Origin of the sequence: Coprococcus eutactus (genome assembly GCF_025149915.1) — a bacterium.
Lineage (GTDB): Bacteria > Bacillota > Clostridia > Lachnospirales > Lachnospiraceae > Coprococcus > Coprococcus eutactus.
Window position 1 is genome coordinate 2,391,911 of the sequence record NZ_CP102278.1, and the last position, 57,671, is coordinate 2,449,581.

At 43.0% G+C, this 57,671-nt stretch carries 50 protein-coding genes (2 of these 50 running past the window's edge); 14 read left to right on the forward strand and 36 right to left on the reverse strand.

Features of this window, described 5'->3' with window-relative positions; genetic code table 11:
• From ppk1 to dinD, 9 genes are all read right to left on the reverse strand, one after another.
• Positions 1 to 546: the start of a polyphosphate kinase 1 gene (ppk1, locus tag NQ536_RS10630; RefSeq protein ID WP_004850059.1), read on the reverse strand. It extends 1,524 nt beyond the left edge of the window; the window shows 546 of its 2,070 coding nt (coding positions 1-546); its start codon is at positions 544 to 546; its stop codon lies off the left edge, out of view.
• 274 nt (positions 547 to 820) lie between these two features.
• On the reverse strand, positions 821 to 2,554 hold the full coding sequence (locus tag NQ536_RS10635; RefSeq protein ID WP_004850055.1) for a Na/Pi cotransporter family protein: 1,734 nt from the start codon (positions 2,552 to 2,554) through the stop codon (positions 821 to 823).
• Positions 2,555 to 2,793: 239 nt separating this feature from the next.
• Positions 2,794 to 2,919, reverse strand: coding sequence for a helix-turn-helix domain-containing protein (locus tag NQ536_RS14040; protein ID WP_081445850.1), 126 nt, complete (start codon positions 2,917 to 2,919; stop codon positions 2,794 to 2,796).
• A gap of 129 nt (positions 2,920 to 3,048) precedes the next feature.
• On the reverse strand, positions 3,049 to 3,381 hold the full coding sequence (locus tag NQ536_RS10640) for a cupin domain-containing protein (RefSeq protein WP_004850052.1): 333 nt from the start codon (positions 3,379 to 3,381) through the stop codon (positions 3,049 to 3,051).
• 65 nt (positions 3,382 to 3,446) lie between these two features.
• Positions 3,447 to 5,006: a MocR-like pyridoxine biosynthesis transcription factor PdxR gene (gene pdxR / locus NQ536_RS10645; RefSeq protein WP_004850049.1), complete on the reverse strand. Its 1,560-nt coding sequence runs from the start codon at positions 5,004 to 5,006 to the stop codon at positions 3,447 to 3,449.
• A 3-nt stretch (positions 5,007 to 5,009) separates the two neighbouring features.
• Positions 5,010 to 5,663, reverse strand: a complete 654-nt coding sequence (locus tag NQ536_RS10650) for an HAD family hydrolase (protein WP_044997835.1) — start codon at positions 5,661 to 5,663, stop codon at positions 5,010 to 5,012.
• Between the two features lie 238 nt (positions 5,664 to 5,901).
• Positions 5,902 to 6,336 (reverse strand): Hsp20/alpha crystallin family protein, encoded by a 435-nt coding sequence (locus NQ536_RS10655; RefSeq protein ID WP_004850045.1) that lies wholly within the window; start codon positions 6,334 to 6,336, stop codon positions 5,902 to 5,904.
• 237 nt (positions 6,337 to 6,573) lie between these two features.
• Positions 6,574 to 7,365 carry a metallophosphoesterase gene (locus tag NQ536_RS10660; RefSeq protein WP_004850043.1) on the reverse strand — a complete coding sequence of 264 codons (792 nt, stop codon included), beginning with the start codon at positions 7,363 to 7,365 and terminating at the stop codon, positions 6,574 to 6,576.
• A 148-nt stretch (positions 7,366 to 7,513) separates the two neighbouring features.
• A complete protein-coding gene (gene dinD, locus NQ536_RS10665) occupies positions 7,514 to 8,293 on the reverse strand; it encodes a DNA damage-inducible protein D (protein ID WP_004850040.1) in 780 nt (259 codons plus the stop codon).
• Between the two features lie 200 nt (positions 8,294 to 8,493).
• On the opposite strand from dinD, the gene NQ536_RS10670 reads away from it, so the two are divergent.
• Positions 8,494 to 9,414 carry a tyrosine-type recombinase/integrase gene (locus NQ536_RS10670; protein ID WP_004850038.1) on the forward strand — a complete coding sequence of 307 codons (921 nt, stop codon included), beginning with the start codon at positions 8,494 to 8,496 and terminating at the stop codon, positions 9,412 to 9,414.
• 139 nt (positions 9,415 to 9,553) lie between these two features.
• Positions 9,554 to 10,774, forward strand: a complete 1,221-nt coding sequence (locus NQ536_RS10675; RefSeq protein ID WP_044997833.1) for a PLP-dependent aminotransferase family protein — start codon at positions 9,554 to 9,556, stop codon at positions 10,772 to 10,774.
• Here the strand turns inward: NQ536_RS10675 and NQ536_RS10680 are convergent.
• Entirely contained in the window at positions 10,764 to 12,503 is a 1,740-nt protein-coding gene (locus NQ536_RS10680; protein ID WP_004850033.1) for a hypothetical protein, read from the reverse strand. The genes NQ536_RS10675 and NQ536_RS10680 overlap by 11 nt on opposite strands.
• 367 nt (positions 12,504 to 12,870) lie before the next feature.
• Between NQ536_RS10680 and NQ536_RS10685 the strand changes: the two genes are divergently transcribed.
• Entirely contained in the window at positions 12,871 to 13,533 is a 663-nt protein-coding gene (locus NQ536_RS10685; protein WP_004850032.1) for an L-2-amino-thiazoline-4-carboxylic acid hydrolase, read from the forward strand.
• A 63-nt stretch (positions 13,534 to 13,596) separates the two neighbouring features.
• On the opposite strand, the gene fliB is transcribed toward NQ536_RS10685, so the two are convergent.
• From fliB to NQ536_RS10740, 11 genes are all read right to left on the reverse strand, one after another.
• Positions 13,597 to 14,769, reverse strand: a complete 1,173-nt coding sequence (gene fliB / locus NQ536_RS10690; RefSeq protein ID WP_044997832.1) for a flagellin lysine-N-methylase — start codon at positions 14,767 to 14,769, stop codon at positions 13,597 to 13,599.
• 37 nt (positions 14,770 to 14,806) lie between these two features.
• Positions 14,807 to 15,844 carry a sensor histidine kinase gene (locus NQ536_RS10695; RefSeq protein WP_004850029.1) on the reverse strand — a complete coding sequence of 346 codons (1,038 nt, stop codon included), beginning with the start codon at positions 15,842 to 15,844 and terminating at the stop codon, positions 14,807 to 14,809.
• A 24-nt stretch (positions 15,845 to 15,868) separates the two neighbouring features.
• On the reverse strand, positions 15,869 to 16,555 hold the full coding sequence (locus NQ536_RS10700; protein ID WP_004850028.1) for a response regulator transcription factor: 687 nt from the start codon (positions 16,553 to 16,555) through the stop codon (positions 15,869 to 15,871).
• A 64-nt stretch (positions 16,556 to 16,619) separates the two neighbouring features.
• Complete coding sequence (locus NQ536_RS10705; RefSeq protein WP_004850027.1) at positions 16,620 to 19,103, reverse strand: ABC transporter permease; 2,484 nt, start codon at positions 19,101 to 19,103, stop codon at positions 16,620 to 16,622.
• Positions 19,096 to 19,803: an ABC transporter ATP-binding protein gene (locus tag NQ536_RS10710; protein WP_004850026.1), complete on the reverse strand. Its 708-nt coding sequence runs from the start codon at positions 19,801 to 19,803 to the stop codon at positions 19,096 to 19,098. Before NQ536_RS10710 ends, NQ536_RS10705 begins: the two co-directional genes overlap by 8 nt.
• Positions 19,804 to 20,027: 224 nt before the next feature.
• The gene (locus NQ536_RS10715; protein ID WP_004850024.1) at positions 20,028 to 20,831 is read right to left on the reverse strand and encodes an HAD family hydrolase; all 804 of its coding nucleotides are present in this window, start codon (positions 20,829 to 20,831) and stop codon (positions 20,028 to 20,030) included.
• 119 nt (positions 20,832 to 20,950) lie between these two features.
• The gene (locus tag NQ536_RS10720) at positions 20,951 to 22,939 is read right to left on the reverse strand and encodes a glycoside hydrolase family 31 protein (RefSeq protein WP_044997890.1); all 1,989 of its coding nucleotides are present in this window, start codon (positions 22,937 to 22,939) and stop codon (positions 20,951 to 20,953) included.
• A 10-nt stretch (positions 22,940 to 22,949) separates the two neighbouring features.
• On the reverse strand, positions 22,950 to 23,714 hold the full coding sequence (locus NQ536_RS10725; RefSeq protein WP_004850020.1) for a sce7726 family protein: 765 nt from the start codon (positions 23,712 to 23,714) through the stop codon (positions 22,950 to 22,952).
• A gap of 175 nt (positions 23,715 to 23,889) precedes the next feature.
• Positions 23,890 to 24,813: a DnaJ C-terminal domain-containing protein gene (locus NQ536_RS10730; RefSeq protein ID WP_004850019.1), complete on the reverse strand. Its 924-nt coding sequence runs from the start codon at positions 24,811 to 24,813 to the stop codon at positions 23,890 to 23,892.
• A gap of 368 nt (positions 24,814 to 25,181) precedes the next feature.
• On the reverse strand, positions 25,182 to 26,483 hold the full coding sequence (gene eno, locus NQ536_RS10735; RefSeq protein ID WP_044997889.1) for a phosphopyruvate hydratase: 1,302 nt from the start codon (positions 26,481 to 26,483) through the stop codon (positions 25,182 to 25,184).
• A gap of 301 nt (positions 26,484 to 26,784) precedes the next feature.
• Positions 26,785 to 27,561: a ZIP family metal transporter gene (locus tag NQ536_RS10740; RefSeq protein ID WP_004850014.1), complete on the reverse strand. Its 777-nt coding sequence runs from the start codon at positions 27,559 to 27,561 to the stop codon at positions 26,785 to 26,787.
• 592 nt (positions 27,562 to 28,153) lie between these two features.
• Here NQ536_RS10740 and NQ536_RS10745 point away from each other — a divergent pair.
• The gene (locus tag NQ536_RS10745) at positions 28,154 to 29,677 is read left to right on the forward strand and encodes a Mur ligase family protein (RefSeq protein WP_004850010.1); all 1,524 of its coding nucleotides are present in this window, start codon (positions 28,154 to 28,156) and stop codon (positions 29,675 to 29,677) included.
• A gap of 468 nt (positions 29,678 to 30,145) precedes the next feature.
• On the opposite strand, the gene NQ536_RS10750 is transcribed toward NQ536_RS10745, so the two are convergent.
• Positions 30,146 to 31,048 (reverse strand): deoxyribonuclease IV, encoded by a 903-nt coding sequence (locus NQ536_RS10750; protein ID WP_044997888.1) that lies wholly within the window; start codon positions 31,046 to 31,048, stop codon positions 30,146 to 30,148.
• Between the two features lie 245 nt (positions 31,049 to 31,293).
• Between NQ536_RS10750 and NQ536_RS10755 the strand changes: the two genes are divergently transcribed.
• The 3 genes from NQ536_RS10755 to NQ536_RS10765 all read left to right on the forward strand — a co-directional run bounded on the left by NQ536_RS10755 (position 31,294) and on the right by NQ536_RS10765 (position 33,008).
• Positions 31,294 to 31,653 (forward strand): VOC family protein, encoded by a 360-nt coding sequence (locus tag NQ536_RS10755; RefSeq protein WP_004850007.1) that lies wholly within the window; start codon positions 31,294 to 31,296, stop codon positions 31,651 to 31,653.
• A gap of 136 nt (positions 31,654 to 31,789) precedes the next feature.
• The gene (locus NQ536_RS10760; protein ID WP_004850005.1) at positions 31,790 to 32,215 is read left to right on the forward strand and encodes an FKBP-type peptidyl-prolyl cis-trans isomerase; all 426 of its coding nucleotides are present in this window, start codon (positions 31,790 to 31,792) and stop codon (positions 32,213 to 32,215) included.
• An 82-nt stretch (positions 32,216 to 32,297) separates the two neighbouring features.
• A complete protein-coding gene (locus NQ536_RS10765) occupies positions 32,298 to 33,008 on the forward strand; it encodes a DUF3800 domain-containing protein (protein ID WP_004850002.1) in 711 nt (236 codons plus the stop codon).
• 291 nt (positions 33,009 to 33,299) lie between these two features.
• Here NQ536_RS10765 and NQ536_RS10770 read toward each other — a convergent pair whose 3' ends face one another.
• Entirely contained in the window at positions 33,300 to 34,823 is a 1,524-nt protein-coding gene (locus tag NQ536_RS10770) for a sodium-dependent transporter (protein ID WP_004850000.1), read from the reverse strand.
• 543 nt (positions 34,824 to 35,366) lie between these two features.
• Between NQ536_RS10770 and NQ536_RS10775 the strand changes: the two genes are divergently transcribed.
• From NQ536_RS10775 to NQ536_RS10795, 5 genes are all read left to right on the forward strand, one after another.
• Positions 35,367 to 36,959, forward strand: coding sequence for an alpha-amylase family glycosyl hydrolase (locus NQ536_RS10775; RefSeq protein ID WP_004849998.1), 1,593 nt, complete (start codon positions 35,367 to 35,369; stop codon positions 36,957 to 36,959).
• Between the two features lie 320 nt (positions 36,960 to 37,279).
• Positions 37,280 to 38,626 carry a glutamate-5-semialdehyde dehydrogenase gene (locus NQ536_RS10780; RefSeq protein ID WP_004849995.1) on the forward strand — a complete coding sequence of 449 codons (1,347 nt, stop codon included), beginning with the start codon at positions 37,280 to 37,282 and terminating at the stop codon, positions 38,624 to 38,626.
• A gap of 100 nt (positions 38,627 to 38,726) precedes the next feature.
• Positions 38,727 to 40,868, forward strand: a complete 2,142-nt coding sequence (locus NQ536_RS10785) for a YhgE/Pip domain-containing protein (protein ID WP_004849994.1) — start codon at positions 38,727 to 38,729, stop codon at positions 40,866 to 40,868.
• Positions 40,869 to 40,913: 45 nt separating this feature from the next.
• Positions 40,914 to 41,558 (forward strand): EI24 domain-containing protein, encoded by a 645-nt coding sequence (locus tag NQ536_RS10790; RefSeq protein WP_004849993.1) that lies wholly within the window; start codon positions 40,914 to 40,916, stop codon positions 41,556 to 41,558.
• Positions 41,555 to 43,678 (forward strand): YhgE/Pip domain-containing protein, encoded by a 2,124-nt coding sequence (locus NQ536_RS10795; RefSeq protein WP_004849992.1) that lies wholly within the window; start codon positions 41,555 to 41,557, stop codon positions 43,676 to 43,678. Before NQ536_RS10790 ends, NQ536_RS10795 begins: the two co-directional genes overlap by 4 nt.
• A 337-nt stretch (positions 43,679 to 44,015) precedes the next feature.
• Here the strand turns inward: NQ536_RS10795 and trpS are convergent, their stop codons facing one another.
• From trpS to NQ536_RS10820, 5 genes are all read right to left on the reverse strand, one after another.
• Positions 44,016 to 45,077: a tryptophan--tRNA ligase gene (trpS, locus tag NQ536_RS10800; protein WP_004849991.1), complete on the reverse strand. Its 1,062-nt coding sequence runs from the start codon at positions 45,075 to 45,077 to the stop codon at positions 44,016 to 44,018.
• 19 nt (positions 45,078 to 45,096) lie between these two features.
• Positions 45,097 to 46,071, reverse strand: a complete 975-nt coding sequence (locus NQ536_RS10805) for an ATP-dependent 6-phosphofructokinase (RefSeq protein WP_004849990.1) — start codon at positions 46,069 to 46,071, stop codon at positions 45,097 to 45,099.
• An 11-nt stretch (positions 46,072 to 46,082) separates the two neighbouring features.
• Complete coding sequence (locus tag NQ536_RS10810; RefSeq protein WP_004849988.1) at positions 46,083 to 46,982, reverse strand: serine O-acetyltransferase; 900 nt, start codon at positions 46,980 to 46,982, stop codon at positions 46,083 to 46,085.
• 291 nt (positions 46,983 to 47,273) lie between these two features.
• On the reverse strand, positions 47,274 to 47,597 hold the full coding sequence (locus tag NQ536_RS10815; protein ID WP_004849984.1) for a branched-chain amino acid transporter permease: 324 nt from the start codon (positions 47,595 to 47,597) through the stop codon (positions 47,274 to 47,276).
• Between the two features lie 9 nt (positions 47,598 to 47,606).
• Positions 47,607 to 48,278: an AzlC family ABC transporter permease gene (locus tag NQ536_RS10820; protein ID WP_022059551.1), complete on the reverse strand. Its 672-nt coding sequence runs from the start codon at positions 48,276 to 48,278 to the stop codon at positions 47,607 to 47,609.
• A gap of 462 nt (positions 48,279 to 48,740) precedes the next feature.
• Between NQ536_RS10820 and NQ536_RS10825 the strand changes: the two genes are divergently transcribed.
• Positions 48,741 to 49,796 (forward strand): RpnC/YadD family protein, encoded by a 1,056-nt coding sequence (locus NQ536_RS10825; RefSeq protein WP_004849979.1) that lies wholly within the window; start codon positions 48,741 to 48,743, stop codon positions 49,794 to 49,796.
• On the opposite strand, the gene NQ536_RS10830 is transcribed toward NQ536_RS10825, so the two are convergent.
• The 3 genes from NQ536_RS10830 to NQ536_RS10840 all read right to left on the reverse strand — a co-directional run bounded on the left by NQ536_RS10830 (position 49,786) and on the right by NQ536_RS10840 (position 53,911).
• The gene (locus NQ536_RS10830; protein WP_022059553.1) at positions 49,786 to 51,117 is read right to left on the reverse strand and encodes an MATE family efflux transporter; all 1,332 of its coding nucleotides are present in this window, start codon (positions 51,115 to 51,117) and stop codon (positions 49,786 to 49,788) included. The genes NQ536_RS10825 and NQ536_RS10830 overlap by 11 nt on opposite strands.
• Positions 51,118 to 51,245: 128 nt before the next feature.
• Positions 51,246 to 52,874 carry a histidine kinase N-terminal 7TM domain-containing diguanylate cyclase gene (locus NQ536_RS10835; protein WP_155803789.1) on the reverse strand — a complete coding sequence of 543 codons (1,629 nt, stop codon included), beginning with the start codon at positions 52,872 to 52,874 and terminating at the stop codon, positions 51,246 to 51,248.
• 161 nt (positions 52,875 to 53,035) lie between these two features.
• Complete coding sequence (locus tag NQ536_RS10840; protein ID WP_004849970.1) at positions 53,036 to 53,911, reverse strand: LysR family transcriptional regulator; 876 nt, start codon at positions 53,909 to 53,911, stop codon at positions 53,036 to 53,038.
• Between the two features lie 257 nt (positions 53,912 to 54,168).
• On the opposite strand from NQ536_RS10840, the gene NQ536_RS10845 reads away from it, so the two are divergent.
• Positions 54,169 to 54,882, forward strand: a complete 714-nt coding sequence (locus NQ536_RS10845) for a DUF6198 family protein (protein ID WP_004849968.1) — start codon at positions 54,169 to 54,171, stop codon at positions 54,880 to 54,882.
• A gap of 291 nt (positions 54,883 to 55,173) precedes the next feature.
• Here the strand turns inward: NQ536_RS10845 and NQ536_RS10850 are convergent, their stop codons facing one another.
• The 5 genes from NQ536_RS10850 to NQ536_RS10870 form a co-directional block, all read right to left on the reverse strand.
• A complete protein-coding gene (locus NQ536_RS10850; RefSeq protein ID WP_004849967.1) occupies positions 55,174 to 55,605 on the reverse strand; it encodes a flavodoxin in 432 nt (143 codons plus the stop codon).
• 88 nt (positions 55,606 to 55,693) lie between these two features.
• A complete protein-coding gene (locus NQ536_RS10855) occupies positions 55,694 to 56,368 on the reverse strand; it encodes a DUF3793 family protein (protein ID WP_004849965.1) in 675 nt (224 codons plus the stop codon).
• Between the two features lie 210 nt (positions 56,369 to 56,578).
• Entirely contained in the window at positions 56,579 to 56,767 is a 189-nt protein-coding gene (locus NQ536_RS10860) for a hypothetical protein (protein WP_004849962.1), read from the reverse strand.
• A gap of 50 nt (positions 56,768 to 56,817) precedes the next feature.
• Entirely contained in the window at positions 56,818 to 57,588 is a 771-nt protein-coding gene (locus tag NQ536_RS10865; RefSeq protein WP_004849961.1) for a hypothetical protein, read from the reverse strand.
• Positions 57,589 to 57,612: 24 nt separating this feature from the next.
• Positions 57,613 to 57,671, reverse strand: the end of a protein-coding gene (locus tag NQ536_RS10870; RefSeq protein WP_004849959.1) for an ABC transporter ATP-binding protein. Its footprint extends 628 nt past the window's final position; 59 of the gene's 687 nt are visible here — the last part of the coding sequence; its start codon lies beyond the right edge, outside the window; its stop codon occupies positions 57,613 to 57,615.

Sequence of the window (57,671 nt, forward strand, 5' to 3'; positions counted from 1 at the left end):
AGGTATGATGCCGAGTTTCTTCTTGCCCTTTCTTTCAAGTATGGCAAGGGCATATATCTCTCTGTTCTTGAGGAATGGGAACGGCTGTTTTCTTCCAACGATCATCACTGAGAGCAGCGGAAGTATCTCCTGCGCAAAATAACTGTCAAGATACTTTGCGTCAGCCTTTGACAGATCTGCATAACGCACCAGTCTAAAGCCCTCCGTCTCAACATCTTTCATGAGGTTCTCATATATGTTGTCTTTGATCGCATTGAGCTTTGTGACATTCTCAAGGATCGCATCAATCTGTTCCTGTGGGCTGAGCTTTGTCTTGTTCTCCCTCTGATCTCCGGTCAGAAGCTTTTGATCCTCCAGAGAACCAACTCTCACCATGAAGAATTCATCAAGATTTGACTGATATATTGCCAGAAATGACAATTTCTCGCAAAGCGGTGAATTCTCATTCTGTGCCTCCTCCAGCACACGCTCATTAAACTTGAGCCATGAAATCTCTCTGTTGACGTATACGCCCTTTATTGTACTTATATTTGTATCCTGTGCCATTTCTTCATATTCTCCTTTTCTGTTCTTTATTTTTCTTATCAGTCTGATCAGCCAGTTTACCAATTGCCTGTCCTCTTTCTATCTGTTTTATTCTATACATACACAACAAGACGGATAGCCATATGACTATCCCTCTCATCATAGGAGCAGACTCATTATATGCACCCATGCAAGTTGCTGTTCCTTATTGTGGTAATCATTTTCCAGTATCCAGCCCTTTTGCAGCTCCTGTCTATATGCCTGTCAATATACGTTCATTCACATTTGTATTTTGTCATGCCTGAGCACCTGCCTTCACCATGACTTCACTGTCGCTATCCATATTCTCTATATCAAGTTTGTCAAATGTGAAATCGTCGATTGCCTCTTCCGCAATGGATATGCAGTTGTCCGCCATACGGTCCATGCTGTAAAGGAGTGACGAATAATCCGCTGTCAGGCTTCTCACACAGGTGTTTTTCTTGACTCTTGCGAGATGAGCCTTGCCTGCCTGTCTCTGGAGCTTTCTTATCTTCTTCTTGTCTGCAGCAACCTTGTCAGGAGTTTCGCTGTCTCCCGTAATTATCGCATTCATTGACTCACTGAAAAGTTTCTCCGTCATATCCATACAGGCTGTCAGGTCGGTTATCGCAGCATCCGACAGCAGTTGTCCATTGTCCAGGATCTTTTTATACAGACCATCCACCTCATCGCACCTGTCTGCTATACGCTCTATATTGTTGCTGACTACCACGAGTCCTGCCGCCTGCTCTGCCTGTTTCTCAGTAAGGTTACCGCTTGATATCAGCTTTGTGATGAAATCAACTATTATATCCTGAAGCTCCTTGACCTTATCATGCTCATCCACATATTTGTCTCGGATATCTGTAATATTTCTCTTCTCTATAGCATTTTTCATAGCCTCTATCATCTTGCCCGCATGAGCCGACAGTCTTGATATCTCCTTTGCAGCCATGTAGATAGCTGCCGCAGGCTGTGACATAGCTTTATCATCAAGATACTTGGCTACAAAGCCCTCTGAATTTTTCTTGTCCTCACCCCTGATGATAAACTTCACTATCTTCACCATAACAGGTATCAGAGGCAGCCAGATAAGTGTACATGCGACATTGAACGTGGTATGCGCATTTGCTATCTGCCTTGATATGATGTCAAGTTCATCCCCCTTTGGTGATATCCACTGCACAAATGCAGCCAGCGGTCTTATAAGGAACATGAAAAGTATGGTTCCTGTGATATTGAATGTACTGTGCGCGATAGCTGTTCTCTTGGCATTCTTGGACTGTCCTATGGATGCCAGAAGCGCTGTGATAGTTGTTCCAATGTTATCTCCGAAAAGGATAGGTATCGCCCCTGCCAGACCTATGACACTATGTATTCCGTCAGGTCCAGGCTGTGACGCAAAGTTCTGAAGTACCGCAATGGTCGCCGAACTACTCTGTACAACCAAGGTCATAACTGCGCCAAGTACAACTCCGAGAACCGGTATCTCTGACACCTTGCCCATCAGATCCACAAATATCGCACTGCTGGCAAGTGGTTTCATAACACCACCCATGACCTCGATACCTTCAAAGAGAAGTCCAAATGAGAATATGACCATACCAACATTTCTGATCTTTTCCTTCTTGAACACAAAGTTCATAATAAAGCCTATGAATATGATCGGATATATGTAATTGCTGATCTTGAACGCCATAAGCTGTGCCGTCATGGTCGTTCCTATATTTGCTCCAAATATTACCGATATAGCCTGTGGCAGACTCATGAGTCCTGCACTTACAAATCCGATGACCATGACCGTAGTCGCCGAACTGCTCTGGAGAACTGCGGTTACAAGTGCTCCCGCCAAAGCTCCCATCAAAGGATTCTTGGTAAGAAATCCCAATATTCTCTTCATCCTTTCTCCTGCTGCCTTTTGAAGTGCATCGCTCATGCTGTTCATTCCATATAGGAACATGGCAAGTCCTCCCAGCAACCCAAATACTATCTTAACTCTTTCGTCCACTGTGTTTCTTTCCTCCTTATATAAATCTCATCTTAAACAAGCATATCCACATAATGAAAGGGCCGCTATCCACATGCAGTAAACGAAATGTAAAATCCATGTAAAAAGCAAGAAAAGCCAGCAGACACATTTCTTGTGTATCTACTGGCTTAAATTTCATCACCATAAATTTGCTATTATACTAGCATTTTGTATCGTATTTTTCAATATGCAGGCACGTAAAATTTATGTAAACTACATTAAAACAGTCTATCCAGTGATAGTATTATAAAGTTAATACCTTTCTCCCATTTTGCTACAGCCTGACGCGAAACACCACATTTATCTGCAACTTTTCTAGATGTGACATGAATTAACGCATATATATCAAGTTAATCACTTGATAACAAATAAAAAAGAGGTCTCCACATTCTGATGCGCACCCGGAATTCCAGATATATTCCAGTTACATTGATTGGGAGAACCTCTTTTTTATTTTCTTATATTATTCTCTTCTAATTGTGCTCTGGCACTACAGCATAGAACACCAGATCCTCATCGCCGTTGTTCTTCAGACTATGGCTGTGTCCCGGTGGGCAATAATGGCAGTCGCCCGGATTGAGTATCTCCATGGTATCGTCATACTCCATGGTCCCAACTCCTGAGATGATAAATATAATTTCGCTGTTGGTGTCATGTGTGTGAAGTCCTATAGAACTTCCGGCTGGAAGTGTTGCCCTCATGATCTTGTTGTAATTGCCTACGTGCATGCGTGGCTTGAATACGCCTTCGCCGCCCTTAAAGTTCTGAATATTCTGCTCCTCAAGTGAATCAAATGATATCTTCATCCGTTGTCCTCCTTACGAAAAATTCCTGCAAACGCATGAAATGCGCTCCGCGCGGCGTCTGCATGCTATGTCGTCAAGCACACCACACTCTCAAGAAGTCTGTCACAGGCTTCCTCTATTATGTCTTCTTCTATGCCCGAATAATTGATAACCAGTGTGTGGCTGTCCTCCTGCTCTTTTCCGTGGCAGTACTGGCTGAGGCTGGATATGTTGATTCCTGCCGCGGCAGCCCTGTCCACCATCTCTCTGTCCGTGTATGACGTGTCGATCTCCATAAGGAAATGAAGACCTGCATTCTCTTCCTTTATCGTTACCTGTGGATACAGCCTGTGACTCCTGATACAACCGAGTATCCTGTCCCTGCTGTTCCTGTAAAACTTTCTCATCCTGTTGATGTGCTTTTCCAGATACCCCTCCTGGATAAACCTTGTGAGTGTATACTGATCAAAATTCGACACCGTACACGCATAAAAGCTTAGTACATGATTATACCTTACCATGAGCGGTATTGGCAATACCATGTAGCTTATTCGTATGGTTGATGACAAACTTTTTGAAAATGTATTCATGTAAATGACTTTATCAGATGCGTCTATACTCTGAAGCGCCGGGATTGGATTTCCAACCAGACGGAATTCACTGTCATATTCATCCTCTATGATATATCTGCCCTCCTGCTTTGCCGCCCAGCCCAGCAGTTCATATCTCCTGCTCGCCGGAGTGACAGTTCCCGTAGGGAAATGGTGTGACGGTGATATATGCACCACATCAGCCCCGGACCGCTCTAGCGAATCTATGTTGACACCGCTCTCATCCATGTCTATATAACAGCATTTCACTTGATATGCATCGTATATGTGCTGTATCTTCTGATATCCCGGATTCTCCACACCGTATACGCTGTCCCTGCCGAGAAGCTGTATGATAAGACCATACAGATATTCCGTTCCCGCGCCGACTATGATCTGGTTCGGGCTTACAGACATCCCCCTGAACTGATAGAGATAATCCGCAATGGCCTTTCTGAGTTCAAATATACCACCAGACGGTGATCTCTTCATAAGCTTTTCCCGATCATCCATCATCGTCTCCCTCATGAGCTTCGTCCATGTCGAAAATGGAAAGTTCTCACTGAGGGTGGAATTGTTTACAAAGTCGGCAAAGAACCTGTTCTGGCCAGGGGATTCTGCGTGATCCCTGATCACATGAGAATGCTCTGTCACATGGTCTTCCGATCGTATTCCGCGCAAGTATGCAACGTCCGATTCATCTGAGGTCATGTTCTGCCTTGCATTATCTTTCATTACGGAACCTTCTGTACCACCCTTATATTCACTGGCATAGTAGGCATTGCGCACTCCCACAACATCCGCATCCTCGGCCTTCACGTCACACACATAGAACCCGCTCTTCGGCTTGGAATAAATATACCCCTCCGCAAGAAGCTGGCTGTAGGCATTCTCCACAGTGACCACGCTCACATTCAGATGAGCTGCAAGTGCCCTCTTTGACGGCAGTTTCTCATGGGCTTTAAGATTTCCCATCAATATGTCATTTTTTATCTCTTTGTACAAATGTTCATAGAGGAAATCCATCCCCCTGTCATCAAATGAATAAGTCAGCATCCGCTACTCTCCCAGTATTATGTCAACTATCTTCTGTGGTTCATGAATGACAAATGGTGCTCCAAGGCTCATGATGAACTCCTCGTCTCTGAATCCCCAGCCAACCATGATGACATTCGTTCCAGAATTTCTTGCTGTGGCAAGATCCACGTCAGAGTCACCTATATATACGACATCCTTCTTCTCAAGACCAAGCGTTCTGAGGCACTCCTCCACCATGTCAGGTGCCGGTTTCTTTGCTATGCCAGACTTCTCACCAAGTGCGAAATCAAACATTCCCGGGAAATAGTCAACACACAGATCCTGGACTGCGAAATCCGCCTTGTTGGACACAACCGCAGTCTTCACACCTGCTGCCCTGAGCTTTGCGATGGCATCATGTATTCCGTCATATGGTCTGGTCTTGATGGCACTGTGCTCCTTATAATAAGAAGCAAATGTATCAAACACCTTATCTATCGTTGCCACATCAGTTCCCGCCGGCACAGCTCTCTCAATGAGCTTTCGTATGCCATTCCCAACAAATCTTCTAACCTCATCTATAGTTCTCTCAGGGAATCCATGATGAGCAAGAGCATAGTTTGTACTGTCTGTCAGGTCCTCCAGAGTATTGAGTATTGTTCCATCCATATCAAATATCGCTGCCTTGTATCTCATGTCATACATCTCCTTGTCTTATTTGTAATTATGCTTATTCCCATTATAATCTGTGAGTTAAGGTTGTCAATCAACAATCCCCGCGGGGACGGAGGGGTCAGGTACCTCCGGTACTCCATGGGGACGGAGGGGTCAGGTACCTCCGTCCCCATGGGGTTTCCACAAAAAATCCGGCACAGGAGGGAGGTTCCTGCGCCGGACTTTTATATACAAATGAAAGTAATCTGTCTATCGTATATTATTCAATTGTTATATACTTTGACTTTGGCTCTTCCGGTTTCTTCTCAATCTTTGGAACTGTGAGCTTAAGCACTCCGTCTTCAAACTTGGCTTTGATATCTTCCTGAGTCAGATCCTTGCCAACATAGAAGGTTCTGCTGCCTGAGCCACTGTAACGCTCCTTGCGGATATACTTTGTCCTCTTATCCTCCTCTGTAGTCTCACTCTTTGTAGAAGCGTTCACGATCAGGTATCCATCCTTGAGCTCTATCTTCACATTCTCTTTCTTAACTCCTGGGAGATTCATCTCAACTGTGTATGCATCCTCACTCTCGGCTACATCAGCCTGCATAAATCCATTCATCTGAGTCTGCTTTGGTGCTGCATAAGTCCTCTCAGGATATCCAAAGAAATCATCTAAAAAGCTATCTCCAATAATACTAGGCATTAACATAAGTCATCTCTCCTTCCAATATCTATCCCCTCTGCCTTTATCGCATCAGGTATATACATGTTAATAATTTCGTTTCCTTTTCAAAGGATCGCTTCAAGGCTTATCGTTAATTTCTATTTAGAAGCTCTTTCCTTTGACTGATTATGTTATACCACTTTTGTTAGCACTCGTCAATACCGAGTGCTAATAAATTTTGTGAAAAATTTGTGAAGTCCACTAATTCAGGACTTCACAACCTCACACATAAAACGTCTTTTCATCCTCGAGCCTGAAACATGCAAGTCTTGCGTTCTTTATTCCTATGTTTCTCATCCAGCATCCACAGTCTATGTCATAGAACAAAAAGTCCCGCTCTTTGTCATACCTTCGAAATACCCGTCCATCATTATATGCAAATTCTTCCTCTTTGGTCGTAGGAGTATGCCCCGCCACAACCATGCCGTGCATGATACCGCCATCAGTAAATCCATCTCCCCTGGCATTCATATAGAACTCTTCCCTTGAGCTGTACCTGGCCTTAAGTTCCGGCGTATCAAGTCTCCTGATGTATCCGGCATGGACTATTATGCATGTTCTGCCAGACACTTTCGTTTCATACAGATACGGCATGTTCTTTATCCGGTCCGCCCATGCACATAACTGCGAGAAAGTATATCCGGCTTCTATCAGCTCATATACCGTCTCACAGCGGTCAAACTTTACGCTGGCATCTTTTTTCGCAAGCTTTTTCATCGACTGGTACAAAGTTTTCGTGTTCTGCAGGCTATCCCTGTCAAGATCCATTTTGTAGCTGATGATCCTCATCGCCTCTATATTCTGTGCAAAGTCCTCATCATGATTTCCCCGTAGCAGAATGACATTTGGCGGAACATTCATTATCCACTTCAGTACCTCGGCGTTCTTTGGTCCCTTATCTACATAATCTCCCGCACATATCAGAGTGTCACTGTCCTCTAAATTTATCTTCTCAAGCATCCGGATCAGCTCGTCATAGCATCCGTGGATGTCCGATATTACATAACTGCCCATATCTATCCTCCCATATCATACTTCATATCGAACATATACTAGTCTTATTTCTGTAAATGTCAACACCATCTGAAAGTAAATTCTGGGTAAATGTCTGGTCAGGACATATAATGCTTGTGCTTTCCAATATCGCCAAATAGTCCAGCGCTCATTCATCAAGCATTAGCTTTCCTTTCTTCGCCTTCAACTTTAATCGTTCCATTTGTTCTTTCTCGATCTGTTGAATACTTTTTTCTGGCGTTGGAAGATCTTCAGGCATCGTGCCACCAATCTTTTCTATGGCAGTGCGCACTTCTTTTCCAACATTATAATGAACTGATGTTGCCTTATCAGCGCCTTGTATTTTGTCTTTCCTCAACTTTTCTTCTGTCTGAGATATACGAAACAAGTTTGCGATCAACTCCGTACTTCCCATATAGTCAAGTATTTTTTGCCCAACTTCTAACTGTTTTCTTGAATGGATATCGTCTACATCAAGTCCTCCATACAGACCCATATAACCTGCATTTTGGAAAAAAGCAAATTCTTCATTTGTTATTACTCCAGCATTATGAGCAGTCTCTGCCAACATCTGATTCCACTGCTTGATATCGCCCCGAACCACCAGTCTCCTATTATCCTCATCCAACTCATTAAAATGATCAGCGACTTCCTGTCTGTATGTCTGTATTGCAAAATATGTCTGACCTAAAGCTATGACTTCCTTACGTGGATCTCCATTCTGTACTACCAAATAACATGCATATCGGGATAATTCGTAATCTCTTGTTGGTTTCGACGTAACTCCTGCTTCAACGATTTTGCTGACCTCAGCAAAATCGTCAGAAACCCTATGTCCACTATTCTCACATGCAATCATCGCTCTTTTTATTACCTTTTCAAAATTTCTCCACTGTACATAATCAAGTGCCGGGCCAAGTTCTCTCACACTCCAATATTCACTTCCATCTTCACGAACATGTTTGATATCTTCACAATTACCATAATAATTTTATCATAGTTACACCTTAAGCACTACTTGATTCCCGTATTTTTTATTATTTACGCCATATTTAGCAGTCTCAATTACTTTCCTACATTTTTCCTGTACCATATAATTCTGACAAATACATACAAAGGAGATCAACTATGGACAACATGCAAATATTGATAAAAAACTATTTGGAATACTGTGGTAAACAGAAATGCCTTGATGAAAAAACTCTGAAAGCGTATAAGATCGATCTAAAGCAATTCTCAGACTATCTTTGCTCATCTGACATCACCAACGTTTCCACCAGTATATTGGAGGATTACATCGGTGAACTTCATAATAAATACAAGCCCAAGACCGTAAAACGTAAAATTGCATCTGCAAAAGCATTTTTTCACTATCTTGAATACAAGGAAATCCTGGATAGAAATCCGTTCAATAAACTGCAGATCAAATTTCGAGAGCCCGTAATATTACCCAAGACCATTCCACTTCACACCGTTGAAACAATTTTGTCCACCATTTATGAACAGCTTAATTGTGCCAAAACTATCTATCAAAGAAGGAATTCTCTGAGAGACGCAGCCGTTATTGAACTTTTATTTGCAACCGGCATGCGAATTTCTGAACTCTGTGCGCTGAAAGTCAACGATATCAACCTGTACGATGGAAGCATCCTTATATATGGCAAGGGTGATAAAGAGCGCCGACTTCAGATAGGAAATCCGTCTGTCATAAGTATACTGAACAAATATGAAGTTGATTTTCATTCCGAGATAATGAATTGCAATCACTTCTTTGCAAATCAATCCGGTCGGTCACTGACCGATCAGACTGTCCGCAGAATGATAAATAAATATACCGCTCTTGCCGCAATCGATCTACACATAACTCCACATATGTTCAGACATACTTTTGCAACCAGTCTGCTGGAAGCTGATGTGGACATCCGCTATATTCAGGAAATGCTGGGGCACAGCTCCATCAACATCACTGAGATTTATACTCACGTTGCGTTGGCTAAACAGCGAAGTATTTTGGCAACTAAACATCCGAGAAATAATTTTAATATTTAGTTATGTAAGCAAAGCATATTATCTTTCGAGGGATATGCTTTGTTTTCATTTTGCGCCTTTAATCAACCTCGGCAGCGGTGGTATTTATACGGATAATCAAGTATTATCAGTCATTTAGGGGAAAATGGGAGGAATGCAAATGAGCGAGATACTTGAAGAATATAAAGAACTATGTAGAGAATTGAATGAATTTGAAAAGAATAAAATTCCACTTTGTGCAGCTGAAACATACATTTCTGATTTTTCTAAACAGGCACTAATTTCTAATTATGAAGGGAAATATTCATTTGTAGATTCAAATGGCACTAATTCTTTTATCGGAGGAACATATGTATTTAGATTAAATGAATTATTAAAGAAAGAATGTCAGCTATTATTTAATGCTAAGTATACTAATGCAGATACAGTGACAGGAATTAATTGTTTTACCATATGTGCAATGTCGCTATTAAAGAATACTGACTCCGTTCTTATAACCACTCCAGATCAAGGTGGTCATGCCTCTATACCTATTATTCTAGAAAAACTTGGCGTTAATTATGAAGCAATTCCTTATGATTATGATAATTATCAAATTAATTACAAAGAATTAAATAATTTATGTAAATCTGGATTATACAAATTCTTAATATTCTGTCAGTCAGATATTATTAATCCACCTGATATGTCTAAAATATCATTACCTGATTCAATGGGAATTATTTATGATGGAACACAAACTCTTGGTCTTATTGCCGCTGGGGTGTTGGAAAATCCCTTAGAATATATCAATAATATAGTATTAATTGGTGGCACACACAAAACATTACCTGCACCTGCATGTGGACTTATTATGACCAATTGTAGTAATTACCAACAACAACTGCAAAAAAATATTACTCCCAATTATTTAAGAAATACTCAACCAAATCATATAGCGGCTTTATTACTTGCACTTATTGAACAAGAAAATTTTGGAAAATCCTATCAAAATTTAACTGTAAAAATAGCAAATCAACTTGCTGAAGAACTTTCTAATTTAGGTTTTAATATTGCAAAATTGAAAAGTAACAAATATACATATACGCATCAATTATTTATTTTGATGAATAGTTTAGATACTAATGAATTTTATCAAACAGCTGAAAACTATAATATTACATTAAATAAAAAACATAAACGTTTATTTGCTAATGATGGCATAAGAATAGGTACTCAGGAAATTGCTCGCTATAATTGGAAATTTGGTGATGTTAAAATGCTGGCACAACTATTATATGCTATAAAAAACCATAATGAGAAAGATATTATATATTACAGAAATAAATTAATTTTATTGAAAACCCCAGCTTTCACATTTGAGGATATATCTATAAAATAGGCATAATTCTTGTATCTATTTGTTCTTGTATTTCTGCGGCATTTGGATCCCCTAATTCAATATTTCTTATCCTATGCCGCACTATACAAGAATATGCATTATCTTGGCATAAATTATTAATTTCATTATCAGGCATTAATTCATAATCCAAATTAAGTCCCTTTACTTTGATTAAATAATACATAATCAAATTAGTTTGAAGACGAATATTATTATCGATAGTTACATCCATGCAATGTTTGTATTCAATCACAGATTTGTCATATTGTTTATACAATCTATATATTTCAGCTTTAATAAAATACGCATTTGCCCTTAGTCGATTATTTTCTCCCTCATATACTTTAATAACTTCATCAATGCATTGAATTAACATCTCTTCTTTTGACGGCTTTTTATCATAGAAAATAAATATCGGTTTATAGCGTTTTAATTTATAATTGTCAAAATCAGTACAATTCAAAGAACTATTTGATGCATTGAAAAATTTCTTTTTAAATTCTTTAAGTGAATCATCGGAAGAATATGGAACGCTTAAATCATTTATAAAATATTTAGCTGCCAAGATACCAAGTGAATCAACTAAAGCTGCAAAAGAATTGTCTTTAATACTGTCTAATATTTCAAGTGCTTCATTACAATGCCATAGGTGCTTATTATAATGTGCCTTATGTAATTCAATTTCATATTTTTGATTATATTTTTTATATGATGGTATTTCAATAATAGATAATGTTGCTAGTGCTGTTTCATATTGGTTTAACATATGCTCGCAGTTTGAAAGTATAAGGTTATATTTATAGGTTAAATGCATATTATTACTAAAATTATTCTTATATTCCACCTCGAACTTTCTCAAATTATCTCTAGCTATTTGATACTTTCCTACAATAATATCTATTTCTATCTTATGAAGACATTTTTCATATTCAGTTGGTGTTTTATTTGATATATCTTTAATCCATGATACACCTTTTTGTTCACTAAGCAATGCTGTGATTCGTCCAATATTTCCATCTGTTAATTGGAAAAGTGTATTGATTTCAAATTGTGTAAGTGTACTAATATTAGGATATATTTTGCTTATTTTATTTTGCAATTCATTAATATTATTTTGTGGAAATTCAGACATAGTATGTGTTGTCAGTGCTAAATTAATTTTATTTTTTAAAATATAAATCATTTGAAAATGGAACTGTTTTTGTTTGTCTAAAATAGCACTAATTTTTTCAACATTATCAAAGATTAATACATTCTTACTTGTAATAATATTATCTATAAAATATTTGTCAAATTCTTTAGCTGTTAAACTATCCATATCCAAATAATCTGCCTTTATATATTGACATTTGTACTGTATATTTTTAAATTCTGAATCCTTAGGATTATTAATAAAATCACACAGTCTTTTAGCCATCCAACTTTTTCCGCATTGTTCTTCGTTTCCTGCTATTTCAACACAATGTTCATTAATGTTTAAAATGCGGATGATATCCTCTAAATCGTTTTTTCTATCAGTAAATATTGATTCAGTCAATCTATTTTTTCTAGCATTCTTTGATTTGTGTTGTTCAATAATAAGTGGAATTACCGAATATATAGATGGAATTACAACTATAACTGCTGAAAGCACTCCAACCCATATATTATTATATGCTCTAAATCCCACTATGGTAGCGATTATAGCAAGAACCCCCAATGATATATATAAACATTTTGTTTTATTCATGGTATTCTTCCTCCCATTTTCCCCTAAATGACTGATAATACTTGATTATCCATCATTTTTTAACTTTACCTCAATACCCACGACTACTTAATAATATAATAACAAACTATATCATATTTACCATTAAATGTCATTACTATATTATTTAATTTTACTATATATAAATGTTTTTATATTGTTTTTTCTATAGATATAGATTTTCCCCAACCTAACAAAAATTTTCAATACATTATTGTTTGTTATCCTGAACTTTATATGATAAAATTTATTCAGTTAGTATATTCTAACCCAATAGTTAAATTGGATTTGTCAGCCCCACCACTGCGGATTCTAATAGACTGGCATCAAGTTATGGGAGGTAAATGAGATGAAACGGGCATATTCAGTATCGAGCTATGCAAAGCTTTACGAAAAATACTGCAAAGAGAATCTTCCGTCCGAGGCGGATGGTATATTCAAAAAGGCTGATGAATATTACAGGGAATTTATGCGCAGGGACATGCCGGATCTCGGCAAAAATATGATGGCGGCCAATATGTATGACTGGTTCACCATCATATCATTTTATGAGGCAAGCGATCACAGGCTTGACGGCGAGGTTCTTCTCACGATCAAACGGGAATCTACTGAGAAGATGAAATTCCTTGGAAAAATTGTCAATGGCAACAAGAGCAACTGGCCATACAAAGTATTTGAAAAAACCTATGTGAAGTTCAACAAAATGCAACAGGAACACCAGGCTAAAGGAGAATGGATGGATAGCTGGAAAGTTGAGATCAACCCAGATGGCAGGACTGAAGGGTTCTGCTTCCATCTGATCGGCTGCCCTATAGCCAAGCATGCGAAGGAGCACGGCTATGCAGATCTGCTCCCTTATCTGTGCAGAACTGACCACTACCTTGCGGAGGTCATGCACGCCCGCCTGATCCGTACACAGACCGAGGCTCTTGGCGGTGATTGCTGCGACTACTGGTATGTCGGCGACGAAAGTCCTGCACTGGAGCAGTATAAGGATCTTGAGAAAATATAACTATTCCCACACATGACCAAAAGCAAGCACCTGTTTCTGATATAACGATGCTTGCTTTTTTATTTACAGACCAAACCAATCTAGAACCTCAACCTGTTCAAGATTCTCGTCCGAATGCTCTATCTCCCTGGAATATCTGTAAGAGAGCTCTATGAGATCATCCGCCGACAAAGTCTCACCATTTCTGAGCCATCTAGCCATGAGCAGCATATAGAGTTCAACCGCATGTCCGACGCATGCGTTTACCTTGCCGGATATATTATCGTCGTACACTGCGCCGAGAAGGTATATCGAGATGAAGTAGACTATGATCTGTTCAAGGAATATGTCCATCGTCATGCGATGCTCACCCTCAATCACATTGTCCTCAGTCACAACACTCTCAGCAATATCCGATTTCTGTCCAAGATGACATCCTGTAACCTCGCAGTTACTTCTCCACCAAGCTTCAAACAGTCTCCGATTCTCCGTAAATGTTTCCTCGCCCCCACCAAACAAAAGCTCCTGCGACTCTATGAGCACATCCTCCCAGTCATCATACAAAAGTTCAAGATCTTCAATGAGAAACATAGCCTGCTTCTGAAGTAACATATACTCTTCATGGTCTCCGTGGATCTGTGGCTTATCCTGCTCATCTGTCTCATCCCACATGACCAGATCGCCCTCGTCATAGTGTCTCTGAGCCGACGCACCGATCTGAATCACCCGCTCTATTCTGTTCCGGATGTTCACACTTCTGTCCTGAATGACATTCAGTATCGCCTCCCGGATATCCTCCAGATTGGAGTACAGGAAATAATCAAAATCATCGAACACCTCGTCCTCGTCATCTTCCTCAGTCACAAATGTCACCTTGTCCGTGATGTTCATCAGTATACGTGCCACCTCAGGACATGAAAGTGATAACGAAACCTCGCGCACGTTCTCGAATTCCTCCGTATGTCTCGGATATTCCCTGCAGGTGGTACAAAGGCTTTCCTTACCCATATGTATATACATGTCACATAGCATATCATCCCGCAGAAATGCACACTTTCCACTTCTGCCGTGTCTGAAAACGCCTTCTTTCCAATTTACCTTGCGGCGCAGCTCATCCCTGTACTCACCATTATAATCCTCATATTTTTCCAACGAATCATCATCTATCACTATCTGCCATTTGCCGCAGCATGTGTCCGGGCATTTGTCCGCTATACAATTGAATTTCTTATAATAATCCGGGTATGTGTAAATCATATGTACTCCTTTATATATAATCATGCCATTATTCCATTCATCGGCTCTGCAGCACGATCACGAACTTGTTACCGCCCTTTTGGGGAATAACACTTAACATTCCGCCCTGTTTTTCTATGATCTCCCTTGACAGATAAAGGCCTATTCCAACACCATCCTTGTCACCGGAATTTCTGCCACGGTAAAACCTCTCAAATATATGTGTACGCTCATCCTCTCCTATTGGTTCATTCTCATCTGTCACACTGATTTCAACCGTGAGCCCTAGTTTTCTGACCGACAGGACTATCTCACTTCCAGTTTTTCCGTATTTTATCGCATTATCCAAAAGATTGAAACACGCTTCCGCAGTCCATCTTCTGTCATGCTGTATATCACATTTCACCTGTTCATCGTATCTGATAGTTATATCGGCGTTTTTCGCACTCACATATACATCTTTCACTGCCTGCAGCACAGTGTCATTTATACTCTGGCTTTTCACATCGAGATTGATAAGTCCGCTTTCCAGTCTGGATACCTTTATCATACTCTCCGAGAGAAATGACAAGCGCTCCACCGCCAGTTCAAGGACTTGCAAGTACCTAGTACGCTCATCATCACTTATATCCGGATTTTTCAGAAAATCCGTGTACATCCTCAGGTTCGATATTGGTGTCTTCAGTTGATGGGAAAGATCCGATACCAGCCCCTTAATATTCTCATGCTCCAGCCTCTCTCTGGAATTCTGAAGCTTCAGTGCATCGATTATCTTGTCAACCTTGCTCTGCAGCCTTGATACCAGCGAGTCATCATTTTCCGGAAATACCTGCTGCCGTTTCAGCTCAGAGAGATTGTCCAGAAGATCCGACATAGCTGCCACGACCTCCGAAATAAAGTCATCATCTGCCTTCTGCAGCAACTTTATGACAACATACATAACTACACCACACGCCAGTGCGCCTATGGCCGCAAATATTTTTTCTGAACATACATACTCAAATACTGCTAAAAACACAAACAAAAGAAGTGAGCATACATACAGCATCCTCACTCTCTTCGTATATTTACCATAGTTTTCAATATATTTATCCATATTATCTCTGTTATCTACCTCTGCCTATGTCTCGCCGAATGTATATCCAATTCCAAACACCGTGATCACGTACTCCGGATTGCCGGCATCCTTTTCTATCTTCTGACGCAGTCTTCTGATATGCACATTCAGCGTGTTCTCATCCACATAATTTTCATTGTCATCCCAAATCTTCTGTATGATCATATCTCTTGTGAGAACGCGCCCCTTATTTTTTATCAGCAGTTCCAGTATCCTGTATTCCGTAACGGACAGCTTTATCGGTTCATCCGATATGTACACCTGCATCCGTTCAAAGTCAACACTCATATCCCCATAATGAAAACGTTCGCGCTTTACCCCATCCGGTGCATTTTCACTTCTTCGAAGGACTGCCTCTATCCGCTGATACAGAAGTTCCACGGAAAACGGCTTCGCTATATAGTCATCGCAGCCGGCCCGGAACCCCTCTATCATATCAGCCTCCGTATCTCTTGCCGTGAGGAAGATGATCGGGACCTTTGTACTTTTTCTCAGTTCTCTGCAATAGTCAAGGCCCCTTCCATCGGGAAGGTTTCTGTCAAGCAATATCAGATCGAAGCCATGTTCCAGACAGCCATCCGCCTCCTTGCATGAGTACGCAGTTTCAACTTCGTATCCCCTCTTTTCAAGGAATAGCTTCACACCTCCACATATGATCACATCATCCTCCACAACCAAAATACGTTTCATACTTTCTCCTATCAATTACATGCTGATTCCATATCATTTTCATGACTCCCGGTCTGTCCAATATCTATGATGCTTCTCTCAGCCGGCTTGTCACCGTATCTTTTGTCACAAGTCTGAACACCATCGCCGGAACCACAATGCATATAGCAAACAGCACAACAACGACTCCGGCAACAAGTGCATACGGATAATGAAATACTGCATAATCAGCTATATTCACACTTAGCTGGCCAGCTCCATACATCATAAGGCTTCCAAGCGTCACAATAAGTACTGTTGTTATAATACCATAAAACATGCCCTCGTACATAAGCATATTACGTATCTGCCTCTTTGTCATTCCAACGCTCTCAAGCACTGCCAGTTCCAGTTTTCTCGTATATACACCGGTGATCATGACATTGATATAATTCACCACTCCGATAAGTATCAATATGATCGACATTCCACCACCTATCACCTCAAGCGACAGCATAGACTTCTTGAATTCCGAGCCCTCCACCGACTTGATATCACTCCCGGCTATGACTGGATTTTCCTTTACGATGCGCTGTACATATGGTGTCACTTCTGATCCTTTTCCTTTCTCCGCATCTGCTATGATGCATGAGATCGCCGCATCCGGAAACAGATCATCCATCACCGCATCACTCACAAATATCGCCTCCGGAGCTCCACCAAGTACCCAGTAATATCCGGCGGTGATTGCTGACTGCTCTGTTCTCATCATGGCTGCACCGACTGAGATCTGTCTCTTCCTGCCCGTCTGGTCATTTACAAGTGTCAGAGTCTTATCCGTCATCCGCTCCGACGCTGATATGGAATCTACATAACCTATCAGACATACCTCTCCTTTTTCGAATGCATCTATATCAATCTTCTGTCTGGCAGTTTTGTTGTAGAGCTTTATCATATCTGAATTGACCGATATCAGCGGTGCCCCATACTGTGCCTCACTGTTGGTCGTTGTCTCATAAAATGTCGCAAGAGATTCCGGGTCATCCTCGGTCTCAATAAACGGTGCATAAAGTTCAGCATCAAATGGCAGTCTTACATTTGCGCTTCTGTCCACCTCTACAGTACCCATACCCGGAATGTTTTGCATCTGATCCGCGATATCTGCCATGGTCGCCTGAGGCTTAGAGTTATCTGATTCTCCGTCGCCATATAGCACATAATCATTGTGAATATAGTGCTCTATATAACTGTCCGCATCCATGCATGATATAAATGTATTCACACACAGAAATGTAACTGAACCCATGAATATTGATGCGAACACAAGTATACTTCTCTTTTTTTCACGAAACACATTCCTCCATGCCATCTTCCAGGGCCTTCCTCCACTGGTGGACTTATATCTTGTTCCCGATATATTTCCAGCATATTTCATAGCATCGATTGCAGATATCTTCCCGGCATATTTTGCCGGTTTCCTTGCACTTATAAATACAGTTGCAAATGCAAATACCACGGAAAATACATATATTCCCGGATTGAAACTGACCGCCGATGAAAGTGCAGCTTCCCTGTCTACCGACAGCATGTTCATAGCAAGAGGAACAACTCCAAATGACACCGCCGTTCCAAGGAGTACACCTATCGGAATTCCTATACAAGCCAGATATAGTGCCTGTTTTTTCACTATCTTCTGTATCTGGGACATCGTGGCTCCGATGGTCTTCAGCATTCCATAGAATCTTATATCCTTTGTGACAGATATATACATTACATTATATATAAGAAGATATCCACTAAGGAGTATCATAAGAGCTATAATGCCTATACTTATAGCTATAAAAACACGGTTTGAACCATTTTCAGACTGAACATCATATTTCACTTCAAACTTCTGATCCTGCCTCAAAGTAACATTTTTCTCAAGTTCATCTTGGAGTTTATCACCCTTGCCCTCCTTTGCGGAGATACTGACACGTCCATCCTTCTGCATATCTATTCCCTGGGAATCCACATATTTCTTTGACACCAGGCATACGCTGCTCTTGGCAAATCCTGTGTACCAGCCTGAGAGCACAAAATTTTTCCTCTCACCATCCATCACCAAAGTAACATTCTGACCTACCTTTGGCGACGTGATACCCATATTGTCAAGCATCTGCTTTGTGAGCATTATCTCATTCTCTTCCTTCGGATAACTGCCATTTATATCGGTTATAGCAGGTTTCAGATTCTCATTAAATTCCGTGTCATCATCATACTGAAGCAGATAACTGTACTTGCCTGATTCCGTGCTTACCGTCTGTGCATCAATCTGTATTCCCGCCGCAAAAAGTGACGGACAGGACTTTATATCATTTATCTGACCTTCAGATGGATGCTCCATATATATAGAAGATCTTGTTCCCTGAAGTCTGAGCTGCATCTGGTTAAGATTTTTAGCTATGGAAAATCCCAATGTAAATACAGCTGTGAACATAAATGTTGTGAGAACGATCGCCAGAATAACAATTACATTTCGCACTTTATTCTGCTTCAACATTCGATGATATATCCTACTCACCGCCGCCTGGTTATTGTTTCTAAGCATCCTTCTCACCCCCATTTGCCCCATCTGGTACTCCTGCTGAGAAGATCCTGCCATCTTCGATCCGTATCATCTGGTCTGCCATGGTTGCGATCTCTTCATTATGAGTAATCATCACTATTGTCTGTGCAAACTCTTTACCAGTCAGCTTTAACAGTGCAATGACATCCATGCTGGTCTTGCTGTCCAGATTGCCTGTCGGCTCATCAGCCAATATGATAGAAGGTTTTGCTGCCAGCGCTCTGGCTATCGCAACCCTCTGCTGCTGGCCTCCTGACAGCTGGTTAGGCATGGAAAATTTCTTTTCCGATAAGCCGAGCACATCCATAATTTTATCTACATACACAGTGTCTATCTTCGTTCCATCCAGCTCGATCGGAAGCACTATATTCTCGTACACATTTAATATCGGCACCAGATTGTAATTCTGGAAGACAAATCCTATCTTTCGTCTTCTGAATATCGTAAGTGCCTCATCGTCCATTTCAAAAATAGCTTTGCCGTCCAGTATAACATCTCCTGATGTTGGCCTGTCGAGACCTCCTAAGAGATTTAGAAGTGTTGACTTTCCGCTTCCCGAACTACCTATGATAGATACAAATTTTCCCTCTTCAATATCAAGTGACACATCTGTAAGCGCATGCACGACATTGTCTCCTATTCCGTATGTCTTTGTAAGATTGTGGGTTGATAATATATTCATGATACCTCTTCCTTTTCATTTCTTTTTCATTTTCTGCCATTTCTTTGTCTGATCTACTTGATGGTTTTATTCTAACATCCACATCTTACAATCTTATTACGTTTAATATTAAGATTTAGTGGTCACTGCTTACATTATCAATATATTAAAAGACCCAGCCCCTGTTAATAAGAGACTGAGCCTTTGATTCCTATCCATTATTTATGTCTGTTTCTATACTTCGCCTACAAGTTGGCTGCCAGCACCTGCTCCATAACCTGGAGCACTCCACGCTCCTCATTGGATGGGGCGCGGAATCTTGCAAACTTCTCCATGCCAGGCTGCGCATTTGCCACGATATAGCTGTAGTATACCGTCTTCAGCATCTCCGCATCGTTGAAGTTGTCTCCGAATGCCATCATCTCGCTGGTATCGATACCAAGAAGTTCCCCGATCTTTCTCATGGCCATTCCCTTATTGATACCTTTATTCATGATGTCGATCCATTCTCTTCCGCCCACAGTGACTGAGAAGTTATCTCCAAAACGTGGCGTATAGATCTCTTTGTACTTCACGGCGGCATCCTTATCCGGAGCAAATATCGTAAACTTATTGGACTCGACGTCAAGGCTTCTCATATCATCAACAAACACAAGATTACTGAGAAATGCTTTGAAAAACTTCGCATACTTCTCGTATTTTTTCAGGACATATGCTCCGGATAGGGCACATAGTACAGCAACACCATCCGTCTCGTCCTCCACAAAGCGTATCATACTCTGGTACTCTTCCACATCCATCAGGCTCTTGTATATGATCTTGCCGCAATTGGAAATAGCCGCACCGTTATCACCGATGACCACCATCTTATCCATCTTGTCTCCGAACATGTCCCTCAGGGTGTACATCGGTCTTCCGCTGGCTACAACAAAACGAATCCCCTTCTCATCCAGCCTGTCAATGTAATCAAAGAAACCATCCGGGAGTTTTCCATTCTCCATAAGCAGTGTGTGATCCATGTCGGATGCAATTAATTTTACGTTCTTCATGACTTCTCTTCCTTGTATATTCTCTAATGTTATATTCTCTGGTATTATATTTTCTGATGTCTATCAGGTAATATTATATATTAACCAGGCCTCTGCCAGCTTATCCCTTGCCATGCATCCTATTTAAATAAGAGCGCACAATTCTTCTCCAGATCATACTCCCTTGTATAACCGTCATCATCATAAAGCTTGTAACTACTGTTCTCATATCCAATAAGCTGCATTGTACCCTTATCAATATCAGCAACGCACTCCGCCACATCCACGACTGGTATACATTTGCCACTTCTTACAAAAAGGATAACTTCATTCAAAGGTACCTCAACAAAGTGATGTCCCGCAGGCATCTCCGTCTGCTCCACTGAGCCATCTGCCGTAAACCTTACAAGCATCATATTCTCTGGCAGATACACATATCTTCCGATGGCATTCTGCGTGTAAACCGGTGCGATCATGATCTCATTTCCAAGCATGAGCTGATCCTCAACATGAGCCGCGATCCTATCATCCGGATATTCAAATGCCAGCGGCTTGAACATCATGTCGTCCGTCAAGGCAGCCTTCATGTACTCGCTGTATATATATGGAAGCAACCGGTAACGGACACCGATCACATTCCTGAAATCCTCTATATGCTCAAACTGATAGCACTCCTGATTTCTTGTGCCCTCACAAGAATGGTCACGCATGAGCGGTGTGAACACGCCGAGTGCGAGCCATCTGAGAAGAAGGTCTCTGGATGTGTCGCATCCAAATCCACCGAGATCCGCGCCCGTATACAGGAAACCGCACATATTCATGGACGGAAGCATCTTGATGTTGAGCAGGATGTGTGACCACCACGATTTGTTATCGCCCATCCAGACTCCGCCATAACGGTGCATTCCGATATATGAGGAGCGTGAAAACAAAAGTCGTCTCTCATCCGGTGAGATCTCCCGAAGGGCCTCGCCTGCTGCCCTTGTCATGTTATATCCAAAGAGGTTATGAACCTTGTCGTGACGCACCATCTCACCATCCACATTGTGATACATAGATGCGTAATCCTTCGGATTGTTGCCAACACCTGCCGCCATACCCGAGATGCCCCAGACATCGTCCACAGTCTCGTCCTTCTCAATGAACTTCTTCATAGCTTTCTTCAGCTCGCTCACGCCCTCCGGGGTGAAGAAGATCGCCGGCTCATTCATGTCATTCCAGAATCCCTCTATACCTGCATCCGTGAGGATCTTATATTTTGCACCGAACCAGCGTCTCGCCTCAGGGTTCAGCACATCAGGGAAATGCGTATATCCCGGCCATACCGCCGCAACGAAATCACTTCCATCTGCTCTCTTACAGAAGTAGTTATTTGCCACGCCCTCCTCATACACATCGTAGCCTTTCTCTATCTTTACTCCGGCATCGATGATCGGGATCAGGCGTATATTATCCTTTTTCAGATTCTCCACATACTCCGAAAAATCGCCAAAGTCGTCATTTATGGTGAAATCCTTATAGCTGTCCATGTAATCTATATCCATGTAGACCATATCGATCGGGATGTGGTTCTCTCTGTATTTTCTCGCCACCGTCTCAAAGTCCTCCGGTGTCTTGTATCCCCAGCGACTCTGTCCAAATCCAAATGCAAACTTTGGCGGGATATAACTCCTTCCGATCATCTTCCTGAACTGCTTTGTGATATCATATGGGCTGTCACCTGTTATCACATAGATATCCAGATCTGCGCTGTCACAGAAAATGTGCAGCTCATCGCACTTCGTATATCCCACGTCAAATGTGATCGTGGATGGATAGTCAAAATACAGGCCAAATGTCTGCGCTCCTGAAACTATAATAAAGTTGTGTGATGCATACAGTGAGTATACATCCTCGTGATGATGCGGATTGTCTGCATTGTTGCTTATGTACTTGTAGCCTCTCTTGTTGATTCCTCTGTTCGCCTCGCCAAGGCCATACACTATATCACTGTCCCCAAGACCAAATGTGTACGAAAATCCGGCTGTTAAGTCTATATTGCCGTGATCTGGCTGTCCTTTTTCTGCTGCGATATCTACCACTACTGATTCTGTCTGAAATGGCTTTCCGTATGTATACTTCTTTATCATGCTGTCACCTCTATGCATCTCTCTTCTTCCTTCTGTATCTCTTTTTCTTCTTCCGAACCGTCTTGCCGCGCTTTGCCGCCTGGGCTTTGCGGAATTCCTGTATCTGCTTGATCATGGCCGCATAGTCCCTCTCGAACAGGATCTCACTTATCTCATGATGCACGATCTCCGCCGGAAGTCTGTCCACTATGAGGGTTCTCACGAAGTCCTTGCTCTTGCCCTTATACATCGGCAAACTGTAGGTCTCCTGAATATGCGCAAGCTCCGGTCTCCAAAGTATTCGGATGGTGCGCAGAATATCCGCTTTTGGATTGGTCTGCATCTCTCGCACTACATAGAAGTCTATCTTATGCATCACTTTATCAGATGGATCAGTTGTGCCTCCACCAATTGCTTTGCCACCCATATTCACATCTGCATTTTCGCCTGCATCTGGCTTGCTGCCTGTATCTGACTTGCTGCCCGTATCATATTCTTCAACAGATATGATTCCCCAGTAGTCCGGCACATGCTCAGCCACATGACTTGCGTGTGTGCTTCCCACCACAACGATATTCTGATCAAAATACAGATCATAATCCGCAACCTGTCTCTCAAGCCGTGTGTATGTATCCGCGTCACTCTTTATCTCGATTCCAACTATCTTGTCCGGGATGACCATTACCACATCCGCACGGGAACTGCCCACAGTCTTTTCCTCAAGGATCCGCACCTTTCCGTACCTCTCCTCCAGAAATTCAAATAAAGGCTCGCGTATATCTTTATCTAATAACATCTTTCCCTCCAAAAATCAATTGATTTAAGTAACCTTCATATGTGATTTTGTGCTATATAAAAAATCAAGGCAGTGAACTTTTAAAGTGAGCTCACTGCCCTGATTTCTTAAAACATATATTATCCCATATCACCAAAATTCATTAAATCAGTACCAGATTCCGGCAATATCTCTATCAGCCTTTATTCACTAGTTCTGTGAACTTCTTAAGTGCTTCCTTAGCCTCCGGTGAAATATTCCTTGGAACTGCAATTCTGACTGTCACATAATGGTCTCCATGGGTATTACCGCCTCTCGCCTGAACACCTTTGCCACGAAGCCTTATCTTGCTGCCCGACTGTGTTCCCGGAGCTATCTTACACTTTACATCTCCAAACATCGTGTGGACGAGTAGTTCTCCTCCGAGAACAGCCACATCAAACGGTACAAGGGCTGTGGTGTAGATATCCAATCCTTTTCTCTCATACCCGGCCTTGTCCCGGATATTTACCTGTAGGAGCAGATCGCCTGGCTGTCCTTTGCCTGTTCCGGGATAACCCTTGCCGGCAAGCCTTATCACACCGCCATTGTCTATACCTGCCGGTATGTGCACTTTAAACTGTGAACTTCCACCGCGTCCATCGTTGAATGACAATGTCTTATCACATCCATAGACAGCCTCGTCAAAGTCTATCGTGACACTTGCCTCCATATCTCTGCCTCTGGCATTGAAGTTACCGCTAAAGCCGCCGAAACCGCCTCTCTGTGAGCGACCTCCTCCTCCGCCAAAGAACGAGCCAAATATATCGCCAAACATATCTCCGAAGTCTCCACCTTCAAAGTGGAATCCTCCGCCACCAAATGGATCTCCTCCTGCAGCTCCACCTGAGCCATCAAAAGCAGCCATTCCAAATTGATCATACATCTTCCTCTTCTCAGCATCAGACAGTACCGCGTAGGCCTCAGAAGCCTCTTTAAACTTCTCTGCAGCTGACGCATCGCCAGGATTCGTGTCCGGGTGGTATTTCTTCGCCAGGGTTCTATATGCTCTTTTTATCTCAGCGTCTGTGGCTGTCTTCTTGACGCCGAGAACTTCATAATAATCTCTTTTTGAAGCCATGATTCCTACCTCCCGATAAGCCTATGTATAGTTTAACACTATCTGTCAAGTGATTCCACATTTTTAATGTCAAAATAAGCACATATATTATGAAATTTTTTAGGCATTTTTATATAATTGATAACTAATTGATCAGCTGTAATATGCCATGTAGATTTCCGAAGTTTACAAATTATCCCTGCAAGCGGCAAAGTCACGTGCAAACACCGTCTTTGGCACGTTGCACGCAAAAAAAGCACCTCCACCGATATTTTATTCATTCCGTCAGTGGAGATGCCTTTGTATGGCTAATACCATATATGTTATATGCAAAATGTGCTACTTCCTTGCAACATATTCTGTATAACATTCATTTTACTTATATTATCCTACTGCTTTATGTTGAAAGCCTTGATTCCAGGATATACTGCGCAGTCGCCAAGCTGTTCTTCGATTCTAAGGAGCTGGTTGTACTTTGCAACTCTCTCTGATCTAGAAGGAGCGCCTGTCTTGATCTGGCATGTATTGAGTGCTACTGCGAGATCTGCGATAGTTGTATCTGCTGTCTCACCTGATCTGTGTGATGATATTGCTGTGTATCCAGCCTTATGAGCCATCTTGATAGCCTCAAGTGTCTCTGATACTGAACCGATCTGGTTGAGCTTGATAAGGATACAATTTGCACATCCCATCTCGATACCCTTTGCAAGTCTCTCTGTATTTGTAACAAACAGATCATCACCAACAAGCTGAACCTTGTCTCCAAGTCTTGCTGTGAGCTTCTGCCAGCCTTCCCAATCCTCCTCATCGAGACCGTCCTCGATTGAGATGATAGGGTACTTCTCAACAAGCTTTGCCCAGTGCTCGATGAGCTGCTCTGCTGTGTACTCTGTTCCAGCCTTTGGAAGCTTGTACCAGCCCTTGCCCTTCTCGCTCTTCCACTCTGATGAAGCAGCGTCCATAGCGATCTTAAAGTCCTTGCCCGGCTCATATCCAGCCTTCTTTACAGCCTCGAGGATTGTCTCGATAGCTTCCTCGTCAGACTTGAGTGCCGGAGCAAATCCACCCTCATCACCTACTGATGTGGCAAGGCCTCTCTCCTTGAGGATACCTGCAAGTGCATGGAATACCTCTGCACACCATCTCAGACACTCCTTAAATGAAGGAGCGCCAACCGGCATGATCATGAACTCCTGAACGTCAAGTCCTGATGACAGAGCATGGCATCCCCCATTTACGATGTTCATCATCGGAACCGGAAGCTTGTTTCCTGAGATTCCGCCGAGGAATCTGTAAAGAGGAATGTCAAGTGAGATTGAAGCTGCTCTTGCCGCTGCGATTGAAACTGCAAGAATAGCATTTGCTCCGAGTTTTGACTTGTCCTTTGTTCCATCTGCCTTGATCATCGCTGCATCTACTGCATATATGTCAGACGCATCCATTCCTGTAAGTACGTCATTGATTGTTGTATTTATATTCTCTACTGCCTTCTGGACACCCTTGCCAAGGTATCTTGATTTGTCTCCGTCACGAAGCTCAAGCGCCTCAAACTCACCTGTGGAAGCTCCACTAGGTGCAGCCCCGCGGCCTACTGTTCCATCTGCCAGATATACCTCTGCCTCAACTGTTGGATTTCCTCTTGAATCAAGGATCTCTCTTCCTATTACCTTTTCGATCTCAAGATAATTCATCATTTTTATATTTCTCCTTTCCTTGTATCGCCCCCTCCCTTTCGGTCGGCGGCAGTTCGTCGGTGCATTCCGATATGTGCCCACAGGGCACATGGCACCTCCTCTTTCCTTGTATCGCCCCCTGCCGTCCCTCCGATTCAGCAGACTGCAGAGGGTACATAAGCTCACATGATTTACGCTGTTAGTTTAATCTAACCAGCCTATAAAATCAACATTTGTAATTGTGGATATTTTATCATTTAACGTAATAGCCGGGGGGACGGAGGTACCTGTCCCCTTTGCCAATGTGGAGATTTTTTAGTTAGCCAAGGGCTACGTCCAGCACCATCATCAGTGCAAAGCCAACCGCAGCTCCGATGGTTCCTATGTTGCTGTGATCCCCCGCCTGAGATTCGGGTATGAGCTCCTCGATGACAACATAGAGCATGGCTCCCGCCGCAAATGCAAGAAAGTACGGAAGAAACGGCGTAATCTGCACCGCCAGAAGTGCCGTGAGGAATCCTCCAAGCGGCTCTACCGCACCTGACAGTGTTCCATACAGAAATGCCTTCTTTTTGCTCATGCCTTCACCCACAAGTGGCATGGACACGATCGCTCCCTCAGGAAAGTTCTGTATGGCGATTCCTATCGAGAGCGCAAATGCTCCAGTGATCGAAACTCCCACATCGCCCATGGCTGCTCCTGCATACACAACCCCCACCGCCATTCCCTCAGGGATATTATGGAGTGTGACCGCAAATATCATCATCGTGGTCTTCTGCAATTTTGCTTTAACTCCCTCCGGCTTATCACTCTCCAAATGCAGATGCGGTATCAAAGTATCAAGAACCAGCAGAAACACTATTCCAAGGGCAAATCCGATAAGCGCAGGCACCCATGCAATCTTTCCCTGTGCCTCCGCCATATCTATGGACGGCATGAGCAGCGACCATATGGAGGCCGCAATCATGACTCCCGCTGCAAATCCCAGCAGTGCTTTCTCCACCATCGGAGATATTTTTTCTTTCATAAGAAATACCATAGCCGCTCCAAGGGTCGTTCCGGCAAATGGTATAAATAATGTTACAAATTCAGCCATTCAATCACCTCTTTATAATATGTAATATCTTTTATTTTATACATATTCATTTTTTTAATCCTGTGCACATTTCCGAATTAAATATATTTAAAATATATTTAGAAAAAATTTGCAAATTTTTGTCATATCGATCCCATAAATCATGTCGCAAATTGCATTTACAATTTAATTTAACGGCAAGCCTTTGTCAACACAAGTCCACACACATGATACAAGTTATCAACAAGCATCACAAAGTTATCAAAAATTATTGCATTTTATCCACATATAACTGTAATTTTGCAACACAAATTTATGGTGATATTTTGTCAATACATGTTATAATATGAGCTGTCATTAAATTTCAGGATCAGTGTGTAGATGAAAATAAAAATGGGGATAAATATGAAAGAAAAAGAACCTCTGACTACCACGCGATTCTAGCCGATTCATCTTATATGCTTAATAAAACATTTGACATAACGACTTATTGAAAGCATAATATCAAAAATTGACATTTTAAAATATTATTAAAAAGCATTTTAAAAAAGAGATTTTAAAAAAGAATTTTTGAAAAGAAATTATTAAAGAAATAATTCCAAGGGGAAAAACCATGAAAGAAAATTTACAATTAACAACTTTATTGGATATCTTAGATCAGCAGAAGCTGGTGACAGATTACTCAGAAGATTGCAAGGATATCTCACCTACACATATAACCATCAATTCCAAGGATGTTGTTCCGGGCACATTCTTTGTGTGCAAGGGTGCTTCTTTTAAAGAAGAATATCTGAAATCCGCCATCTCACAGGGTGCTATCGTATACCTGTCACAGCAGAAGTATGACGGAGTAGACATTCCATATATAATAGTCAGTGATATAAGAAAGGCCATGGCTCTAGCTGCAAGATGGTTCTTCGGCAATCCTGGCGACAACCTTACCAAAGTCGGTATCACCGGAACAAAGGGTAAGACCACTGTCACATTTGTCATGAAGGATATACTGGACAAGTACACTGATAACAGATGTGCTGCATTCTCAACACATGAGATAGACGTAGGAACAAAGGTATTTGAAACCACACTCACCACTCCAGAGCCTATCGAACTTCAGACATACTTCGACATGGCGGTAAATGAAGGATGCACTCACTGTATCATGGAGGTATCATCCCAGGCCATGAAGATGAACCGTATCTACGGAGAGCACTACAAAGTCGGAGTATTTACCAATATCGACTACGATCACATCAGCCCGACAGAGCACGCCTCCATGGAGGACTATCTTGGATGCAAGGTATCCTTCCTTAAGCAGTGCGACAACGTTGTGCTGTACAGTGACACAAGATATTTTGAAACTATATATAATGAAGTAAGGGACAAGCACGTTGTTGTATATGGAAGCAAGGAATCTGTAGAAAAGCTCATGTCAAGGGATGACGATTTCTTTGAAAAGGATACTGAATTCGCCAGCATCCACAATGAAGACCTCACAGACCATAACAGCTACTTTGAGCTTATATACGGAGGAGAGAACAGAGCGTACAACACCAACCTGATAGGTGACTATAATGTGGAGAACATCGTTGCGGCTATCATCTCGTCTCTGCTCATCGGCATTCCAAACGAACAGATCAGAAGCAGTATCAGAGACATATACGTTCCAGGACGACTTCAGGTATATCACTGGAAGGATCGTACATTTATGATTGACTACGCCCACAACTATATAAGCATGTACAGACTGTATGAGATGGTTAAAAAAACCATGAAGCCAAAGTCAATCACCGTCGTATTTGGCTGCGGCGGCGAGCGTTACAAGAAACGCCGTGAAGACATGGGCAGACTTGCTGAGCAGTATGCCGACAAGGTCGTTCTCACCATGGAGGATCCTGGTTTTGAGTCCTGTGAGGATATCTGCAAGGAGATCAAGCAGTACATCACAAAGCCATGCTATATAATTGTCGACAGAGAGGAGGCTCTGACGCGAGCACTCGATGAGGCTCAGCCTGGCGAGCTTGTCATCACAACAGGAAAGGGTATCGAGAGCACCCAGAGGATCAATGGCACATTTGTACAGTGCCACTCTGACGCACAGGTTATTGAGCATTGGCTGACGGAGCATCCGGAGAAGTAAGGGACGGACGGTAATCAGTCCTTCATCTGTATTCAGTTCATGAAAAAAGAGATGTATGTTGTGTATGTGCTATCACGTTTGACTGCTATGGCTTCACTACCGATAGCCCATACACAACATACATCTCTTTTATTATAGTTTTTGAAGCAGATGAATGGCTGATCACCTGTGTTTTGACTGAACATTAGATATGCAATGATAAACCACAGGTTTATTGCCTTTCTTGCGGCTCAGCTTATAATGAATAGTAGAAACGGTGCGAAAGCGCTGTTATGCAGGTGACAGGAGTTGCCTATCAGACTGACGTAAACTTAATAGTCGTAGCAGGCTGTAGAGTGATGATGCGTGTGATGTTCCGGGAAACAGTGCATGGCTGAGCTTTATAAGGGTTGTTTGTTTACCAAAACCCGGATAGGCAGAGATGCCGAAAGAAAACATTCAGGGAGTTCTACTAAGTAGAACTCCTTTTTATCTGTTATCTTCCACCACTTTCTCCCTCATCTTCGGATCGAATTTCCCATTTCGGATCATTGCTATCTCCCGTTTGAACGGCTCGTAGCTTTTCTTGCTGTTTTCCGGGTCTTTGATGTATGGGGATTCCAGGATCTTTGGCACTTCCATGAAGTCCGTGTGGTTCATGATGTACATAAGTGGCTCGAAGCCGATCTTGCCAAATCCAAAGTTCTCATGTCTGTCCTTTGCAGCTCCCGGCTCGTTCTTGCTGTCGTTCATGTGGAATGCCGCTATCTGAGCTTTGCCGATGAGTCTGTCAAACTTCTCCATGACACCGTCAAAGTCGTGTATTATGTCGTACCCCGCATCGCTGGTGTGGCAGGTGTCAAAGCATACTCTGAGCTTGTCATTGTAGTTAACGCCATCATATATGCGTGCCAGCTCCTCGAAGCTTCTTCCGATCTCGCTCCCCTTGCCCGCCATGGTCTCAAGCGCTATATGGCATGTAGTGTCTGCGGTCAAGACTTCATTCAGTCCCTTTACTATGCTCGCTATTCCCTTGTCCACGCCCTCTCCAACATGTGATCCAGGATGAAGGACTATCGTATGTGATCCCATAGCCGTAGCTCTCTCTAATTCCTTTGCAAGAAATTCAACTGCTATCTCATATGTTGCAGGATTTACGGTATTTGCAAGATTGATTATGTATGGTGCATGGACCACGAACTCCTCTATGCCGTGCTGCGCCATGAGTTCATGAGCTTCCTGTATCTTCAGCTCCGATATATCCTTGCGCCTCGTATTCTGCGGTGCTCCAGTGTATAGCATAAATGTATTTGCCCCAAATGATACAGCATCCCTAACGGAGCCAAGCATCATATCCTTGCCTGACATGCCTACATGACATCCCAATTTCAACATATTTTTTCCCTCCGGTTGTATTTTTCTATTTCTCTGTGTAATAATCTGCCTATCTCAAACTAATCCAGCCTATTTCTAACTACCACACATGTCACAGTTTCTGTTTTTGCTGAATTTAAATAAATAATAGTGTATAATTTTCATATGTTTCCATCAACTCACATACGATCTGATATTTTATTCCTATCAGATGCACAATTCCTATTATAAACATCTTACTACAAAAAAGGGAGTGAACTATTATGATTTTAAAAAATGTACTGATCGTGGTTAAAGATATTGAACGATCAAAGAAATTCTACAAAGATATCTTTGGGCTGGATGTAATATTGGACAACGAAGGAAATGTGATATTAACTGGTGGTCTGGTGCTTCAGGACTACTCCATCTGGACCGATTTTATTGATGCTCCTGTAATATCTCACAATAATGCATGTGAACTCTATTTTGAAGAACCCGACATCGAGGCATTTGCTCTGAAACTGGACAAGAGTCCTTATGATATACATTATGTAAACAGATTGATGACTCACTCATGGGGACAGCGCGTTATCAGATTCTATGATCCGGACGGAAACCTGATCGAGGTTGGCACACCTTAGACGGAAAGTATTTTGCCTATACCCATTCCTATCATTTCATGTTACAATTAATTATTACATATCATAGGCTGTCGTTTATGATACATGCAGGGGCTTATGCGTCTGCTCTACTACCACAATTGGAGGACAAATATTTATGAGTAACACAGGAAGAACCTGTAAGGTTCATTACACAGGAACATTTAACGACGGAACCAAGTTTGATTCATCATATGACAGAGGCGAGCCAATCGAGTTCGTATGCGGCGCAGGTCAGATGATACCTGGATTTGACCAGGCTGTTGAGGGTATGAATGTCGGCGACATAATCGATGTTCATCTCCGCCCAGAAGATGCATACGGAATGCCTGATCCAGAAGCCATCATCAAGGCTCCTCTTGCAGATATGCCTGGCGCTGAGAATCTTGAGGTCGGCAATCAGGTATACCTTGCCAATTCCATGGGACAGCAGTTTCTTGTGAAAGTTATCGAAAAAGATGATGAATCTATCACATTTGACGCCAATCATGAGATGGCTGGCAAAGAGCTGAACTTTAAGATCGAGCTTGTATCAGTGGACTGATCCGCATGTGGATATAGTTTTTATATCTGGTATATTTCTATTTTTTCAACATTACATAAGATAAGAAGGGACAGTGGCGGTCATGAATATATACATAGACGAATCAGGATCAATCAACAGGTATCATACAAGCGACCTGTATTTTGTTGTGTCTATGATACATGTTCTTGATCCCATTGCCCTTGAAAGAGCATATAAGAGATTTATCTCTTCAAATTACGAGATGCTTCTTGATCTGGACAGTGATAAGGTTGACGATATGACTGGAAAGATAGTCAAACACGGTGGCAGGATGTTCCGTGACGGCAAATTCCGTGAACTCAAGGGTGCGCAGTTTGACAGGGATATGAAGCACATATTTGTGGATTACTTTTCTAGGAAACATCACTTTGACGTGTACTATATCATGATGAAGAATGAGAACCTGCCAAGCCGTTTCTTTGACAACATATCCAGAACGTTTAACTACTCCATCAAATCCGCACTGCTATACTTTATCCAAAGCGGATACCTCCCGGACGAAAGCTGTTTTCTTCAGCTCGACGAAAGGAATGAGCGGGTAGAGAACAAATCATTCCTAGAGAATTATCTAAACACAGAGCTCTCTCTCTCCGGACAGGTCGCCGGAGATTTCTCAGTGAGTTACTTTGATTCATCCTGCAACAAGTTTATCCAGATAGCCGATGTATTTTCCAATCTGTTCTATTCTCATTTACAGACCGGACATTATGTCGATGAGTTGGGACTCATGAAGGAACTGGGAATCCTAAAAGGAATATATGAGATGCCTTAATTTTTTTGGGGACGGAGGTGCCTGTCCCCCCTTTCGCAGAAACTAAAAAAGGATTGAACCTTACGATCAATATCGCGGTTTCAATCCTTTTTTTAATACCAATAGCCTTCGAGCGATGCTCACACAGAACACTTACATAGATAAACGCACTATCGAAGGACTTACTGTTGGTACTTATATAATAACATTTGGTTGACATAAAATCAAGTCTATGGCCATAAAAATCCGTAAAAATCTTATCAAAACTTGCCAACCAAAATCTTGTCAAAAATCCAATATAGATTCAAAAAACTATCTGTCAGATGGCTGGTGCCCACTGACATCTCCGCCGCCATCCCTGCGGCTGTGCCCGAATGCCAGATAGCCAATAAACAATACAAACAATAATGCAACGCACATCCAGATACACAGCAATAGTGTTCCCTTAGGTGCAAATGTATCATAGTAGCCCTTGAAGTAGATGACAACTATGATCAATGGCAGCACATATGACATATATTTTCTGAGATACCGCGGGAATGGCTTGCCAATTCCTGCGTCTGCCTCTGCGACAAAATTGTCAAATCCCCATCCGTTCTTTCTGGTGCAGAACAACACAAACAGCAGTGATCCAAGTGGAAGTATATTGTTCGACACAAGGAAGTCCTCCAGATCCATGATGTTGGAACCGGCTCCCATCGGAGCAATCTTTGACAATATGTTGAAGCCTAACACTGCCGGCATGGAAAGCACTGATATTCCAATCAGATTGATGATCAAAGACTTCTTTCTCTTCCAGCCAAACATATCTATGCTTATGGAAATAATATTTTCAAACACCGCTATAACCGTGGAAAGTGCCGCAAATGACATGAATATAAAGAACAGTACTCCCCATACTCTTCCCCCCGGCATATGGTTGAACACATTTGGCAGCGTCATAAACAAAAGTGATGGTCCCTTGTCGGGACTGATCCCATAGGCAAAACATGCCGGAAGAATGATCACACCTGCCATCAATGCAACAAATGTATCAAGATACATAACACTCTTCGCCTCTCCTGAAAGCTTATGTTCCTTTCCTATGCAGCTTCCAAAAATTTCCATGGAACCCATACCAACGCTGAGCGTGAAAAACGCCTGAGTCATGGCATCGAACAGAACATTTCCCCAGCCTCTCGCATTTGCTCGCTCTATACTTGGGACAAGGTAGAACTTAAGTCCCTCTTCATTTCCCGAGAGCATAAGTGAATTCACAGCCATGACTATCATCAGGATGATAAGGGCGATCATCATAACCTTTGTCACCCTCTCCACTCCATTCTGAAGTCCCAATGAGCATATGCCTATGCAGCACGCTATGACCGCAAGTGTCACCACAGCCATAAGTCCTGGTGAAGCAAGCATCTCTGAGAACCTGCCCTCTATGACCTCAACAGCCTCTCCGTGCAGCTGCCCGGAACCCATGACATACACATAATAAACCATCCAGCCCGCTACCATGGTGTAGAACATCATGAGCAGATAATTGCCTGCGTACGCGTACCAGCTGAACTTGTGCCAGTTGCCTCCCGGCGGTGCCAGTTCCCTAAGAGCTGATCCTACGCTCTTTCCACTGCCTCGCCCGATGGCAAACTCACATGTCAATATCGGATATCCCAAGAGCAGTAGAAACAGTATATATATCACGATAAATATCGCGCCGCCGTTCTGCCCACATATATACGGGAATTTCCACACATTTCCAAGACCTATGGCACACCCTGCAGACACAAGGATGAAGCCAAGTCTTGAGGCGAACTTTTCCTTGTCGCCGTTGTTATTATCTTTACTCATACACTTTTCCTTTCACAGATATCAGTATTATTTGCGTCAGATGTTTACTTCAAACTGTTACATTCTATATTATTTTTTCATTTATGCTGACACATACCTTGTGATTGTAACATACATTACAGCATTTGTGTGTTTAAACTTTTACAGTGTGAAGCAAATTTTATCCCGTATTTGAACCAGATAAAATACAGCTATTTTTATGTTTGCTGTGCATTTTCAACAAGTGTATTTTCATACAAAATAAATCTATTAATTTACATATAAAGGATTACATTTTTCCATATTATATTTTATTATAATAAGTAGAATGTTCTTAATACTATTAAGACCGTTCTCCGTATTCTGAGGCAGATTTCTGTGTGGGATTGCAGTACCTTACCTTATTTCATAAGTTTTCGCTGAAAACTTGTGATATACCTTATAAACCACCAGCGCATAGCTGCAAGTGCGCTGCTCGCATTATGGAGAAACAAATAGTAACACATGCGCCGCGCGAAGTGCATATATATGCGCATGCTACATTTTTTAAGGAGGACATTTATTATGGCTACATGGCTTAAAGATGCAATTTTTTATGAAATATACCCACAGAGTTTCTACGATACCAATGGTGATGGAATCGGTGATTTCAACGGAATCACCGCAAAGCTTGACTATATCAAGTCTCTTGGATGCAACGCTATCTGGATGAATCCATGCTTTGATTCACCATTTTCTGATGCGGGCTATGATGTAAGGGATTACAAGAAGGTTGCCGAGAGATACGGCACCATGGATGATATCAAAAACCTTTTTACCGAGGCTCATAAGAGGGATATGCATATCCTTCTCGACCTTGTTCCAGGCCACACATCAGAGGAGCACGCATGGTTTACCGAGAGCAAGAAGCCTGAGACAAATGAGTACACTGACAGATATATGTGGACTGACGGATGGCTCTGCGGCGGTGCAGGTCTCAACTACATCGCAGGTGAGACACCTCGAAATGCAGCCTACATCGTCAATTTCTTCAAATGCCAGCCGGCTCTCAACTATGGTGTTCTGAACCCAACCGAGAGATGGCACAAGAGCATGTACGATCCTGCATGTATCGCGACAAGGGAAGCTATGAAGGACGTGTGCCGTTTCTGGCTTGATGCCGGATGTGACGGATTCCGTGTTGATATGGCTGACTCACTTGTAAAACACGACGATGCGAACAAGAGCGGAACTGTCGCTGTATGGCAGGATATTCTCGGTGACATTCACTCCGAATACCCAGAATCAGCATTTGTATCTGAGTGGGGAAAGGCTGAGCAGTCCATCAAGGCAGGCTTCGATATGGACTTCTATCTTGACTGGATGGGCAACGGATATAACTCTCTGGTAAGAGATTACGAAGCTCATCTGAATGCATTTGCATCTCTTCCGGAGAAGCTCGATGACAGCGTGGCAAACAACAGCTTCTTCAAGGCTGACAGCAAGGGAACCTGCGACCACTTCATTGATGAATATATGGGAAGATATGAGCAGATAAAGGACAAGGGCGCCATCGCCCTCATCACAGGAAACCACGACACCACACGTATCAGCTACGGACTCTCTGAGGACGAGTTAAAGCTTGCCTACGCATTCTTCCTGACTATGCCCGGCAATCCATTCATCTACTATGGCGATGAGATCGCCATGAGATTCAGAAGCATGGCAAGCAAGGAGGGCGGATTTACAAGAACCGGTTCAAGAACTCCTATGCAGTGGAGCTCAGGTGAGAACATGGGATTCTCAACAGCACCGGCAGACAAGCTTTACCTCCCAGTTGATCCAGCGGAAGGAGCTGCAAATGTTGAAGCTGCTGAAGCGGATCAGAACTCGCTTCTCAACACAGTTAAGTCGCTCACCGAGCTCAGACACTCACAGGCTGATCTTCTCGACAAGAGCAATCTTGAGATCATCAGCAGAAAACCTCTGGTATACAAGAGAGGAAACCTGATCCTTGCAGTGAATCCTAAGAATACTGCCACTCAGTCAAGAAAACTTGCTGAATTGACAGATGACGCAAAGGTTATCTATTCTATAGCAATAAACGGCACACAGCCAGGCATCGCTGACGGAGTTATCACTCTTCCGGCACAGAGCTTTGTTGTGATAATGAACTAAGTATTTTATATTTTCGCGGAGCAGCCGCCAAGGTCTTGTGCAAGCACAGGCTTTGGCGGCTGTCACTATATCTTAAGAAGCCCACGAAGCAACCTTACATCTCTTCTTCCCTGTAGTCACCGTCCCAAACTTGTGGTAATATGAAATGGATTATATTCTTGTATGACCTGCGGACAATATTAATAAAACATTTGCAGATCATTTGCAAATAATTTGCAGTCCACTGGGATATGCACATAATATACACAAAATATACAAAGCTGATATAAATGTATATAAAGAAGGTTTACAAATTACTTTTATAAAGGAGAACAAGACATATGAACATGCAGGAAGCAACTTCTAAAATGAAGGCCGACAGTTACAAGATGGCGGCACTGTCAGAGGATACAAGAAACAATATACTAGCACATGTAAAGGACGCACTCATCGCACATAAGGATGAGATATTTGCGGCAAATGCAAAGGATATGGCTGCTGCCGAGGAGAACGGGATCGCAGCATCAGTCAAGAAGAGACTGAAGTTCGACGAGCACAAGCTTGCTGACGTGACAAATGGAATCAATGAGCTCATAAAACTCGCTGATCCGGTTGGACAGATCCAGCTTAAGAGAGAGCTTGACGAAGGTCTGGTGCTTCAGAGAGTGTCATGCCCTATCGGTGTCATTGGAATCATATTCGAGGCAAGACCGGACGCGCTGGTCCAGATATCATCATTGTGCATCAAGAGCGGCAACTGCGCTGTCCTCAAGGGTGGCAAGGAGACAGCCAACACCAACAAGGCACTCTTCGATGTAATCTACAGCACAGCAGTTGCAAATGGAGCACCTGAAGGCTGCATGCTCCAGGCAAGTCAGCACAACGAGATCGATGAGCTTCTGTCCTGCAACAAATCAGTGGATCTTCTCATACCTAGGGGCTCAAATGCATTTGTGCAATACATCATGAACAACACCAAGATTCCTGTCATGGGACACGCAGACGGAATCTGCCACACATACATAGACAAGGATGCTGACATAGATAAGGCGATTCCTATAATCATAGACGCAAAGACCCAGTACACTGCTGCATGCAATTCGACCGAGACACTGCTCATTCACAGGGATGTGGCAGATGAGATGCTCCCTGCAATAGCCAGATCACTTAAAGATCACGGAGTAAAGCTTCGCGGAACAGCTGAAGCTGCGGAGATTATTAAACGGGCGTACACAACTGACGGTCAGACCAACGGTTCACATACGAAAGCCGCAACCGACAGCCAGAACGATTTTGAGATCATGGGAGACGACGATTTTAATACGGAATATCTTGATCTGATCCTCTCTGTAAAAATCGTGAATGACGTTCAGGAAGCAATTGCTCACATCAACCACTTTGGTTCACACCACACAGACTGTATCGTGACTGAGAACGCTGATACTGCTGCCCTCTTCATGCAGCTTGTCGACTCAGCCGGAGTATACCAGAACTGCTCCACAAGATTTGCCGACGGTTTCAGATATGGATTTGGTGCAGAGGTCGGTATCAGCACCAGCAAGATCCACGCAAGGGGACCTGTCGGTCTCGAAGGGCTTGTCACCTACAAGTATAAACTCTATGGACACGGTCAGATCGTGGACGACTATGCAACCGGCAAGAAACAGTTTCACTTTAAAAATCTGTAGATATCGTCTCTTGGGGACGGAGGTGCCTGACCCCATTTGATGAGGGACGGAGGTACCTGACCCCATTTACGACCCCATTTACATAAAGGATTACCAAAATATGAAGATAATACTGAAAATATTTAAAAATGATCTGATTGGAATAAAAGGAAGCATACTAACTATAGTGCTGGCGGTCGGACTGTGTATTCTGCCGGCACTGTATGCATGGTTTAATATATTTGCCAACGGGGATCCATATGCCAACACCGGCAATATCAACATTGCGGTTGTCAACCTTGACAAAGGCAGTGATGACGGAAGTGGAAACACTGTCAATATGGGGCAGTCTGTGACAGATAAACTCAAAGAACAGACAAGCATCGGATGGGTATTTCCAGACTCAGAAGCCGCAGCCATCGAAGGTGTAAAATCAGGCAAATTCTACGCTGCCGTTGTCATAGATGCTGATTTCTCTTCAAATATGTACAATGCTCTGACCGATAACTTTATCAACCCGAGCTTCACATACTATGAGAACGAGAAGAAGAATGCTGTCGCACCAAAGATAACCGACACTGCCGTATCTACCCTGAAGACAAGTATCAACGAAACTTATATAAAGGCAATCTCGGAGAAACTCCTGTCATCCATAGACAACTCGGACACTCAGCTGTCTGCTGATATAAACAGTGGGACATTTGTTACATCTCTAAAGACTCTGGATGACAATCTGGCTGGGTATCAGGATATGATCACGTCTATCATCAAGGCAAATAAAAAGCTTGTAGAAGACAACAACCTCAAGGCTGCTTCAACCAAAAGCACAGATGCCATAAAAAAAGCTGATGCCGCAATTGATTCCAGCCTGTCCGATATGGATCAGACCGGATCCAGCTACTATCAGCTCAGAGACAATCTTCAGTCACAGATTGATTCTATAACCAACGACATAAAGTCACTTGAGACATCCGCCAAACTTGCCACCTTGAAGGATGACACTGATGATATCTCAGCAGATCTGGACAACATCAAGTCAGATGCCGAGGCCCTTAACAAAAAGCTTGATGCCATCGAGACATTTGTAAAGTCTCTCCCTGTCAGCAGCATAGACAAAGTCAAAGAATCTATTGACAGGCTGGATGAGATGAAGTCACAGGTGGACACATTGACCAGCCTTACCGAAGAGACTATAGACAATCTTGACTTTTCAAAGATAGCTTCAATAGAATCTGATCTCACGGCAAAGCTGTCATCAGTTTCAAATGCCATCGACACCGTAGACAATACATTCAGCCAGAAGATCGTCCCGGATCTCGACAACATTCTTCTTAATATAAAAGAAGCGTTGAAGAACGCCCAGAATCTTCTCAAGACTCTAAATGAGACGATCGTCAGCACCAGCACTGTATTTGACAATTATAAAGGTACGATCGACTCCATGAACACAAGCCTTTCTGACCTGTCAGATCTCATCGGTGATGTGAGGGAAAAGATTGCAACAGCGATATCTGATATAAACAAAGCCTCTGACAGTGAGGCAGCAGCAGCGATTCTGGCATTCTTAAATGGTGATGCCAAAGAACTTGCCACATTTCTGTCAAAGCCAGTAAAAGTCGATGAGCACTATTATTATCAGATTGCCAATTACGGTTCGTCTATGTCACCATTTTACTCAGTGCTTGCCATATGGGTCGGAATGACCATACTCGTCTCTCTTATGAAGGTGCATGTAAATGATGCAGAATATCTAAAGGACGCCAGACCTCACCAGCTGTTTTGGGGAAGATACCTCATATTCTTCCTGCTCTCACAGCTCCAGGTACTTGTCATAGTCCTCGGCGACCTGTATCTGCTCAAGATACAATGCCTGCATCCATTTGCATTCTGGGCTGTAGCAGCTCTGACGGGATTTACATTTTCACTGCTTATATACTCACTAACCATATCGTTTGGCGATATCGGAAAGGCACTTGCAGTAGTGATCATGGTACTTCAGATAGCAGGAAGCGGCGGAACATATCCAATAGAAGCACTTCCGGGATTCTTCAGGCAGGCTTATATCTTCTTTCCGTTCCCATATGCCATCAATGCAATGAGGGAATGCATCGGAGGAATGTATCACCATGACATATTCGTATATCTGGCTGAACTGTCACTGTTCATTGTGGTGGCGCTCGTCATAGGCATGATCATCAGGAAGCCTTTTATACGAATAATGCACTTCATCGAGAAACGAATGGAAGACACTCAGATGATGTAACAGCCAGCTCGATCATGAATACGGTTCATTTCAGGAGGAACATTTATGGACGAAAAAGATATAATGGAAAAGGTTCTTGAATTCAGAGACAAAGCCCACGCTGACAATGTGAGAAAGATAAAAGCCGGAATCAAATGCATCTTTACCGTGCCCGCATGCTTTCTCATACTGCTCTTCTTCACCGGAAGCTCCAAAATCATCTTTCTGGTGCTTTGGATCGCCAGTCTGTTCATCATAGCGGCATACCTCATTCACGTGGAATATTCCGACTATAAGATACAGGAGATGGTTAATTCTCTTCAGGATTCCGAAGACAGTATTGACAGTCTTATTGACATCGACAGTATATATACCAAGGTCACTGAACCTAAGAAAAGGCTTGATAACAAACTGGATAACATAATAACAAATGTAAAGTCTGACACGCAGGCTCGTATTGATTCACTGGCCCAGATCCAGTCAGATATACATGAACATATGGCAGCAAGGAAGTCTTCAAACGTAACGCAAGATTCCTCATCCGAAAGCGATGCAACTGAAGAAGATATAACTGAACGCAGTACAGTTGACGGCAGCGCTGATGAAGCTTCCTCATCTGACAACATCACAAATGAAGATAACACAACAGAAAATGTCCCGGCAAATGAGACAGCTGCAGACACAGTATCACAGGAGGGAAAGTCATCATGAAAAATATATGGCGAGTATATATATCTGATCTGAAAAGACTCACAACAAACGTCGTAGCCCTGTCAGTGGTGATGGGACTGTGTATCATCCCATCTCTCTATGCCTGGTTCAACATCATGTCAAACTGGGATCCATACGGTGAATCAGCAACTTCTCTCATGAAGATATCTGTGTATTCTGAGGACGAGGGTATCGACCTGAACGGGATCAAGCTCGTTATCGGTGACATGGTGACAGAAAGCCTTGAGACAAATAATACCATAAACTGGACATTTGCGGACAATAAGAAAGATGCGCTTGAGCTGATACAGAGTGGTGAATGTTATGCCGGAATCATCATTCCAAAGAACTTTACAAAGGATATGCTGAGCATCATGAACGGCAATATCGTCAATCCAAGCATAGAATACTACGAAAACAGCAAAAAGAACGCCATAGCAACCAAGATCACAGGAAAGGTCAAGACCACTGTACAAAATGAGATCAACACAAAACTCATAAGTACCCTGACTGAAATTTTTGCAAATGCAGGTGATTATCTGTCCGGAAGCGATATTGAAGGCTCTGACATCATAAGCGGTCTGAAAAGCAAACTCAACCACATATCTTCCACTTTGGATAATTATATTTACATGATGAACACATTTGCCCTGCTCACAGAATCAGCATCGGATTCGATCGACACTACCAAGCTGCTTTTTCCCAATATAGACAGCATGGCTTCAAGTGGTGCTGACAGTCTGGGAAATCTCAGCGATAGTGTGGATATCAGCAAGGATATCGTGGGGTCAGCGCTCTCGCTCATGAATACAAGCCTTGACACTATATCGAGCAGACTAGACGAGTTATCCAGCACTGTGAATAATATCACTGTAGGCAGCCAGGGGAACTCATTATCATTCATAAAAGAAGTAGATTCAAAAGACCCCTTTTCCACTGAGATTCTTGATTCTATTCAGAACCTCATCGACAGCCAATCTCCAGAGATTGCAGATGCCAAGGTACAGCTCGAAAAGCTGAAGAACGATCTTGAACAGTTCACAGGTGATGCCAAGCTGACCGACTCAGATATAGCAGAACTCAAATCTGTCATAACAACAGATATAACCAAATGCAAAGACCGCATCTCCGATGTCAAGGAGCTGATAAATGGTGACCTATCCTCTACACTTACCAGCTCCATGTCAAGCATGCAGAGTTCTCTTTCCCAGGCGCAATCTATTCTGTCAGATGTTCCCGGAACATTTTCTGAGATAAACTCCACCCTCACCGAGTATCAGTCGATACTCAATGACGGAAAGGCAAATGTCCAGATCACTGTAAAATATATGTCTGATCTTAAGGATAACATAAACTCACTCATCCAGAAACTGGATAGTATAACAGCCAGTCAGAGCTTTCAGGAGATCATGTCCGCGATAAAGGAAAACCCACAGATGATCGTGGACTTCATATCATCTCCTGTCCAGATGAACACAGTGGAGGTATTTGCGATCAGCAATTACGGCTCGGCAATGGCACCATTTTACACTGTTCTTGCACTGTGGGTCGGTGCGCTCATCCTTGTGGCACTCATCCATGTCAAGGTGAAGGATAGCGACGAGATTCCGGGGGTGAAGCCATACCAGAAGTTCTTCGGAAGATACATAAGCTTTTTCGTGATAGGTCAGGTCCAAACTATCATAACAGTATTTGGCGATCTGTTCTATGTGGGAATACAGTGCAAGCATCCGATAGCATTTACACTGGCTGCGATGATGACCAGCTTTGTGTTCACATTCCTGATCTACTCTCTCACCGTGGCATTTGGCAATATCGGTGAGGCCATCGCAGTGGTTATCATGGTCATACAGGTTGCCGGAGCAGGTGGAACTTTCCCTGTGGAAGTTCTTCCATCAGTCTACCAGTACCTGTACAAATTCATGCCGTTCTCATACTGCATGAACGCCCTTAGGGAATGTGTTGCCGGAATGTATCAGCACACCTACGGCAAATGTCTTGCCACACTGCTGATATATGTTGGTATATCGGTGATCATAGGTCTGCTGCTGGCTAAGCCTTGTGCAAAGCTTCTCGACAAGCTGGAACACAGCAAGGAGAAATCTGGTTTGTTTATATAACCAACTACTCTTGTAATTACAGTTTTTGTCTGTTGTCATTTACGCCCATCTGTACTGTAGAAATACATACAGATGGGCTTTTTATACATATATTTTTACATATTCTCTGATGAACTATCCATGTGAACAGCTTCAGTGTTATTGTATTACTTCTCCTATTTTAAAGGATTTTCCTGTCTTAAAGATAAAATTATCCCTATGACAGGCTTTTGCAACAAAAAAGGATAAAATTCTCTGTATTTATCCTGAACACTGTTTTTCAGGACTTTTTAGGAGAATTCTATCCTTTTTTGTGTTTATGCTGTTCTAAAGTTATAATGTTGGGTATAAATGCTGCTTATTTAAATAAGTTGTCATTCTCAAAGTAATCTATCTTCATAGCGCGTCTTACATCAGAAAGTGTCTCTGCTGCCTTTGCTCTGGCAACCTCGCTGCCACTCTTTAAGATGTCATATACATCCTGTGGTCTCTTCTCCCACATCTGACGACGCTCTCTGATAGGTGCAAGCTCAGCCTGAAGAACATTGTTCAGGAACTTCTTGACCTTTACATCGCCGAGACCGCCTCTGCTGTAGTGCTCCTTGAGTTCATCCATACCACTGTAGTCTGGAAGGAACTCCTCGAAATACTCTGGCTTGCTGAATGCGTCAAGATAAGTAAATACCGAGTTGCCCTCAACCTGTCCCGGATCCTCAACACGGATGTGATTTGGATCTGTGTACATGGACATAACCTTCTTCTTGATATCTGCAGGATCCTCTGACAGGTAGATACAGTTTCCAAGTGACTTACTCATCTTGGCCTTACCATCTGTACCTGGAAGTCTGAGACATGCCTCGTTGTCCGGAAGGACAATCTTTGGATCAACAAGAGTCTCTCCGTATACTGAATTGAACTTGTGAACGATTTCCTTACACTGCTCGATCATAGGCATCTGATCCTCTCCAACTGGAACCTCTGTAGCTTTGAATGCTGTGATATCTGCAGCCTGGCTGATAGGATAACAGAAGAATCCAACTGGAATGCTTGCCTCAAAATTTCTCATCTTGATCTCTGCCTTTACGGTCGGATTTCTCTGAACTCTTGCAACTGTGACAAGATTCATATAGTAAAATGTAAGCTCTGTAAGCTCAGGCACCATTGACTGGATGAATATTGTAGACTTCTCAGGATCTATGCCACAGGCAAGATAATCAAGAGCAACCTGCATAATGTTCTGTCTGACCTTCTCTGGATGCTCTGCGTTGTCTGTAAGCGCCTGTGCGTCAGCCACCATGATGTATATCTCATCATACCTGCCCGAATTCTGAAGATCGACTCTTCTCTTAAGTGATCCTACATAGTGTCCCACATGAAGGCGGCCCGTAGGACGGTCGCCTGTTAATATTACCTGTTTCATAACCTTCTCCTTTTCTCTCTTACTCAGCCAGCAGCTTACTCAGCTCATACTGGAATGAATCAAGCTGATTGTTCTGTATATCTATTGCCTCTTTTATATCGTAATCTATAAGTATATCATTCTTGATAGCCACCATGCGGTTTGTGCCGCCCTTTTTGAGTACATCCACAGCATACGCCCCCATAAGCGAGCCGTACATCCTGTCCTTTGCTGTAGGCTGACCGCCTCTCTGTATGTACCCCAGCACCGACACTCTTGATTCTATGCCTGTCTTATCCAGGATCATCTGCGCAAGCTCCGGTGCATCCGTTACGCCCTCAGCAACTACAACAAGATAACTGTTTCTTCCGTCAGCATGCTTTGCCTTTATCGTATCTATGATACTGTCAAAGTCGCCATCCCATTTCTCAGGAATTATGATGGCATCCGCCGACGTCGCCATGCCTGCCCAGAGCGCTATATAGCCTCTCTTTCGTCCCATGACCTCCACGACGCTGCATCTTCCATGAGAAACCGATGAATCTCTTATCCTGTCAATAGCCTCCATGGCTGTATTCGCCGCTGTGTCAAATCCCAGCGTATACTCAGAACATGCCACATCCCTGTCTATTGTTCCAGGGATACAGATAGTATTGATACCCTCATCCTGAAATGCTATGGCTCCGCGGAGTGTTCCATCCCCACCGATGGCAACAAGTGCATCTATATCGTGATCTCTCAGATTCTTTGCCGCCTGCTCGCGGTATTCTTTCTGAAGGAATCTCTCGCTTCTGCTGGTGAAAAGTATCGTTCCACCCTGATTGTTTATGTTCCTGACGTCCGCCAGACCGAGCGGCTGTGTCTCCCAGTCGATAAGTCCTTCGTAACCACGCATCACGCCGACTATCTCTATTCCACTGTTGATGGCCGATACAACCACAGCCCTAACAGCTGAATTCATGCCCGGAGCATCTCCTCCGCTGGTCAGAACCGCTATCTTTCGTATGTCACTCATTTGTATGTCCTCTAATTATTTTTATACTGAAGCTCCTGCTTCTTGGCAGTAACCCTTGTATCCTTCTCTACTGAGTTGGTTATAAATGTATTACCACCCACAACAACGTTGTCCTCGATGATAGTCTCGCCTCCAAGGATGGACGCGCCTGAATAGATGGTTACATTGTCACCGATGGTTGGATGCCTCTTGGCTCCCTTGAGCTTCTGACCTCCCTGTGTAGAGAGTCCTCCAAGTGTCACACCCTGATATATCTTCACATGCTCGCCGATAATAGTCGTCTCGCCGATAACGATTCCTGTACCATGGTCAATAAAGAAATACTTTCCTATGGTGGCCCCCGGATGAATGTCTATTCCGGTCACGCTGTGGGCGTGCTCGGTCATGATCCTGGGTATCATCGGAACATCCAGCAGACAAAGCTCATGTGCCATGCGGTATACAGATATCGCATAAAGTCCAGGGTATGAAAGTATGACCTCATCCTTGCTGCCCGCAGCAGGATCTCCGTCAAATGCCGCCTGGATATCAGTCTCAAGATAATCCCTTATCTGAGGTATCTTATCCATGAATTCATATGTTATATCCATCGCCTTGTCCTCAAGCTCTGCATCTGTGAGTTCAGGAAACTTTTTGCAATACCTGAGAACTATCATGATCTGCTTCTTCAGATGGAATATTACATCCTCTATGATAACAGACATGTTATTCTTCAGACTGTATATCTTATACAGCTTGTCGCTGTAATAACCCGGATACAGAATCTTCATGAGTTTGTCGATCACATCGATAATGGCTGTCTTATCCGGCTCGTTGCACAGATCCGTCTTGTTGATGGCTCTGTCATCGCCGAAATCATCCAGTATCCTCTGCACGATTCCCTCAATTCTCTGTTTATCTGATCTATCCATTACTTATTCAGATCCTTTCTAATAATATCTCCCAATATCACCTGACCAGACATAATCGGCTGCGATGATATCTTCATATTATGATATATGCTTACGTCGTTCAAGATTCGCTCACGAATCCTGATGCGAACCGCTGGTCAGTTTTGCTGACATAAACACACAGCTATTCTAACAAATTATGCACATTCATTCAATAGTGGGATTATGCGTACAAATTATCCGCAATCCTATTGTAGAGATTACTGCTAAAACAGTGGTTCAGAGGAATGGAATTTTTCCACTCCTCTTTTCTCATACCAGACGCAACATCACCATATAACTCACAGTCCCCAGCAGGATACTCAGAAGCGTATTGTGCCTCCATTTGTATGTCCCGCCTGTCACCAGAACGCCAACGAGACTTGGTATTCCAGTTGCCACCGGAGCCGTCACCGCCCCCTTCAGACAGTACACTATGAGTACCGCCATGATGGTCGCCGGAAGCACCTTACCGAGCTTTTCCAGCATCTCCGGCATCCGCCTTTTTCCACCAAATATGACGAATGGAAGTGCCCTCAGTGCAAATGTTACAACTGCCGACACCGCAATTCCTATTAATATGTATCTTGTATCCATAGTATTTTCCTACTTTCTCCTCGTATTCCACACCACAAGCACCGCTGACGCTATGATAAGTGACGGCAAAAGGAAATATTGCTGTCCAACTACCAACAAGCATAAAACCGCTATCACAATTCCTGCAATCGCCGGAATATGGCTCTCCGCCTTCTCCCACTGATCGATAAATATGATGACAAACAGTGCCGTCATGCAGAAATCAATCCCCGTCATGTCAAATGGAATTATCTGCCCCAGGATCCCCCCGGCAACCGCACCGACCATCCAGTAACACCTCGACAAAAAAGCCACCCAGAACATGATGCTCTGTTTCTCCTTACCGGTGTCCGGCAAGGTGCAGTTCACGGCATAAGTCTCATCCGTCATTGTATGTATCATATATAATTTCCGCTTTCCCATGCGGTTGAACTCATCCACAAATGTCAGTGCATAAAAACTCTGCCTGCTGTTCATCAGAAATGCAGTGAGTGCCATGGTGAGTATGGATGCTCCGCTTGAAAGCAGCGTCACAAGCACAAACTGGTACGCCCCCGTGTACACCGTCAGGCTGACCAGCAGTGAATAATACCATTTGAATCCGGCATTCTCCATCATGATCCCATATGCCATGCTAACGAACAAATAGCTGCACATGATTGGGATTGATTTGATGAATGCCTTTCTGAATATATTTTCCACGAGTTTTCCTTTCTCTGAAGTCAGCGCGGTGGTCGCGAAATTTCACTTATTGCAACATACCTAGGCCAGAGCCATACAAACTTTGACTTATTTCCACGCAGACAAAGCATTCATAATTATCCTACTATTTCTATAGGATATCCACGATCATTCTAACACAGCCATATGGTAAAAACAATATTTCGGGAACTTTACATCATAACTCATGCGGCGATTTTATATAGTTTTATCCATGCCGGATGATAAACTACGTTTTAATAATCCACTCTGTAAATCTTTATAAAGCTTTCATTAAATATCATCCTTTTCCCTTGAAATTCCCTTTCCACTCATGTATTCTCAGCAAAAAATACGTGAAAAGTATCTCCCGCGGGAACTACATACGCAAGCAATCATCTGGCCAGATGAACTATTTACTGCATTGTTATTTATGAATTTATGGGGTAAAATGGAGGTACTTATTTGAGATATAACAACAAACAAAACGATAAACTTAACATCAGCAACGGTGATACGACTCAGACGACTGAGATCGGTGTTGCAACTAGCGCTGCCAGCTCTGACGATACCACCGGCCGCATCCAGTGGCACACAGGATTTGTCCATGCCATGAGGCTGTATCTGAAGGATTACGAGGACGACATTGAATTCAACGAAGAATTTCAGCTCACCAGAAAACCGCTGAGCATAGACTTGACCGTAGTCAAGAAACCTGACGATCTGGTCATCGACAATAACATTGGCAGATTCTTCAGGAAACACAATATTCTTGAATACAAGTCGCCAAAAGATGAACTGAATCTTGAGACGTTCTATAAAGTACAGGCTTATGCACTGCTATATATGATCTCTCCCGCCAACTGCGATGCATACGGTGCACCTGTCTGCGAGAATGATATGACTATATCCATCGTGCGCGCCGCATACCCGAGGGAGCTTATGAAAGAGCTAAAAGAACTTGGATATACCATCCGCGAAAATATCAGGAACATCTACCATGTAGACGGCGCTCAGTTTCCAATACAGATCGTCATTACCAAGCCATCGTCAGATGCTGAAAGCTCTGGCAAAGATGAGAAAGACATAATCTGGCTGAACGCGCTCACTACTGATATTTCAAAGGACACTTACAATGATTTTTTGAACAATGTCAACGAGTTAGACAGCAGACACAGCATGTTTGCAGAGACAATATTTGCCATTGTATCCGATGTAAACGAAGAAAAAATTGAGACATGGAAGGAGGCACATTCTATGATGAACGATGCGATGAAAAGAATTATGGCTAAGGAACTTAAGGAAAGCAAGGATGAGGGACGTTCCGAGGGACTGGCTAAAGGACGTTCCGAAGGACTAGCTGAAGGACGTTCCGAGGGTCAAGATCTGCTGACTGAAGCTATGCTTACTGCGCAGAAAGAGAACATCTCCGACCCAGCAAAACTTGAGGAGCTTGGCTACGACAAGAATACCTCCGTATGTACTATAACGGCGCTTAAGAAGCTGGGGATTATCTCATAGCCCCTCTGTATATAAACGCCGCACACGCCGCCGTTATAAGCTCTGCTACCCAGAACGCATTCCACACACCAGCAGGTCCGAAACCACAAAGTTTTGATAGTATCCATGCAGCCGGGATTATGACAACCACATATCTGAGCAGGGATATGAGCAGGGATGGAGTTCCCTTTCCCAATCCCTCAAGTGCCCCCGATGCAGTTACCGACACAGCCGACACTACAAATCCGGCACATATGATGCGCAGTGCTGTTCCACCTGCATTTATTGTAGACATATTCTCTGTGAACATACCTATAAGCCTCTCTGGGATGAGCAGGCACACAACTGTTCCAGCCAGCATGATTCCAACATTTAATGCAAGCGTTATGGTGAATATCTTCTTCACTCTTGCATGCTCTCCGGCACCATAGTTATATCCTATGATAGGGCGCATTCCCTGAATGATTCCATTTGCCGGCATATACAGGAAGGTCTGAAGCTTGTAGTACACGCCCAGGATCATGACATAAGTTGCCGAATACATGCTGAGTATGGCGTTGAGTGCGCTTGTGAGCAGAGACGGCAGTGCCATATTGAGTATAGCAGGTATGCCTATGGCATACAGCTTCTTCACCATCAGACCGCCCTCATGCAAATGCTTTATGCCGAACTTCACATTTATCGGTCTTCCAAAGTACACAATAAAATAAATGATCAGTGTAAACACCTGTCCCAGGCCAGTTGCCAGTGCAGCGCCTTCTATACCCATTTCTGGGAATGGTCCCACACCAAATATCAGCATCGGATCAAGCACTATATTCACAATGCAGCCGCCCATCAGTCCAACCATTGTAACTATCATGCGTCCAACCGACTGGAACACCTTCTCAAATGCAAGATCAACCGAAATAATTATAGAAAATCCAAATACTATGTCTGCATAACGACAGCCAAGGTCAAGGACGTCTCCACTTGCCTTGAAGGCTCTGAGAAACGATGGAATGATGGCAATACACACGACTGTCATCACTATCCCCTGCATAACAGCAAGAAACATCCCCCAACTAGCTGCACGATCTGCCCACTCATTGTCCTTGGCTCCAAGATATATGGCTATCACCGCGTTTATTCCAACACCAAATCCGATCGCCACAGCATTTACAAAATTCTGCAGTGGAAATACATACGAAAGTGCTGTCATCGCATCCTCACTTATCTTCGCCACAAAAAAACTGTCAACTATATTGTACAAAGCATTCACCATCATCGATATAACCATAGGCAGTGCCATGGACATCAAAAGTGGGAACACCGGCTTTTCTTTCATAAAATTCTCGTTCATAAAACCTCCGTCCCCGGATGGCATAAATAAAGCCCCACAACCTTACGGTTGTGGGGCGAAAAGATGACCTGATCCGGAAAAATCCACCAACTTGTTTTCGTTTAGATTATTATGTGCAATTATATACTTCAACCAGCATATATGTCAAGATCCTGCACGACCACAAAGTAACCTCTGTCACCGTCCTCGTCCACCGGGACAGCATGTATAAGACTTGCACCCCCATGGTTGTTTGCACAGCTGACTGACAAAACCCTTCTGCGAATGTTCTCTGTCTGATATCCCATATTGCCGCCTGTGTAACTCTCCATGCGCTCACGGCTGAGAAAATCTCTGACTATTTTTCTTGACCGATCCGACTCAAACCGGTTACTTATCAATCCAATTACTTCATCATAGTTATTCGCACAAGATACAGCATTGTTCAGCTCAGAATCGCCTTTTATAACACGGTATTTATTGTTCTCATAATTAACATATATAATATCAGTATACATATATGAGATCCTTGCCTCTACCCTGGATTGAGCCTTTTTTATATCAGTCTCTATCTTGTCAAGTACGGTCACTCTGTCCGTACCATCCCTGCTGATGCTGTGGATCACGCTGGCATTCTTGCCCTTCTTCTTTGCTTCATATAGCGCAGTGTCCGCGACATTCATACACTCTTCTGTGCTGAACCCTGAACCATTGATCTGACATATACCAGCACTGCAATGGACATTCTGCCCTTTCTCCATTGCCTTGCGCTGAAGTTTTCTGGCAAATCTTATCACCTTTGACTCCAGAACAGATATATCTGATAAGCCCTTGTGAAGCACAATATACTCGTCTCCACCATACCTGCAGGCAACGTCCTCTTCATAGCAGTCACTCCGGAGAAACTTTGCCACCTTCTCAATCCAGTAATCACCAACTGCGTGACCATATGTATCATTTACACTCTTGAAATCATCTATATCCACAAATACAAGAGAAGCACTGTCTTCGTCAGTCATGTTATCTATATACTCTCTTATCCTCTGCATTCCGGCTGTCTTGTTGTACATGCCGGTCAGGAGATCATGCTCAGCCTCGTACTTTGTACGCTCAACCTCCTGTCTGGATCTCGCAAGTGATCTGTCCATCTCGACCATATCAACTGCAAACATGATCTGTGTAGAAGCAACCACAGATATTGTCTGGAATGAAATCCCATAATAGAATATGACAACAACCGTGGATATACATGGCAGGATAAAATACAAAACACTTGACCAGAAAACTCTTTTTTCCAGTCTTTTTTTATACTGCAAAAGTATCGAAAAGCTTAGAACAAGTCCTGCTACTGCTATAAGCTGCGACAACAGATAACCGCTGCTCCTGTGATAGAAGTTATTGCCATCTATATAATAGAACAACTTGTCACTGAACTGGGATATAATGAGCAGGACTATCCCAGCAGCACTCAGAACTACCACGCCCCTTGCTCTCGCTGGCATCTTAATCTCTCCTCTGTTGAGAATGACAAGAAGATAAAACGTAAACAAAGTCATATATAAATAGTTGACAAAGAACACGCCAAAATTGCTTATCTTCAGCATGTAATAGGCTGTCTGCCCTGATCTTCCCTGATAATACCATGACAACATATCTGCAACCAGCAGGATGATACATGCAGCCTCCATGCATAGGCTCACATTCTTTTTATCTCTATTATTATTCTTCTGAAGGAATATAACCGCAAATGCAAACAGACAGATTAATATTCCCCACATTTCAAATGCTATATTAAATACAGCAGTCCTATCCACTAACTATGCGCCCCCTTAAACTTCCTGGCGATTTATTGTAGTAATTGTACAATTTGATTTGTGCAACATTTTCTCAAATTTATAAGTTTATATGAGAACCATTCTATATATCATACCTTGATTTGTCAATTACTAGATAACACATATTTATGGAATTTTGTCGCCACAGGGGACATATATGTCCGGCTATCATGAACAACATAGTAAAGCCTGTCAACCGGCTGATGTTTTATACTAAGAACCTTCACATCAAGCCTTTTGAGCATATCCATGTAAGGGACTACCGCTATTCCAAACCCTGTTGCCACAAGTCCGGCTATGACCTCATCCTCCTCCGTTTCGCATGCTATCTCAGGAGCTTTGCCAAGTCCTTCAAACATCTCATCCACCAGACTTCTCATTCCAGATCCCTTCGAAAAATATACATGTTTATATCTAAGTGTATCACCGAGTGTCACCGAATCTCTGTCTGCCAAAGGATGTCCTGACGGTGCTATGACAACAAGATCCTGTCTGCCAACTGGAATGGCGGAAAATCCCATCGTCTCAGGCGGTCTCGAACAGAAAACCATATCATATTTTCTAGCCGCAAGATCATCAAGCAATTGCCCTGTGGTCCCTGTATGAAATGTAAACGACACATTTCTGTTTTCAGCTTTCTTCAGGTACTCTGCTGCCAGACGCGGTACAAATTCCATTCCAAGAGGTCTTATGAGGCCAAGCCGTATCACGCCATCCCCGGCAGCCTCTTTTTGTATGGACTCTACCCCCGCGTCAAGCGTGCCAAGCGAACGCTCTGCACATGCAAGGAATTCTCTGCCAAATGCAGTGAGCTCCGTATTGCGCCCATTCTTTTCAAAAAGCATTACCCCAAGTTCTTCCTCAAGCTGGGATATTGCGTGACTGAGGCTTGGCTGCGTTATATTCAGATTTCTGGCCGCATTTGTGTAATGCTGAACATGGGCCAGTTCAACAAAATATCTAATATATGACAGGTTCACTTATACCTCCCCCTTTTCACTATTTATATATAATCCTATTCATATTTTAATACAATCCGAATATTTTTTATAGACAAAATCTATTAAACCATAAAAACTATTTATTTGTTATGTGGTGTTGTCGGTGCTACAATCAAAAACCGCAGGGATATACATATATGAAGACTTAGACAAGTAAAACTCCCCTGATGCCGGGAAAATCAAAGGCTATGTTATAAAACACATTATATAAAGAAAGAAATGAGGAAAAGCAGAAAATGGATACTCAATCAGGAAATGCACATCTGCATAACATGTGGGGCGAGATTGCCCTGATAACAGCAGTCACCATCAACAGTTTCGGAGTGGTTCTCATGCTCTATTCTGCAGCAGGAATATCGGCAATATCCAGCGTGCCATATGCATTCTCGCTGGTTCTTCCAAGACTGACTCTCGGAACCTGGACATACATATTTCAGGGCGTACTTATTCTCACCCTCATGATCATGAGAAAGAAATTCGTTCCCCAATATCTGTGCAGCTTCATAGTTGGTTTCGTATTTGGCAAGATGCTGGATATCCATGAGATGTGGATCGGGGCTTTGCCAACTGCCCTCCCATGGAGAATCCTTTACTTTGTGATAAGTTACATTTTGATATGTATCGGAATCGCACTGTCCAACAGATGTGGACTTCCGATCATCCCGACAGACCTTTTCCCAAGAGAGCTGTCTGAGATTATATCGGCAAAATATTCCAAGGTTAAGATTTCGTTTGATGTGATCTGCCTTGCAACTACAGCTGCCATGACAGGTTTTATCCTCGGTCATATCTACGGTCTGGGAATCGGCACAGTTCTTGCTGCATTCACCATGGGCAAGGGAATCGCCATAGTTGGAAACGCCATGGACAAGCATGTTACAATAGCTCCATACATAACAGCGCACATAAAGCGCCACGGCAGCCACAAAGCCCAGTACGCAGGACACTAAGAACAAATTCAACACAAAAAAGAACCGCCTGAGAGAATCACATTCAAATTACAGATTTTCTCAAGCGGCTCTTTTTATATCCCCACGACCAGGCACGTAGATAAAAAATAACCATATATATGCCAGTCGGTAGTGACGGCAACCGAGCTTCAACGCTTCTTGCCGCATCGGAGATCCGCAACGTCCTTATCGCGGTCGGAGATGCGTGCAGATAGAAGCAAGTTGAAGCGACAGTTGCCAAACGTGACTGCATATATATGGTTATTTCTTTATCTGTGTGCCGTCCGTCGCCTACGCATTTGCCAGCTGACGTCCAAGCTCCTTACACTCCTCAAGGCCTTCTGCGTCAGGTGTCTCATGGCACATAAGTCCGGCTCCACCTACGAGTTCTGCGCCTGCTGACTGCATTCTCGCCTCCCAGTCGCGCATCCACTCGCCATCTCCCCATCCATATGAACCGAAGAGCGCAATCTTCTTGCCTGAAGCAAATCCCTCTACCTCAGCAACGAAAGGCTCCATCTCAGCCTCCTCAAGAACCTCAGCTCCCATAGCCGGGCATCCAAGTGCAAACACCGGCTCATCCTTGAGTGCATCCGGAGTGATGCTGCTTACGAATACTACCTCTGCTTCCTTTCCGGCCTCTCTCACGCCGTCTGCGATAGCCTCTGCCATCATCTGTGTATTTCCGCCCTGTGTCCAGAATACGATATTAATTTTGCTCATAATAATCCTCCTTATGAAATTATATGTTATAGAGATTTACCCTATACATCCCTGTAAACTGTGTTTAACTGCATCTTTCCATATACTTCTACGCCGCGTTTCTGCTCGCCGTGTACATCCACATGATATCTCTCATATGCAGTCCATTTGAAAGAAATTGGATAAGTCTCTCTTCCGCACATTCAAATATATGAAATGTTCTCCGCTTTGATTCAGCATCCTCATATACCTTCCAATAACCGGAGCAAAGTGCATTTCTTCCGTTCTGCAAAATAAATCCCTCCACATCCTCTGGCGGATATCCCAGCAGCAAGCCCATCTCGTGTGGGAACCACTCCTTGCCAAGAGCTCCATCGCCACAAGCCTGATCTTCCTGTGCCGGTTGTTTTGAGGTGAATCTTCCTCTGCTCTTTAAGTACTGCTGATATTTTCCGCGAAACTCAGCGAGAATCTCAGAAAGCTCCATGTCCTCATATCCCAGCTCAGACATAAGTCTTTGCACATCATCCCTCTGGACAAATACCCTGAGCTTTGCCGCATTGTAGATAAATACATTTACCCTGCCACAGGTTGCTCCCAGTGTGTACATACATATATCACTGTCCTTCAGTATCTCCACCATCTGACGATATCCGCTGAGTTCTATGTTCAGAAGATTTGACACCTTGACGCCCGTTATCACTGGTGCGCACTGAAGTGCCATCTGAAGTTCCACATCACCGAGCTCCATGCCCTTCATGATCTCCCATGTATTTTCACTCATACAAAACCTCCTTGTGACAAATAGGTGTTTGAGAATAACAAGGAAATGCTATACAAACCCACATTTTAAATAATGATTTAAAGCATTTTTATGTTTGGTCAGTCTCGTCTAACTCTAGTGAAAATACTACAGGATTCCTCCCCGAACGTCAATAACCCGGAGTGAGACATTTTCTCACTCCGGGTTATCTTGTTGATTAAAAATATACATTTATAAATTCTGCTTTATCATCGTCCTGCGCGGCTCTTTATTTCCGCCTGTTACCATATTGAGCAGCCGCCACACACCATATGCACAGATCCCACACACAGCCACAGGTACAAGGAGCACTACTATGACTCCTGTGCAGACTCCTGTAACCAGGTATCTAAAATATTTCATCACATCACCATTCCTCATCCTCATATCTCCTGTCGTTTCACGCGCGCATTCATATTACAGCATATCGCCTATAAGCTTATCTTCTTAGTAAGCAGTGTCGCACTTCCTATATAACTGCCGATCATGCATACAACATAGAGAATAAGCTGCGGTATATTCTTATACATCGCGTCAAGCATAGTCTCCACCTGCACGTTCTTCCCAAGGTGCGGAAGCTTGTATGCTATGTAGCTCACCAGCACATAAAGAGCCACAAAAAGTATAAAGCTGACAACGCCCTTTATCTTCTTATTCTGGAGCACTGTGGAAGACAGTGACACGGCAAGGTACGCTATGGTGATCATTGTATAGAATTGAATAAGTGCTACTACTATGAACCCTGCAACATTTGCAATGACACTTCCTATTGACAATCCTCTTGTTCCCAGAATATCATCCAGCACAAGCTCAACGCCAGCTACACCGCCGTTATGTGACTTAAGCAGGTTATAATCAACAACTATAAGCAGTCCAAGAAAGGCCACAAGTGTCGCACCGGTGAGCAGGATTGAAAGCAGCTTTGCACCGATAATCTTGTAATTTGAAATCGGCGTCATAAACACCATATACCCAGTCTTGTTCTTCAGATCCTGACTGTATATTATCACACCATATATCAAGACGAACATAAACGAAGCCCAGCCTCCCATCACAAGGAAGGTGATACCAAGTCCAGCTAACAAATCCTTTTCTGCAAATATTCCAATCACGAACAGCAATTCTGCTGCCGCAAGAGCCGTTATAACCACCAGAAGTGGAAATATTCCACGTCTGTATTCATATTTCATCATCTTTAACATAATATCTATCTCTCCTTCATCTAACTATGCATATATTTCCTTATACATATCAACTATCGACTTGCCCCTGCTCACTCGCAGTT

Excerpts from the sequence above, each read along its gene's own strand:
- NQ536_RS10695 (WP_004850029.1), bottom strand. The coding sequence starts at position 15,844 with ATGGATAAATATATTGAAAACTATGGTAAATATACGAAGAGAGTGAGG.
- NQ536_RS10845 (WP_004849968.1), top strand. The coding sequence starts at position 54,169 with ATGGATACTCAATCAGGAAATGCACATCTGCATAACATGTGGGGCGAG.
- NQ536_RS10715 (WP_004850024.1), bottom strand. The coding sequence starts at position 20,831 with ATGAAGAACGTAAAATTAATTGCATCCGACATGGATCACACACTGCTT.
- NQ536_RS10760 (WP_004850005.1), top strand. The coding sequence starts at position 31,790 with ATGAGTAACACAGGAAGAACCTGTAAGGTTCATTACACAGGAACATTT.
- NQ536_RS10775 (WP_004849998.1), top strand. The coding sequence starts at position 35,367 with ATGGCTACATGGCTTAAAGATGCAATTTTTTATGAAATATACCCACAG.
- eno (WP_044997889.1), bottom strand. The coding sequence starts at position 26,483 with ATGAATTATCTTGAGATCGAAAAGGTAATAGGAAGAGAGATCCTTGAT.
- NQ536_RS10805 (WP_004849990.1), bottom strand. The coding sequence starts at position 46,071 with ATGAGTGACATACGAAAGATAGCGGTTCTGACCAGCGGAGGAGATGCT.
- NQ536_RS10755 (WP_004850007.1), top strand. The coding sequence starts at position 31,294 with ATGATTTTAAAAAATGTACTGATCGTGGTTAAAGATATTGAACGATCA.
- NQ536_RS10770 (WP_004850000.1), bottom strand. The coding sequence starts at position 34,823 with ATGAGTAAAGATAATAACAACGGCGACAAGGAAAAGTTCGCCTCAAGA.
- NQ536_RS10680 (WP_004850033.1), bottom strand. The coding sequence starts at position 12,503 with ATGAATAAAACAAAATGTTTATATATATCATTGGGGGTTCTTGCTATA.
- NQ536_RS10705 (WP_004850027.1), bottom strand. The coding sequence starts at position 19,103 with ATGCTTAGAAACAATAACCAGGCGGCGGTGAGTAGGATATATCATCGA.
- NQ536_RS10830 (WP_022059553.1), bottom strand. The coding sequence starts at position 51,117 with ATGAACGAGAATTTTATGAAAGAAAAGCCGGTGTTCCCACTTTTGATG.
- NQ536_RS10855 (WP_004849965.1), bottom strand. The coding sequence starts at position 56,368 with ATGAGTGAAAATACATGGGAGATCATGAAGGGCATGGAGCTCGGTGAT.
- NQ536_RS10685 (WP_004850032.1), top strand. The coding sequence starts at position 12,871 with ATGAAACGGGCATATTCAGTATCGAGCTATGCAAAGCTTTACGAAAAA.
- NQ536_RS10650 (WP_044997835.1), bottom strand. The coding sequence starts at position 5,663 with ATGAGATACAAGGCAGCGATATTTGATATGGATGGAACAATACTCAAT.
- NQ536_RS10790 (WP_004849993.1), top strand. The coding sequence starts at position 40,914 with ATGGACGAAAAAGATATAATGGAAAAGGTTCTTGAATTCAGAGACAAA.
- NQ536_RS10765 (WP_004850002.1), top strand. The coding sequence starts at position 32,298 with ATGAATATATACATAGACGAATCAGGATCAATCAACAGGTATCATACA.
- NQ536_RS10810 (WP_004849988.1), bottom strand. The coding sequence starts at position 46,982 with ATGGATAGATCAGATAAACAGAGAATTGAGGGAATCGTGCAGAGGATA.
- trpS (WP_004849991.1), bottom strand. The coding sequence starts at position 45,077 with ATGAAACAGGTAATATTAACAGGCGACCGTCCTACGGGCCGCCTTCAT.
- NQ536_RS10850 (WP_004849967.1), bottom strand. The coding sequence starts at position 55,605 with ATGAGCAAAATTAATATCGTATTCTGGACACAGGGCGGAAATACACAG.
- NQ536_RS10720 (WP_044997890.1), bottom strand. The coding sequence starts at position 22,939 with ATGATAAAGAAGTATACATACGGAAAGCCATTTCAGACAGAATCAGTA.
- NQ536_RS10725 (WP_004850020.1), bottom strand. The coding sequence starts at position 23,714 with ATGTTATTAGATAAAGATATACGCGAGCCTTTATTTGAATTTCTGGAG.
- NQ536_RS10660 (WP_004850043.1), bottom strand. The coding sequence starts at position 7,365 with ATGGGCAGTTATGTAATATCGGACATCCACGGATGCTATGACGAGCTG.
- NQ536_RS10700 (WP_004850028.1), bottom strand. The coding sequence starts at position 16,555 with ATGAAACGTATTTTGGTTGTGGAGGATGATGTGATCATATGTGGAGGT.
- NQ536_RS10655 (WP_004850045.1), bottom strand. The coding sequence starts at position 6,336 with ATGTTAATGCCTAGTATTATTGGAGATAGCTTTTTAGATGATTTCTTT.
- NQ536_RS10675 (WP_044997833.1), top strand. The coding sequence starts at position 9,554 with ATGAGCGAGATACTTGAAGAATATAAAGAACTATGTAGAGAATTGAAT.
- fliB (WP_044997832.1), bottom strand. The coding sequence starts at position 14,769 with ATGATTTACACATACCCGGATTATTATAAGAAATTCAATTGTATAGCG.
- NQ536_RS10730 (WP_004850019.1), bottom strand. The coding sequence starts at position 24,813 with ATGGCTTCAAAAAGAGATTATTATGAAGTTCTCGGCGTCAAGAAGACA.
- NQ536_RS10865 (WP_004849961.1), bottom strand. The coding sequence starts at position 57,588 with ATGTTAAAGATGATGAAATATGAATACAGACGTGGAATATTTCCACTT.
- NQ536_RS10795 (WP_004849992.1), top strand. The coding sequence starts at position 41,555 with ATGAAAAATATATGGCGAGTATATATATCTGATCTGAAAAGACTCACA.
- NQ536_RS10860 (WP_004849962.1), bottom strand. The coding sequence starts at position 56,767 with ATGAGGAATGGTGATGTGATGAAATATTTTAGATACCTGGTTACAGGA.
- NQ536_RS10835 (WP_155803789.1), bottom strand. The coding sequence starts at position 52,874 with ATGTGGGGAATATTAATCTGTCTGTTTGCATTTGCGGTTATATTCCTT.
- NQ536_RS10640 (WP_004850052.1), bottom strand. The coding sequence starts at position 3,381 with ATGAAGATATCATTTGATTCACTTGAGGAGCAGAATATTCAGAACTTT.
- pdxR (WP_004850049.1), bottom strand. The coding sequence starts at position 5,006 with ATGCTGACTTATTCATTTGATGACAGGGGGATGGATTTCCTCTATGAA.
- NQ536_RS10785 (WP_004849994.1), top strand. The coding sequence starts at position 38,727 with ATGAAGATAATACTGAAAATATTTAAAAATGATCTGATTGGAATAAAA.
- NQ536_RS10740 (WP_004850014.1), bottom strand. The coding sequence starts at position 27,561 with ATGGCTGAATTTGTAACATTATTTATACCATTTGCCGGAACGACCCTT.
- NQ536_RS10815 (WP_004849984.1), bottom strand. The coding sequence starts at position 47,597 with ATGGATACAAGATACATATTAATAGGAATTGCGGTGTCGGCAGTTGTA.
- NQ536_RS10745 (WP_004850010.1), top strand. The coding sequence starts at position 28,154 with ATGAAAGAAAATTTACAATTAACAACTTTATTGGATATCTTAGATCAG.
- NQ536_RS10710 (WP_004850026.1), bottom strand. The coding sequence starts at position 19,803 with ATGAATATATTATCAACCCACAATCTTACAAAGACATACGGAATAGGA.
- NQ536_RS10780 (WP_004849995.1), top strand. The coding sequence starts at position 37,280 with ATGAACATGCAGGAAGCAACTTCTAAAATGAAGGCCGACAGTTACAAG.
- NQ536_RS10670 (WP_004850038.1), top strand. The coding sequence starts at position 8,494 with ATGGACAACATGCAAATATTGATAAAAAACTATTTGGAATACTGTGGT.